Consider the following 55660-nt stretch of genomic DNA (forward strand, 5'->3'; position numbering starts at 1 on the left):
CGAACTGCTGCCGCCCGACGGCGCGGACGCCGGCCTGCGCGCCGCCCTGCGGGCGCTGGCCGGCCAGCTACGGCCGTGAGATGCGCAGGCGGCGCCTAGTTGGCCGGCACCACGCCGTAATGGCGCGCATAGCGTTCATCGAGATTCGCCAGCGGCATCATCATGAACATGTCGGCGCTTTCGAAATCGGGATCCCACGCCGGTTCGCCGCAAATCCATGCGCCCGAGCGCAGGTAGCCCTTGATCAGCGGCGGCACTTGCGGCTTGTGCGCCGCTTCCACCTGGTGGATGGGGAACGGCAGGTGCGGCGTGACGCGGTATTCGGCCGGCGCCATGTGCTTTTCCGCCAGCGCCTGATACACGGCGACGGCATTGTGGCCGCCATCGGCCAGGCTGATGCTGGCGCAGCCGACCAGGTAGTCGCAGCGTTCGCGGCGCATGTACTCGGCCAGGCCAGACCACAGCAGCATGATCACGCTGCCGCCCCGGTATTTCGGGTGGATGCAGGCGCGGCCCGCTTCGACCATGCGCCCGCGCAGGTTGTTCAGGCGGCTCAGGTCGAATTCGTTTTCCGAGTACAGGCGGCCGATCTTGGCCGCCTTGGCCGCGCTCAGCACGCGGTAGGTGCCCACCACCTTCAGGGTATCGGCGTCGCGCACGATCAGGTGATCGCAATGGGCGTCGAATTCATCGCTGTCGAGGCCATCGGCGTTCGCCAGCGACGTCAGGCCCATGGTCTCGATAAACACCTTGTAGCGCAAACGCTGCACTTCGCGCAATTCTTCGGCCGTACTGGCCTGGCTCAGCACCAGTTGGACCGGCCGGGCCTTGGCTTCGGCCGATGCGATTATGTTTTGCATGGTTTCATCCCCTGTGATCAAGACGACTCCAGCGTACTTGCCTAATATGTCAGGAAAATGACAGCCAAATGTCATTTCCATGACGCAAGTCAAAACCGTGGGCAGATCGTGCATAATTACCACACTCGCCCAGCAGGAAGACACCATGAAAGACGCAGACGCCGCCCCGGAAGCGGCCCCGGAAGCCGCCCACATCACGCCCTACACGAAGCCGGCCGCCGGCTGGGACGCGCTGAAACACGTGGCCATCAGCCTGCGCCAGGAACGCGTGGCGCCCGGCAACCTGAAGGCGCTGCTGGCGCAAAACCAGCCGGACGGCTTCGACTGCCCCGGCTGCGCCTGGCCCGACCGCAACCACGCTTCCACGTTCGCATTTTGCGAAAACGGCGCCAAGGCCGTCGCCGCCGAAGCGACCAGCCGCCGCGCCGGCCCCGAGCTGTTTGCCAGCCATACCGTGACGCAGCTGCTGGCGCAGTCCGACTATGCGCTCGAGCAGCACGGCCGCCTGACGCAGCCGATGGTCTACGACGCCGCCAGCGACCGCTATGTGCCGATCGCCTGGGACGACGCCTTCGCCCTGGTGGGCCGCCACCTGCGCGCCCTGCCCGATCCGAACCAGGCCGCCTTCTACACGTCGGGGCGCGCCAGCAACGAGGCGGCCTTCCTGTACCAGCTGATGGCGCGCCTGTACGGCACCAACAACTTCCCCGACTGCTCGAACATGTGCCACGAGGCGACCAGCCGCGGCTTGCCGGCCACCGTGGGCATCGGCAAGGGCACGGTGACCCTGGACGACTTCGACCTGGCCGACACCATCCTCATCTTCGGCCAGAACCCCGCCACCAACCATCCGCGCATGCTGGCCGAACTACGCGGCTGCGCGCGGCGCGGCGGCAGCATCGTTTCCATCAATCCCCTGCGCGAGCGCGGGCTCGAACGCTTCATGGACCCGCAAAGCGCGCTGGAAATGGCGACCCTGGGCAGCACGCGCCTGGCCGGCCTGTTCGTGCAGCCGACCCTGGGCGGCGACTTCGCCCTGATCAAGGCCGTCGCCAAGCGCGTGCTCGAACGCGACGACGCGGCGCTGGCGGCCGGCGCGCACGCCATCATCGATCACGAGTTCATCGCGGAGCACTGCAGCGGCTTTGCCGCCTTTGCCGACGACCTGCGCGCAGAGAACTGGCAACTGCTCGTGGCGGAATCGGGCGTGGCGCGCGCGCAGATCGAGGCGCTGACGGACATCTTCGTCAACGGCCAGCGCATCATCGCCACCTGGGGCATGGGCTTGACGCAGCACAAGCACAGCGTGGCAGCCATCCGCATGCTGTCGAACCTGATGATGCTGCGCGGCCAGGTCGGCAAGCCGGGCGCCGGGCTGTGTCCCGTGCGCGGCCACTCCAACGTGCAGGGCGACCGCACGGTGGGCATCGAGGAAAAGCCGAGCGCTGCATTCCTCGACCGCCTGGGCCAGGTCTATGGCTTTGCGCCGCCGCGCGCACACGGCCACGACGTGGTGGCCACCATCGAAGCGATGCAGCGCGGCGACGTCAAGGTGTTCATCGCCCTGGGCGGCAATTTCGCCGCCGCCTCGCCCGATACGCCCGTCACCTGCGCCGCCCTGCGCAACTGCGCGCTGACGGTGCAGGTGGCCACCAAGCTCAATCGCAGCCACCTGGTGATCGGCCGTGCCGCGCTGCTGCTGCCCACGCTGGGACGCACGGAGATCGACCTGCAGGGCGGCGTAGCGCAGGGCGTGACGGTAGAAGACTCGATGAGCATGGTGCATATCTCGTATGGCCGCAACGCGCCCGCCGCGCCGCAGCTGCTGTCGGAAGTGGCCATCGTGGCCGGCATGGCCGAAGCGACGGTGGGCAACGGCCTGGTCGACTGGCGCGCGTATGCGGCCGACTATGCGCGCATCCGCGACGACATCGAAAAGGTCTTCGACGACTTTTACGACTACAACGCCAGGGTGGCGCAGCCGGGCGGCTTTCATTTGACGGTGGCGTCGCGCCAGCGCGTGTGGAAGACGGCCAGCGGCAAGGCCAGCTTCCTCGTCGCGCCGCTGGACCTCGACACGCCGCTGCACCGCGCCCGCAAGCGCCATGGCGAGCGCCTGATGGTCCTGATGAGCACGCGCTCGCACGACCAGTACAACACCACCATCTACGGCATGGACGACCGCTACCGGGGCGTGTACGGCACGCGCCGGGTGGTCTTCGCGAATCCGGACGATATCGCCATGCTGGGCTTTGCCGATGGCGACCTGGTGGACCTGCTCGGCGCCTGGGATGACGGCGTGGCGCGCCGCGCCGACGGCTTCCGGCTGGTCGCCTATGACATCCCGCGCGGCTGCCTGGGCGCCTATTATCCGGAGACGAACGCGCTGGTGCCGCTGGCCAGCACGGCCGACGGCGCCGGCACGCCGACGTCGAAGTCCGTGCCCGTGCTGCTGCAGCGCAGTGCCGCCTAAATGCTGATACCGGGCGTGTAGTCGACGTACGCATCCTGGCGGCAGAAGCCCACCAGCTTCATGCCGGCCTGGGTGGCGATGGAAATGGCCAGCGAGCTGGGAGCGGAGATCGTCGCCAGCAGCGGAATCTGCATGCGCGCCGCCTTGCGCGCCAGCTCGTAACTGCCGCGGCTCGACAGGAAGACGAAGCCGCGCCGCAGGTCGACATCGTGCAGCGCGAGATGGCCGATCAGCTTGTCCAGGCCATTGTGGCGGCCGATATCCTCGAACACGTGCACGATGGCGCCGTCGGGCGCGCACCAGGCGGCCGCATGCACGCCGCCCGTGGCCAGCATCAGCGCCTGGTGCTCGCGCAGGCCGGCCGACGCGCGCGCCAGCGCGGCGGGCAGGTCGACGTGGATCAGGGCCGGCGGCAGCGCTTGCGGCTGCAAGTCGAGCATCTCGATGCTGTCGATGCCGCACACGCCGCAGCCGCTGCGGCCCGTCAGCGCGCGGCGGCGGTCCTTCAGGCGCACGAAATCCTCCTGGGCGATGGTCAGCGCCACCTCGGCCGAGTCAGGACGCAGGAACACTTCGCAGTCGAAGATGGCGCCGGCGGAGGCGACCACGCCTTCCGTCAGCGCGAAGCCATACGCAAACGCTTCCAGGTCGCGCGGGGTGGCCATCATGACGACGTGGGAAATGCCGTTGAAGACCAGCGCGACGGGAATTTCCTCGGCGACGTGGTCGATGGCGGCAGTGGATTCGCCGCCGCGGTGGCGGACGATGGCGCGCTCGACGAAGCCGGCGCGTTCGATCTCTGTATCTTCTGACATGGCAACCATGGGGGAACTATCACAGGCCCCATGGTAAACCAGAATGGCGCAAGCGGCATGGGAAGCCGCCCGGCCTCCCGCCCGCCGCCATCAATCCTTCTTCGGGCGGCCCGTTTTCAGCTGCGGCAAGCCGGCCAGCACGTTTTGCAGGGTCGCCAGGTCGATCTGGCTGATCAGCGCCACGCCGATGCGCAGCAATTCGCTTTTCTTGATCTCGAAACCGGCCTTCAGGCAGGCTTTCTTGACCTGACCCAGGACTTCATATTCCGCTTCCGGCATGGTGAAGCTGTCGCGCACCAGCTTCGGCTTGCGGGCCTTTTCCTTGACGGCGACAACCTTGGCGGCCGGCGCTTTTTTCACGGCGGCAGGCTTGGCGGCGGCTTTCGCTGCCGGCTTGGCGACGGCCTTGGCCGCTGGCTTGGCGGCCGGCTTGGCAGCGGCTTTGGCCAGCGGCTTCGCGACCGCCTTGGCAGCCGGCTTGGCTACGGCTTTCACCTGCACCTTGGCGGCCGGTTTGGCGGCCGGCTTGGCTGCAGCCTTGGCGACAGGCTTGGCAACAACGGCCTTGGCCGCTGGCGCCTTGGCCACGACAGGTTTGGCGGCAACAGGCTTGACCGCTGCCGGTTTCGCTGCCGCTGGCTTGGCAGCCGGCTTCGCGACAGGCTTGGCCGCCGGTGCTGCCTTGGCGGCTGCGGCGTTGATCGAGGCGCTGGTGGGGAACATCGAGACGGGCGCGCTGTCGGCTTTTTTGGCTGGAACGGGTTTGGTCATGGGTTTTCCAATCTAATAAATAATATAAACAATATATACTGTTTTTCAAAACCTTGCTTGCTGCACATCAAGTTGCGCCAATATTATCCCCTCCTCACGCGCTTGCGCGTATCGTGAAATCGACCCCGACTTCGTCCCAGAACTCCTGCTCCTTCTCGATCCAGAACGAGACGGTGGGATGGTGCGCCACCCAGCCGCGCTTGATGTCGAGTTCGATGCGGCTCTTCATGCGCAGGCGCAGTTCGCTGAAATCGGCCTCGATACGCGCATGCATGAGCAGGATCGACAGACGCAGCGCCAGCACGGCCTTGGCGAAATCGGGATCGGACAGCACTTCGCCGATCTTGCGCAAATTGCCCTTCTGCGCCAGGATCAGGCGGCTCATGGTCTTCTGCTCGCGCGTCGTAAAGCCGGGCAAATCCGCATTTTCAACGATATACGCCGCGTGCTTGTGATAGCCCGTCTGCGACACGGCCAGGCCCACCTCGTGCAGCAGGCTGCTCCAGCGCAGGCATTTCACCAGGGCTTCGGATGTGGGCTTGAGCTGTGCATACATGGCCAGCGCCTGCTGCGCCACCTTGCCGGCGCGCTGCTGGTCGATATGGAATTTGTCCATGCAGCCCTGCACCGACTGCTCGCGCCGGTCGCGCTTGGTGGAGCGCAGGTACAAGTCCCACATCACGCCCATGCGCAAGCCCGCCTCGATCGGCGTCATGGCGGGAATATCGAGTTCGCGGAACAGGCCGATCAGGATGGCCAGGCCGCCGACGATGGTGCTGGCGCGGTCGGGCCGCAGGCCGGGCATGTCGATCCGGCTCGTGTGACCGAGTTCGATGAAGCGGCGCGCCAGCGCATCGAGGCTGGCGCCCGTGAGCAAGCCGTCGCCCAGCTTGTTGCGGGCGATAATGTCGGCGATCGTGCGGATGGTGCCGGACGAACCGTAGGCCGTCGTCCAGTGCTGCGGGCGGTATGGCGGCGCGGCATCCTCGAAATGGCTGCGCGCCGACAGGATCGCCGCCTCGAACGACGGCGCGTCGATGCGCCCGCCGATGAAGAACGACAGGCTTTGCTTGACCGTGCCCAGGCTGAACGACTCCACGCGCTCGATATCGTGGCCACGCCCGAGTATCAATTCGGTGGAGCCGCCGCCGATATCCATCACCAGCCGGCGCTCGCCGGGAACAGCCAGCGAATTGGCCACGCCCATGTAGATCAATCGCCCCTCTTCCTCGCCCGAGATGATTTCGATCGGGTAGCCGATGGCTTGTTCGGCCAGCGGCAGGAAGACGGCGCCATTGCGTGCCACGCGCATGGCCGACGTGGCCACCACGCGCACGGCTTCCAGCTCAAAACCGGCCAGGATGGCGCGGAAACGCTGCAGGCAGGCCAGCGCCGCCTGCATGGCCGCCTCGGTCAGGTCGCCATTGGCGTCCAGACCCGCGGCCAGGCGTATCGGATCGCGCACGCTCTTGACCACGCGTATCGTGTCGCCATCATGCTTGCCGACGTGTAAACGAAAACTGTTGGACCCCAGGTCCACCGCTGCATACATACTGGCCTCTTGTCTTGTCATTGCTGCACCAACCGCGAAAAAGTTGGCAAACTCAGTTGCTAAACTATATAAATCATTTAAACGATTTAAAAATCCTACCACACTACCCCCATCGTATGACAGCGGCATGACAGGATTGTGACAGGAAGTCGCGTAGTAGTAACATTTAAGAACGCCTGACAAAACCGTAGCGAGCGGAAGGAAGTTGTGGTTAACAAGCGTAACTGTACGAAGAAGGTACAGTGAGCATCGCAGACCACAAATTCCGACGCGCAGTAGGTTTTGACAGGTGTTCTACGGTACGATGGTCGTGAACAGGTAGACCGCGAAAATCACCAGGTGCACCGTGCCCTGCATGACCGTGGTGCGACCCGTGCCCAGCGACAGCGTGGCCACCATCAGCGACAGCAGCAGCAGCACTGTCGATTTGATATCGAGTCCCAGCGTGATCGTCAGGCCCGTGGCCAGCGACACGACGACAACGGCGGGAATCGTCAGGCCGATGCTGGCCAGCGCGGAGCCGAGCGCCAGGTTCAAGCTCGTTTGCAGGCGGTTCGCGCGCGCGGCGCGCACGGCGGCCAGGCCTTCGGGCAGTAGCACGATGGCGGCGATGACGATGCCGACCAGGGTTTTCGGCGCGCCCATGGCGGCAATCGCCGTTTCCAGCGCCGGCGCCAGCGACTTGGCCAGCAACACCACGGCGCCCAGGCACACCAGCAGCGCGCCGGCGCTGATCCAGGCCACGGCCGGCGTCGGCGGCGCGGCGTGCACCTCCTCGTCGCCCACGGCTTCCTTGGGCAGGAAGTAATCGCGGTGGCGCACCGTCTGCACCAGCACGAAGGTGCCGTACAGGACCAGCGAGATCACGGCGATGAAGATCAGCTGGCTGGAGTTGTAATACGGGCCGGCGGCGCTCGACGTGTAGTTCGGCAGCACCAGCGTCAGAATGGCGATGGCCGCCAGCGTGGCCAGCGAGGCGCTCACGCCCAGCAGGCCGAAGGTCTGCTCCTTGTGCCGTCCGGCGCCCAGCAGCAGGCAGATGCCGACGATGCCGTTCAGGATGATCATGATGGCGGCAAACACCGTGTCGCGCGCCAGGCCCGTCGTTTCCGGCCCGCCCGCCAGCATCAGCGAGACGATCAGCGCCACCTCGATCAGGGTCACGGCCAGCGCCAGCACCAGCGTGCCATACGGTTCGCCGATGCGGTGCGCCACCACTTCCGCGTGGTACACGGCGGCCAGCACGCTGCCGATCAGGCCGGCGACCAGCAGAATCTGGTAGGCGCCGCCAAAGTTGAACGTGGAGCCGAACAGGAACAGCCAGCCGGCAATCGGCGCGGCAAGGGGCCATACAGGCAGGGATTTAAGAATTTTCATTATGGGCCTGACAAGAGTAAAAAAGGGGAACTGCGGCGCGGACGGCAAAGGCAAGCAAGCGTGCGCCCCACAGCATAACTTGCTTAGCTTAAATGAAAGTTAGGGAATGCACACGTCTTGCATGCTGGCGCCCCGCCCCTCGGCCATCTTGCTGCGGCGCACCTGCTCGCTACCAGTAACTATAGTCCCTTTGGTAACATGCAGTTTCAATTTTCTTGTCTTTTTGCTTCTTCATGCCGTCATACTAGCGGGACGCCTTCCCGGCATAGCTTAAGGAGAGACCATGATTTCAGTATGCAGCACAGCCACGCGCGCGGCGTTGCTCGTCTTCGCAGGCGGCTTGCTCTGCGCCGCCGCTCAGGCAAGCACGCAGGCGCCACGCGCGGACGCCAGCACGGGCACGCCGCCGGCGCGCCTTGACGTTGATGCGGACTGGGCCACGCCGCCCGCGCCCGCCGCCCTGCCAAAGCGGGTGGACCTCGACAGCCTGCCGCCCGCGCCACCGGTGTCGCCACGCGAAGAAAAGATACTGCCCAGGAGCGAGTGGCTGAACGTGGAGCCGATGAAGGCGCCTGACCGGCGCTGCGATCCCGGCCTCGACGCCCTGTTCCTGAGCAAGGAATGCGGCAAGGACCCCAGCTGGCTGGGCTCGCACAAGAAGTAAGGCTGGCCTACGCGTCCAGCGTGCTGGCGCCCTGCGCCTCGACGACCCTGTTGCGGCCGGTCCGCTTGGCCGCCTGCAGCGCTTCGTCGGCGCGCTGGAACAGGCTGACGGTGCTGTCCTCGGCGCGGATGGTGGTCACGCCCAGGCTGGCTGTCAGCTGCAGCACGGCGCGCTCCGTCTTCACGGGCAGCGCCTCGACGGCGGCGCGGATGCGCTCGGCCACCATCAGCGCATCGGCCAGGTTGGTGCGCGGCAGCTGGATGGCGAATTCGGCGCCGCCCAGGCGACCCATCAGGTCGCTGTCGCGCAACTGCTGGCGGCACGTGTCGACGATGGCCTTCAGCACGGCGTCGCCCACCGGATGGCCGTAGCTGTCGTTGACGCGCTTGAAATGGTCGATATTGAGCACCACCAGCGCCGTCGGCAAGCCGGGCCGGCGCGCCAGCGCCATCCACGGTGCCAGCGCCTGGTAAAAACCGCGCCGGTTCGGCACGCCCGTGGCCGTGTCCAGCACTTCCAGCCGCGCCAGCTCGCCGCCCAGCTTTTCGCGCGACAGCAGCAGGTAGCCGAAGGCATTCGTCAGCATCATCAGGTACAGCGCGCCGAAGCCAGCCAGCTGCATCAGTTCCGCGTCAAAATCGGGCACGGCCGCCGCCAGCACGCCGCGCGCGGCGATCAGCAGCGACAGGATGCCCATGCTGGCGACGAGGAAGCGGCGCAGCATGCTCGCTTCGCGCCATTTCAGGCACAGGGCGGCCACGCCGGCCAGGAAGAAGCCGGCGACGATCAGCGAACCGCCGGCGCTGCGCAACAGCGGCGCCACGTCGAACAGGTAGCAGGCGGCAAACAGCGCGACCGACACGCCCAGCGCGGGCAGCACGTAGCGGCGCCAGCCGCTGCGCCCGGCCGCCTGCCACAGGGCGCCCGCGTCGAGCGCCATGCCGGCGAACAGCAGGCTGTTGCCCAGCAAGATGGAGAGGAAATCGGGCAGCACGCCGCGGAAGTACAGCAGGCACCAGGCCACGGCCTGGCACTGCTTGGCCACCGCCCAGGTGGACATGCTGAGCGACTTCTTGCGCTCGTACTCGAAGAAGAACAGGGCCGCGCACAGGCTCAGGTTGCCGAGTGCCAGGGCCAGTACCAGGGTCTTGATATCCATGGGCTAGGCGGGCGCCGCGGCGACGCGGCGCATCAGGTCAGATTTCGTGTTCGACATTGGTGCTGCCGTCGCCGACCTTGCTGGCCCAGGCCTGCACGAAGTACTGCTTTTCCGCGTCGCTGGGCGCCTCATGCCAGAAGACGATAAGGGTGCCCTTGTGATCGTGGATCTGCGCCACTTTTTCGATAAAGACGAAATTGTCGGCCTGGTCGGCCAGCGCCGCCGCGTAGCCATACACGCGCGTCAGCCGCTCGATGCGGTCCGGCTCCGTAAAACTGTTCGTCGCCGTAATGATGGGGTGATCCAAAAACATGCTTGTCTCCATGGTGCCCGACCGCGCGGCCCTGCCGCTGCGCGCCGTATACTGCCTTGCGCTGCCTGCCATCCCGCGCGCAAAAAGACGGGCGGCCAGCCCGCCGCCGCTGCACGCGGACGCTGTGTGCGGATTAATCGGGTATGCTCATGGGAGCTTATCAGATTTCTCTGAATGCAACAAAACATCGAGCCCAAGTTTACTCAGCGAAGTCGTCCTATGTCGGAAAGCAAATTCACCACGCTGCGCGCCCCGCAAGTGCATACCTGCGGCGACCGGCGCCGCCTGGAATTCGAGCCCGGCATGATCCAGAGCGAAATGCTGCTGTCGCGCCCCGACCACCTGCTGCTGCGCTATGCGCGCGCCATGATGTGCTTTACCCTGTTCGTGCCGCGCCCGCGGCATATCCTGATGGTGGGCCTGGGCGGCGGTTCGCTGCTGAAGTTCTGCCACCGCCACCTGCCGCACGCGCGCATCACCGTGCTGGAACTGCGCGCCGACGTGATCGCCCTGCGCGAGCAGTTCATGCTGCCGCCCGACGACGCGCGCCTGCGCATCATCGAGACGGACGCCGTCAGCTACATCCGCCAGCATCCGGGCTGCGCCGACGTGCTGCTGCTCGACGGCTACGACGAGACGGGCTTGCCGCCGGCCCTGGGCAGCGCGCGCTTTTATGCGGACTGCCTGCGTGCCCTGCTGCCCGGCGGCGTGCTGGTGGCCAACCTGTTCAGCTATGACCGCCAGTATCCGGCCATGCTGGAGCGCCTGATGCTGACCTTCCGCGGCGCCGTCTGCAGCTTCGATGGCATCGCCGGCAACAACCGCATCATCTTCGCGGCCAGGCCGGACAAGCTCGGGGCCGGCCGCGCCCTGCGCGTCGTGCGCCTGGCGCGCTGGCGGCGCGCCTGCGGCATGGGCTTCCTGAACCGGCTGCTGCCGGCATGGCAGCTGTGGCGCCTGCGCCGGCAAGCGGACGCAGGCACGGGTGCAGGCAGCGACCGATAGTCGTCTTCCCCGGTCATAGATTTTGTTGCTTATTAGCAGTAATTTGGTGCAAAATCAGCATGATGGATGTGGTTTATGACAAACTACGGCCTGCGCGGGCCGGCCCGCGCAGGCCGAACAATTGTCACCATGAAGTGAAATAGGAATCCCCCATGTTGCGTGGCCGCCTGCCATTCTCGATTTCCGCCGCGGCCGCACTGACCTTTGCCTGCGGCGCCAGCGTGACGGCCGTGCTGTTCGCCGCCATCAGCCAGCTCGAATACGACAAGATGAGCCTGAGCCTGCAACAGCGCGCCGGCGCGCGCGTGGCCGCCATCGAACAGGGACTCGACGACGCGGTGGAAGTGCTGACCACCACCAACCAGCTGTTTGCCGCCATCGTGCCCGTCACGCGCGAACAGTTCCACGACTTCACCACGCCGCTGCTGCAGCGCCACCCGTTCATCCAGGCCTTCAATTTCCACCGCTTCGTGCCGCACGCGCAGCGCGCCGAATTCGAGGCCGGCCTGCGGCGCATCGTGCCCGACTACGCGATGACGGAAATGCGCAATGGCGCCGTCGTGCCGGCCGCCGCGCATGCCAGCTACCTGATGGTCGACTACCTGGAACCGCTGGAAGGCAACCGTCCCGCCTTCGGCCTGAACGTGCGCCCGGACGGCTTGCTGGCCGGCGCGCTGGAACAGGCCATCATCAGCGGCCAGACCACGGCCACCGGCCTGCTGGCCCTGGCGCAGGGGCCGCAGCGCGGCTTCGTCATCCTGCGCCCCGTGTACCGCCATGGCATGCCGCTGCAAACCATACAGCAGCGGCGCGCGGCGCTGATCGGCGATACGGCGGCCGTCATCCGCGGCAGCGAACTGGTACAGAAAATCCTCGCCGGCGCCGACCTGCTGAGCGATCCGCAGCTGGAAATCAGCGTCTATGCGGACGCGGGCGCCGACCCGCGGCACATCATCTTCCGGCATGGCAAGGACACCACCGACCAGCCGGCCAGCGCCTGGGAATCGCTGCCACGCTGGCTGCAATTCGCCTACCACAACGGTTATGACAGCGCCTTTGCCGCCGCCGGCCGGCCCTGGCATGTGCGCGTGGTAGCCCATCCGCGTCCTTTCCTGGCCGACCACCTGGGTTCCCTGTTCACCCTGCTTACGGGATTGCTGTTCAGCGTGCTGACGACCGCCTTCGTGCAAACGCTGACGCAGCGCTCGCGCCGCGTGCAACTGCTGGTCGAGCAGCGCACCGCCGACCTCAAGCGCAGCAATGAACTGCTGAGCGCCGACGTGCGGGCGCGCCAGCGTACCGAGCGGGCGCTGCAGGAAAGCGAAAAGCGCTTCCGCCGCCTGCTGGCCCTGTCCTCGGACTGGTACTGGGAGCAGGATGCCCATTTCTGCTTCACCCACATCACCAGCGGCTTCACGGACAAGTCGAACATGCCGCTGGAACGCTTCATCGGCATGACGCGCTGGGACAACAACCCGGAGATGCGCAATTCGCGCTGGGGCAAGCAGCATATCGCCAACCTGGAAGCCCACCTGCCCTTCTTCAACCTCGAATATGCGATGAACGACCGCGATGGCCAGCTGCGCTGGTTCAGCATCAACGGCGAACCGCTGTTCAATGAGCTGGGCGAATTTCGCGGCTACCGGGGCACGGGCTCGGAAATCACGGAACGCAAGCTGGCCGAGCAGCAAATCCAGCATATCGCCCACCACGACGTGCTCACGGGCCTGCCCAACCGCGCCCTGCTGCGCGACCGCCTGGCGCAAGCCATGGCCCTGTCGCGCCGCAAAAACCGCGCGCTGTGGGTGCTGTTAATCGACCTCGACCGATTCAAGTTCGTCAACGACAGCCTGGGCCACAAGGCCGGCGACCTGCTGCTGAAAACCATCGCCGCGCGCCTGCAGGCCAGCCTGCGCGAAAGCGATACCGTGGCGCGCCTGTCCGGCGATGAATTCGTCACCATCCTGTGCGAGCAGGCCGACGAAACCCTCAGCAGCGCCATCGTGCAGCGCGTGATGGATGCCGTGGCGCAGCCGGTCATGCTCGACGGCAAGGAGTTTTTCGTCACCTGCAGCATCGGCGTGGCCGTCTACGACATGTCGCGCTACGACATGCCCGGCGACGTGACCTTGAATGGCGAGACGCAGAACCTGATCGAACAGGCCGACATCGCCATGTACTGCGCCAAAAAGCAGGGCCGCAACAACATCAAGTTCTACACGCCGGCCATGAACCAGGCCACGCTGGAGCGCCTGCGCATCGAGACGGCGCTGCGCAACGCCCTCGAACGCGAGCAGTTCGTGCTGCATTACCAGCCGCAGCTGGACCTGGCCAGCGGCCGCATCGTCGGCCTCGAAGCGCTGCTGCGCTGGCAGCATCCGGACCTGGGCATGGTGGCGCCGCAGCGCTTCATCGCGCTGGCCGAGGATACGGGCCTGATCGTGCCGATCGGCGCCTGGGTCATGCGCCAGGCGTGCACGCAGATGCAGGCCTGGCATGCGGCGGGACTGGGCCGGCTGCGCCTGGCAGTGAACCTGTCGGCGCGCCAGTTCAACGAGCCGAACCTGGTGGCCTCGATCGCCGACGTGCTGGCCGAGACGGGCCTGGCGCCGGCCTGCCTGGAACTGGAGCTGACGGAAAGCCTGTTCATGCACGACGTGGCGCTGGCCGTCAGCCAGCTGCACGACATGAAGGCGCTGGGAGTGCAGCTGTCGATCGACGATTTCGGCACCGGCTACTCGAGCTTTGCCTACCTGCGCACCTTCCCCATCGACGTGCTGAAGATCGACCGCAGCTTCGTCAACGACGTCGCCAGCGACGCCGACGACGCGGCCATCGTCGTCTCCATCATCGCCCTGGCGCACAACCTGAAGCTGCGCGTGGTGGCCGAAGGCGTGGAGACGGCCGAACAGCTCGACTACCTGCGCCGCCACGGCTGCGACGAGGCGCAAGGCTTTTATTTCAGCCATCCGCTGCCGGCGCACGAGGTGGAAGCGCTGCTGCGGGCGGAAGAAGCGGCCGTCGCGCCCTAGCCAGCGGCGCCAGGACTACGCTGCCGGCAGCCTGGCGATGATGTCGAGTTCCTGCCATTCCCCGTCCAGGCCCGCTTGCGCCAGGAACGAGGCCACATCCGTGGCGCGCGCCGCATCGATGTGCCGGTCCGCATGCGGCCACAGCAGATCGCACTCCGTGCAGACGATGACTTCCTGCCCTGTTTTCCGGACCCTTGCGCGTACCAGGTCGCCATACGCGTCGCAGGTCGGACACTGCATGCCGTTCTCCTTCATGGCCGGGCTACAGCTTTTGCTGCAGGAATTCGAGGAAGCAGCTGATGCGCTGCGCCAGCTGCGTATTGCGGTAGTACACGGCGTGGATCTGCTGCCGGTAGCCCGTGTAGTACGGCTGCAGCACCTGCACCAGGCGGCCGGCGGCGATATCGTCCTTCGTCATGAAGTCGGACAGGCATACGATGCCCTGGTCGTGCAGGGCCAGCTGGCGCAGGGTCTCGCCGCTGGACGCGGCCAGCGCGGGCACGATCTGCAGGCTGTTGCCGGCCGCGTGGCGCAGCGGCCAGTTGTTGCCCAGCTCGTACTGGGCAAAGCCCAGCAGCGCATGGCCGGCCAGCTCTTCCGGCGTGGCCGGCGTGCCGTGGCGCGCCAGGTAGGCCGGCGTGGCCAGCACGTGCAGGGGGCTGGCACTGAGCGGACGCGCATGCAGGGTCGAGTCGACCAGGGCGCCGATGCGGATGGCGATATCGGTGCGGTGCTCGAGCAGGTCGGCGATCTGGTCGTTGCTGGTCAGTTCCAGGCGGATGTCCGGGTACATGGCGCGAAATTCGGCCACGTGCGGCACCACGCAATGCAGCATGAAAGGCGAGGCGGCGTCCACGGACAGGCGGCCGGCCGGTTTCTGGCGGCGGATGCGGATCGACTCTTCCACGTCTTCCATCGAGGCGAGGATGGCGCGCGCCTTTTCCAGGAACAGCTGGCCCTCTTCCGTCAGCTCCATGCGCCGCGTGGTGCGCGTCAGCAGCGACGTCGCCAGCTTGTCTTCCAGTCGGGACAGGGCGCGGCTGACGCCCGAGGTGGTTTGTCCAAGGTGCACGGCGGCCGCGCTCAGGGTGCCGCTGTCGATGACGGTGACGAAGATTTTCAGATCGTCGGAATTGATATCCATTCTAGCCTTATTATTGCCTGCATTTCACATATTCCGCCATTATAATGGAATTATGGCAACAGTGAAGGCGGCGGCCAACGTCAGGCTACGTAGAATAAAATGGCGATAAAATGGCAGCTGCTGCCGGCCAGCACGAACAGGTGCCAGATGCCGTGGCCATGGCGCAGCTTGTGGTCGGTGGCGTAGAAGGCGATGCCGCCCGTGTAGCACAGGCCGCCCGCCACCAGCCACAGGAAACCGTCCCATTCCAGCGCGGCCAGCAAGGGCTTGATGCCGATGACGATCAGCCAGCCCATCGCCACGTAAATCACCAGCGAGAGGATGCGCGCGCCCCTGGCATACACATATTCCTGCACGATGCCGATCAGCGCCAGCCCCCACACGACGCCGAACAGCGACCAGCCCCACGGCCCGCGCAGGGTGACCAGCATGAACGGCGTGTAGGTGCCCGCGATGAGCAGGTAAATGGCGCAATGGTCGAGCCGCTGCAGCACGGCCTTGGCCTTGCCGCGCACGCTGTGGTACAGGGTGGAGGTGAGGTAGAGGGTCAGCAGCATGGCCGCATACACGCTGCAGCTGACGATTTTCCACGGGTCGCCCGTGCGGGCCGCCACGACGATCAGGATGACGCCGCCGATGGCCGCCAGCGCGGCGCCCACCGTATGGGAAATGCTGTTGAAACGTTCACCGTAATACATGCACCACCGCCCGCCCCGTTGAAAACAGGCTCATCGTACACGCTTGGGGACCAGGTGAAGCAACTTCACCCAATAGAAATGCCGGGGTCGGCCCCTGAGGGTCCGCCCCCGGTACCTGCTTTGGGGGTGTCAATCAAGCCGCTTCCGCCTTCTTGCGCGCCGGACGGCGCGCCGGCGTCTTGCGCGGCGCCTTGGCCGGCTTGTCTTCGGCCACGGGCGCGATTTCCACCGGTGCCGCTTCGACAAGCACTGGCGCTGCCTCGACCACGGCGTCTACCGCCTTCTTGGCAGGCTTTTTCGCCGCTGCCGCCTTGCGGGCCGGCGTGCGCGGCTTGGCCTTCGGCTTCGCTTCGGCTACCGCTTCCACGACCAGCTCAGGCTCAGGCACTGGCGCAGGCACGGCTTCCGGCACGGGCGCTGCCTCGACAACGTCGGCGCGCGCTTCGCGGGCGCCATCGCCATTCTTGCGGCCGCCACGGCCATTGCGGCGCGCACCGCGCTTGGCATTGCCTTCGTCGGCCGCCGCTTCGACTGCAGCTTCGGCCACTTCATGCACCACGTCCGGCTGCGGCGCCGGCGCATACTGTTCCACGACGACCGCTTCGGCGTCGGCCACGGGCACGAAGGCCTGTGGCGCGGCTTCGCCGCGGCGATGTTCGTTCTGCTTGCGGCCGCCACGGCCATTGCGGCGCGAATCGCGGCGGCTGCCGCCCTCGCGGCTGCCCTCTTCCGTCACGGCCGTCTCGCCGGCGACGGCGGCGTCGCTGCCCGTCTCCGCGCTGAGCGGCGCCGCTACCGGCACCAGGCCGCTGCTGCGGTAGACATAGGCGCCCGATTTCTCGTCGCGGCCGAACTCCAGCAAGCCGCGCGTCTGCGCTTCTTCCAGCAGGTTGCCGAAGGTGCGGAAGCCGTAATACGACTCGCTGAAGTCGGGTTTGCGGCGCTTGATCGCCTCTTTCAGCATCGAGGCCCAGATCTTGCCGCTGTCGCCGCGCTCGGAGACGAGCGCGTCGAAGGTCTCGACGGCCATCTCGATCGCTTCCGTCTTGCGCGACTCGTATTTTTCCTTGCGGCGCACTTCCTCGTCCGGCGAGCGCTTGGCGGCCGGCGTTTCGCGCGCGTCGCGCTTGGCGGCCGTGCGGCGGCTTTCGCGCACCAGGTCGTCGTAGAAAATGAATTCGTCGCAGTTGGCCACCAGCAGGTCGGAAGTCGACTGCTTGACGCCCACGCCGATCACCTGCTTGGCGTTTTCGCGCAGCTTCGACACCAGCGGCGAAAAATCGGAATCGCCGCTGATGATGACGAAGGTGTTGACGTGGGCCTTGGTGTAGCACAGGTCCAGCGCATCGACCACCAGGCGGATGTCGGCCGAATTCTTGCCGGACTGGCGCACATGGGGAATTTCGATCAGCTCGAAGTTCGCTTCGTGCATGGTGCCCTTGAAGCTTTTATAGCGGTCCCAGTCGCAATACGCCTTCTTGACGACGATGCTACCCTTGAGCAACAAGCGTTCCAGGATCGGTTTGATATCGAATTTTTCGTAATTTGCATCTCGCACGCCGAGCGCGACGTTCTCGAAGTCGCAAAACACGGCCATGCTGAGGTTTTCTGGGGATGACGCCATAAGGGTGAATTCTCGCTTGATGATAAGGGCGGACGGGAAGCGCAACGCCTCCCTTTTCGCCTAGTATATTCGCCCGCCGCCCGTTTCGGCGACAACTATCGTGCGCGCCCGCCTATTCCGCGCCGCCGGCGGCGCCCGCGCCACTACGGTTTCCCGTCCAGACGACGCTTTCATCGACCGAATACAGCTGGCACGGCGCACTGCTGCGCTGCTGGCACGACGCCAGCGCGCGCACATCGGGACTTTCGCCCTCCGCCGCCCAGCCCCAGGCACCGCTGGCAGAGACGGCAAAGGCGCGCGGCGCCGTGTTGTCGAGGAAGTCGCGGTAGGCGGCGCGGCCCGGCGCGGCCAGGTAGGGCACGGCGGCGATATCATCGAACGGCGCGAAATGCGTCTCGCAAGGCGGCGGCGGATCGGCCACGGCGTACACCTGCCGCACCGGCATGCCGATCTTTTGCAGGAAGCGCAGGGTGGCCGGCAGCCACACGGCCACGCCATCGCGGCTGCCCAGGGTCAGGTGGGCATCGCGCTTGAACGGCCCATACGCGACCAGTTCCCCCTTGCCGCCCGAACCGCGATACGAGTTGAACAGGCGCCGCGCCAGCGCCGGCCCGAAATAGGAGTCATTCGCGCCGTACAGCCACAGGCTGGGAATGCGGCTGTAGGCGCCCAGCGTGGCAAAGGCCCTGGCAAGCGCCGAAGGCCAGTCGCAGCCGGGCGCATCGACGCGCAGGCCGCCGGCAAAATTGAGTACGCCGCGCACGCCGGGCAGCGCCCGCGTCGCCAGCGCCAGCGCCGCCATGCCGCCATACGACTGGCCGGCCACGACGATGCGCGCGGGGTCGACCCAGCTCTGGCGGCGCGCATAGGCCAGCGCGTCGAGCGCGTCGAGCGCCTGGCCCTGGGCATTGGCCAGCATGTCGCAGTCGGCATCGCGGTACGCACCCGTGGACTGCGCATACCCGGCGCGCATGGGCAGCATGACGGCATAGCCGCGGCGCACGAATTCCGTGGCCATGTAAATGAAGCGCTCGCGCTGCTGCAGCCGCGCCGGCCCCGCGGACTTGCCATGATTCATCAGCAACAGGGGAAACGGGCCGGGACCGGACGGGCGGAACAGCGTCGTTTGCAGCGCCTCGCGCCTGCCGTCGCCGGCCGGCACCAGGATGACCTGCTCGTTCAAGCGGGCGTCGAGCGGCAATGGCAGTGTGGAAGCCTGGGCGTGCAGGGACAGGCAAGACAAGCCGAGCAGCAAACTCGGGAGCAAGTGGCGGACAGGGCGGGAAATGACGCACTCCATGGATGACTACCCGGCCAGTCTAGGCAGCGCCATGCCACAGAACAAGATCAAAAAGTTACGTCAGATAACTATTTTTCGCCGGAATCAACCCGCCGGCGAATTGTTGCCTTGCGCCAACCATTTTTACCCGATACGGGAGTAAACTGGCGGTATTCTGAAGGAGTCGCCATGTCCATATCCGCCCTCACCACCGGCACCTCGGGGCTGACCGCCAACCAGCGCGCGCTGGACGTGGCCGCCCATAATGTCGCGAATGCGAATACGCCAGGCTTCCAGCCGCAGGAAGCCCGCTTCCAGGAAGCCAGCCCGGCCGGCACGGGCGTCACCCTCTCCGTCGAGGGGCGCAAGCTGGCCGCCGGCGAAAGCGTCAGCGGCGCCAATGCCAACGCGGCCAAGGCTGCGGAAAGCCGGCCGAACGGCGTCGGCCTGGCGTCCGAACTGACGGATAACCTCGTCTACAAGGCCGGCTTCAATCTATCGGCGAATGTCGTCAAGGCGGCCGACCAGGCGCTGGGCAGCCTGATCGACGTCAAGACGTAGATACTGCGACTATCGGCAAGATAGTCTGGTTTTTCATTTCCAGCGCCAGCGGCGCCATGGCCGGCGCAATCAGCGCCAGCAGGCGCTCGGCGGGAATGCCGTCGCGCGCCTGCACCGACAAGCCATGCAGCAGCGCCGCATAATAATCGCCCAGCGCCTGCACGTCCGCCTCCTCTTTCAATTCCCCCGCCAGCTGCGCCGCGCGCAAGCGAGCGATGACGGCTTGCGTGCGCGCGCGGCGGTGCTGCGCCAGCCAGTCGGCGATGCCGGCGTTGTCCGCGCTGGTGTTGGTGGCGGCCGTCACCACCATGCAGCCTTGCGGCTGGCCGCTGCGCGTATATAGCAGCACCGCTTCTTCCAGCATGCGCGCCACCGCGTCGCGCACGTTCAGGCTGGCGGCCAGGGCGTGCACGGCAAACGCGCCCTCGCCTGTTTCATACAGTTCCACGGCTTCGCGGAACAGCTGCTCCTTCGAGCCGAACGCCGCATAGATGCGCGCCGAGGCGATGCCCAGCGCCGCCACCAGGTCGGCCATCGACACGCCTTCGTAACCGCGCGTCCAGAACGCGTCGCGCGCTTTTTCCAGCGCCAGCGCGCGGTCAAATTCCCTCGGTCTTCCTGCCATCTTGATCCTCTGCTTGCGAAGTGGCGGCCAGTATAACGCCTGGGGCGCGTACCGCGTTCCCGATTTATTTTGCATGACGGCCTTGACCGCGCGGAAAATTTCGCCTATTCTTTGTCGATCGACAAACAATAGGAGCCGATATGAAAACCATCCAAGGACCAAGCCTGCACCTGGCACAATTCGCCGCCGATACGGCGCCCTTCAACACCCTGCCCGCCATCGCCGAGTGGGCGGCCGGCATGGGCTTCAAGGCCCTGCAGATTCCCGCCTGGGATGCGCGCCTGTTCGACGTGGCGCAGGCCGCCCACAGCCAGCAATACTGCGACGACCTCGTTGCCATGCTGGCCAGCCATGGCCTCGTCATCAGCGAACTGACGACGCACATCCTCGGCCAGCTGGTGGCCGTGCACCCGGCCTACGACGCGCTGTGCGACAGCTTTGCGCCGGCACACCTGCACGGCAAGCCGGCAGCGCGCACCGAGTGGGCCATCGAACAGGTCAAGCTGGCGGCCATGGCCTCGAAGCGCCTGGGCCTGACGGACATGGGCACGTTTTCCGGATCGTTCGCCTGGCCCTACCTGTTCCCGTTCCCGCAGCGCCCGCCCGGCCTGATCGAGGCGGCCTTCGACGAGCTGGCGCGCCGCTGGCTGCCCATCCTCGACGTGTGCGAGGAACAGGGCATCAACCTGTGCTACGAAATCCACCCGAGCGAAGACCTGCATGACGGCATCAGTTTCGAGATGTTTTACGAGCGCGTGGGCCGCCACCCGCGCTGCAAGATGCTGTTCGACCCGAGCCACTTCGTGCTGCAGCAGCTGAACTACCTGGAATTCATCGATATCTACAAGGACCACATCCGCATGTTCCATGTGAAGGATGCGGAATTCAATCCGACAGGACGGCAAGGCATCTACGGCGGCTACCAGTCGTGGGAAAACCGCGCCGGGCGCTTCCGTTCGCTGGGCGACGGCCAGGTCGACTTCAAGGCCATTTTCTCGAAGATGGCGCAGAACGACTACGCGGGCTGGGCCACGCTGGAATGGGAATGCTGCCTGAAGGACCAGGAAGTGGGCGCGCGTGAGGGCGTGGCCTTCATCAACGCCCACATCATTCCCGTGACCGACAAGATCTTCGACGACTTCGCCGGCGCCCCCGTCAGCGCGCAACAGATCAATACCCTGCTGGGCATCCAGCACAACTAATCAACTGAATAAATACAAGGACTTGCCATGCATCAGAATGACAACAGCTACACCCACGACTACGTGCGCATCGACGGCCAGCGCCTGCATTGCGTCATCGCCGGCGAAGGAAAACCCGTGCTGCTGATCCCCGGCTGGCCGCAGACCTGGTACGCCTGGCGCCACGTGATGGCGGCCCTGGCGGCCCAGGGCTACCAGGCGATCGCCATCGACCCGCCAGGCAGCGGCCACTCCGACCGCCCGGCCGGCGGCTACGACACGGGCGCCGTGGCGGCCACCCTGCACCGCGCCATGCTGGCCCTGGGCCATGCCCAGTACGACGTGGTCGGCCACGACATCGGCATGTGGGTCGGCTATGCGCTGGCCAGCGATTTCCCGCAGGCCGTGACAAAACTGGCGCTGACGGAAGCCGTGATTCCCGGCCTGGCGCCGGCGCCGCCCATCTTCGTGGCGCCGTCCGACAACATCTTCCTGTGGCACTTCATGTTCAACCAGGTGCTGGACTTGCCGGAGATGCTCACGGCCGGCAAGGAGCGCGAATACATCCGCTTCATCCTGGACCGCTGGTCATACCGCCGCGACAAGGTGGCCGTCGACGTGTATGCGGACGCCTACGCCACGCCAGGCGCGCTGCGCTCCGGCTTCGCCTACTACCGGGCGATCCCGGAAACCATCCGGCAAAACCTGGTCCGGGCGAAAACGAGCCTGTCCATGCCCGTGCTGGCCATCGGCGCCGACCACGCCACCAACGACGCGCCGCTGCTGACCATGCAGGGCAAGGCAAAAATTCTGCAAGGCGCCATCGTCGCCGAGTGCGGCCACTTCATCATGGAAGAACAACCGGAAGCGTTCATCGCCCACCTGCTGCCCTTCCTGGCCGGAGAGCCTGCATGAGCCTCGATCCACGCATAGCGGCCTTCCTGGCGCAGGCGAACGGTGCGCCGCAGCCCGCCTCGCTGGCGGACCTGCGGGCGGCCACGGAAACGGGCTTGCGCCAGCTGCACGGACCGCTGGAAGAGGTGGCGTCCGTCAAGGACTACATCGTGCCCGGCGAACACGCACTGGCCGTGCGCGCCTACGTGCCTGCCGGCGCGGACACAGGCAAGCCCCTGCCGGCCATCGTCTTCGCGCATGGCGGCGGCTGGTGTCTGTGCTCGCTGGAGCTGTACGACAATCCGTGCCGCGCGCTGGCCAATGCCACCGGCTGCGTGATCTTTTCCGTCGATTACCGGCTGGCGCCCGAGCACAAGTTCCCCGTGCCGCTCGATGACTTTTACCGTGCCCTGTGCTGGGTGGCGGACAAGGCGCAGGCGCTGGGCATCGACGCGAAGCGGCTGGCCGTGGGCGGCGACAGCGCGGGCGGCAATCTGGCGGCGGCCGCCGCCCTGATGGCGCGCGACCAGGCCGGACCTGCCCTGGCGCACCAGCTGCTGCTGTACCCGGCGCTCGACTTCGCCTTCGACACGGCCTCGTACCAGCGCTATGCGGAAGGCCATTCGCTGACACGGGACGCCATGCGCTTCTGCTGGTCGGCCTACCTGAACGTCCCGGCCGAAGGCACGAACCCATATGCGGCGCCGCTGCGGGCTGGCTCGCTGAAGGACTTGCCGCCGGCGACCGTGCTGGTATGCGAATACGACCCGCTGCATGACGAGGGCGAGACGTATGCGCGGCGCTTGCGCGATGACGGCGTGGCAGCCGCGTGCGTGCAGCTCGACGGCATGATCCATGCGTCCATCCACATGCTGGGCTTGACGCCGGCGGCGCGGGGATTGTTCGATGTAGCGGGCCCGGCCATGCGAACGGCGCTGGCGGCATAAAAAAAGGCGCCGTGGACAGCTCCACGGCGCGTTTTTTCTCCACCAGGTGGACATCACTCCACCAGCTTGCGCACCTCGATGCCGTTCAGCCATTTCACGTGGCGGGGCCCCGTACGGATGTCTTGCGCAGAAATCAGGGCGATCTCGCCATCATTGTCGTCGAGGGCCTTGCCGTTTTTCTCGTAATAGACGATGACGCCCTCGCCGGCCGGCGCGTTATACAGCTCGCCCCACGAGAACACCACCGCGTAGCCATCGGTGGCCGTGGCGATGATGGCAAGCTTCTTGACGTCGTTGTGGCCGGGCGCATCGAGCACGGCCTTGTCGAGGATATCGCGCAGGCGCACGCCACGATAGCCGGTGATGGTTTCGGCCTTCTCGCCATTGTGGCGCGTGACGGCGATTTCACCGCCATTGGCCGGCGGCAGCTGGCGCAGGTCCCCCACCTTCAGGTTCAATGGCATTTCCACCATGCCCGTCACGGCCAGCGCGTGGCTCATATTGTCGCGCGCTGGCGCCGGGTCCGCCCACGCGGGCGCCGCCGCCAGCAGCGCCGCCGAAGTGCAGGCAGCGAGTATTTTCTTCAACATGCCGTATCCTTTCATGGAACATTCAAAACATCAGAACTGGACCTGCGCATTGGCCAGCCACGTACGTCCCGCGCTGGGAAAACCGTCGGACAGCGCGTAATTGCGGTCGCCCAGGTTCGCCACGCCCGCTTCCAGGCTCAAGGCCGGCATGGGGCGGTACACGGCCTTCAGGTTGACGGTGGTAAAACCGCCGAGTTCGAGGGTGTTCGAGACCCAGCGGCCGCTGTTTGATTCAGCGATCGCCACCACGTCGACCTGGCGCGCCGCGTGCAGCACGGCGTGCGCCGTCAGCTTGTGGCGCGGCACGTCCGTCAGGCGGATGGCGCGATCGCTGACGTTCTTCATGTCCGTGTACGTGTAGTTGCCGCCGAAGTCCAGCCAGGCGCCGGCGCGGCCGCGCAAGCCCAGTTCCACGCCGCTGATATGCGCCCTGCCCGCGTTCTGCATCTGCGCGCGCACGCCCGCCACATTCGCCACGCTCTGGATCTTGTCCTTCACGTCGCTGTAGAACAGGGCGGCGTCAAACGCCAGCCCGCGCACGCTTGCCTGGTAGCCCAGCTCATAGTTCAGCGCTTCTTCCGCGCGCAAGGCCGGGTTTTCGATATATGTGCCCAGGCGTTGCGAGTAGCGGTCCTTCAGGGTCGGCAGGCGCGACTTGCGCGCCACCGTGGCGTACACCTTCGCCTCGGGACTCATGTTGTGGAACAGGCCCGCCTGCAGGTCGGTCGCCGCCTGATTGCCCGGCAAGGTGTAGGCATTGCCGGCGCTGTAGACCGTATCGGGGCGCAGCTCGTTGCGCGACACACCCAGCGACAGTGCCGTCGCCGCATTCAGGGCGATGCTGTCTTCCGCGCCCAGGGTCCACAGGGCATCCTTGTACCAGGTGGTGCGCACGCCCTTGCCATCGCGTTCCTGGTGCTCGTCCGCCTTGTAGCTGGCGACAAAGCGCAGGCTGTGCGCGGCCAGGCGGAACGATTCGAGTTCCACCGCGCCGCCATTCGTGCGGTCATTGTAGATGCTGCGCCCGCCGCTGACGCTGCCCTGGCCGCTGGTCTTCAGCGTCGTGTAGCTGCCGTTCGTGTACGAGGTGATCTCATTGTCGTAGCTGTCGTGGTACAGGCGCAATTTGAGGCGTTCGGCGTCGCCCAGGCGCGTCTGCGACACGAAATACACGCTTTCCTTGTTCCAGTACGGCCATTGCCAGTAGCGCGCGCCGACGGGGTTGGTCGATGGCGGCTGGCCCTTTTCGCCATGCTGCTTGTAGTAGCTGAGCGCATATTCGTCGCCCGCCTGCGCGCCGCCCGGCGTCAGCCCCACCTTGAACGACAGTTTATGATCCTTGCGGTAGGAATTGTTGCGCGTGCCGCCGTCTTCCGTGGCCGTGGGGCGGAAATCGGACGACATGGGAAAGCCGTCGCTGTCGATATACGACACGCCGGCCTGCAGATACCACAGGCCCTGGTTGGTGCCGACGTTGGCCGACATCTGGCGCTCGCTGCCCGAGCCAAAACCGATGGAGGCATCGCCCTCCATCCGGGCCGTGGGCTTGCGCGACACCAGGTTGATGGCGCCGCCCAGGGTGTTGGCGCCATACGCCACGGAGCTGTAACCCTTGGCCACCTGGATGGCGGCCAGGTCGCTGGTCGTGAAGCGGTTGAAATCGACGTAGCCGTCGTACGGCACGTAGACGGGAATGCCGTCGATGTACAGCGGCACCTGGCGCGCGTCGAAGCCGCGGATGGCGACGGTTTTCTCGTTGCGCGAATTGGTCGACACCGACACGCCCGACAGCAGGTTCAAGGCATCGCCCACGTTGTCGCGGTTAAAGCGGCGCATCTCGGCGCGGCTCACCTGCGATCCCACCTGCTGTGCGCTGAGTTCATCGCGCTGGCCCACCACCGTCACCGTGCCCAGCACGAATGGCGCCGCCGCCTCGTCCTTGCCCGCCGCTTGCTGCGCCTGCGCCTGCGCCACCTGTGCCAGCGCCAGCGCTACGGCACCCGTCATTAGCTGTTTCAACATCGTTTATTCTTCCATCTTTTCGTTATATATCGTCTTATATAGCGATATGCAAAAAAGCAGCCGCCCACAGGCAGCCGTCATCCCACAGCGCAATATACAGACGTATATAGCGATCCTCAAGCGACAAGGCGGAAAACCCCTGCGCAGGTCAATTTTTCCCGCAATTTTCATGCAGCGCAGCATTTCGCTGTGCGAACGAATGTTTCACAAAACGATTGACACGTCCGATTCGACTAGGCAAACTGGTTTCCAGGGAGCCTGAAAAATGACCGCAAACATGAGCAATACGCCAGCCGCAACGGATCCGGAACTCATCGTCTTCAGCGACGACGAGGAAGGCAAGGACCGCCAGTTCGTCAACGCGCTGGCGCGGGGCCTGGAAGTGCTGCGCTGCTTCCGCCCCGGCGAAGTGTTCCTGTCGAACGCGGACATGGCCAAGCGCACGGCCATCCCGAAACCGACGATCTCGCGCCTGACCTACACGCTCACCAAGCTGGGCTACCTCAATTACTCGGACAGTCTGGGCAAGTACCAGCTGGGCGCCGGCGTGCTGGCCCTCGGCTACCGCATGCTGTCGAACCTCGACGTGCGCAAGATGGCGCGTCCGCTGATGGAAGAACTGGCCGAACATGCGCAAGCCTCCGTTTCGCTGGGCACGCGCGACCGCCTGAGCATGGTGTATGTGGAAACCTGCCGCAGCAGCGCCAACGTCACCCTGCGCCTCGATGTCGGTTCACGCATTCCGCTGATGACGACCGCCATGGGCAAGGCGCTGCTGTGCATCCTGCCGCAGGCCGAACGCGACTACCTGATGGACCACGCCAGGGCGCACGAGACGGAACGCTGGCCGCGCATCAAGGCAGGCATCGAACAGGGCTTCAAGGATTACCAGGACCGGGGCTTTTGCATCTCGGCCGGCGAATGGCAGAACGACGTGCACGCCGTGGGCGTGCCCATGCTGGGCGCCGACGGCGAACAGGTGATGGCCTTCAATTGCGGCGGCCCCGCCTTCCTGCTGTCGCGCGAAAAACTCGAATCCGACCTGGGACCGCGCCTGGCGGCCCTCGTCAAAACAGTGGAAAAAAACCTGGGCCGCGGTTAGACTGCGCGCCCCTCTCAATGACAGCTCCGACAACCGCGCCGAGGACCCCGATGATACGCGACGAAGAAACCCTGAACATCCTGCTCGACAGCATCGCCCGCTTCGTGCGCGAAGTGCTGGTGCCCAACGAGGCGCTGGTGGCCGAAACGGATACGATACCGCCCGCCATCGTGGCGCAGATGCGCGAACTGGGCCTGTTCGGCCTGTCGATCCCGGAAGCCTATGGCGGCCTGGAACTGAGCATGGAAGAGGAAGTGCGCGTGGCCTTCGAGATCGCCCGCACCTCGCCGGCCTTCCGTTCGCTGATCGGCACGAACAACGGCATCGGTTCGCAAGGCATCGTGATCGACGGCACGGAGGCGCAGAAACAGCATTACCTGCCCAAGCTGGCGGCCGGCGAGATCATCGGCTCGTTCGCGCTGACGGAAGCGGGGTCCGGTTCCGATGCGGCTTCGCTGCGCACGACGGCCGTGCGCGATGGCGACCATTACATCCTCAACGGCAGCAAGCGCTATATCACCAACGCCCCCGAGGCGAGCATCTTTACCGTGATGGCGCGCACGGACCCCGTCAAGCGCGGCGCCTCGGCCATTTCCGCCTTCATCGTGGAAAAGGATACGCCGGGCCTCTCGCTGGGCAAGATCGACAGGAAAATGGGTCAGCAAGGCGCGCATACCTGCGACGTCATCTTTGAAAACTGCCGCGTGCCGGCCGCGAATCTCATCGGCGGCAAGGAAGGCGTGGGCTTCAAGACGGCCATGAAAGTGCTCGACAAGGGCCGTTTGCACATCGCCGCCGTCTGCGTGGGCGCGGCCGAACGCATGCTGGCCGACGCCCTGGCCTATGCGATGGAACGCCAGCAGTTCGGCCAGCCCATCGCCGAATTCCAGCTGATCCAGGCCATGCTGGCCGACAGCAAGGCCGAGATTTACGCGGCGCGCAGCATGGTGCTCGACGCCGCGCGCCGGCGCGACAACAGGGAAGACATTTCGACGGAAGCGTCGTGCTGCAAGCTGTTCGCCTCCGAAATGTGCGGCCGCGTGGCCGACCGCTCCGTGCAGATCCACGGCGGCGCGGGCTACATCAGCGAATACGCGGCCGAGCGCTTCTACCGCGACGTGCGCCTGTTCCGCATCTACGAAGGCACGACGCAGATCCAGCAGATCGTCATCGCCCGCAACATGATCAAGGCAGCGCAAAAGTAATGGAGACCGCGATGGACATTCCCGCACTGCTGGCCGGCTTGCCGGCGCGCCTGTCGGCCATCCCCGCATATTGGGCCGACCGCACGCCCGACGCGCCGGCGCTGCACGAAGGCGGCCGGCAATGGAGCTACGCCCAGCTGCGGCACGGCGTGGACAACGCCGCGCAGCTGCTGCGCGAGCTCGGCGTGCGCCCCGGCGACCGCCTGATGGTGGTGGGCGAGAACTGCGCGCTGCAGGTGGCGCTGATCTTCGCTTGCGCCAGCATCGACGCGTGGATCGTCAACGTCAATGCCCGGCTGTCGGCGCGCGAGATCGACAGCATCGCCGGCCACTGCACGGCGCGCAGGATGCTGTTCCTGGCCGGCGCCTCGCCGGAAGCGGCCGCGCATGCGGCGCGCCACGGCGCCAGCACTGTCACGGTCGACGCCATGGGCGAGCTGCTGGCGGGCGGACTGAATGAAGCCAGCATCGCCGAAGCCTGCGTGCCCGGCAACGGGCAAGTGGCGGCGCTGATCTATACCACGGGCACGACGGGCCAGGCCAAGGGCGTGATGCTGACGCACCGCAACCTGCTGTTCATCGCCGCCGTCTCCAGCACCCTGCGCGGCCTGACCAGCTCCGACCGCGCGTATGGCGTGCTGCCCATCTCGCACGTGTATGGCCTGGCCTCGGTGGCCCTGGGCACCCTGTATGCGGGCGCCGCGCTATACCTGGTGCCGCGCTTTTCCGTCGACGGCCTGCTCTCGTCCCTGAAGGACGACGCACTGACCATCGTGCAGGGCGTGCCGGCCATGTACGCGAAACTGCTGCAAACCCTGGGCGGCCCCGACACCCCGCTGCCCACGCGGCTGCGCTTTGCCTATGCGGGCGGCTCGCCGCTGGCGCCGTCGCTCAAGCGCGACGTGGAAAAACTGCTGGGTACCGCGCTGCACAATGGCTACGGCATGACGGAAAGCTCGCCCACCATCAGCCAGACGCGCCTGGAGTCGCCGCGCCCCGACGATTCCGTCGGCACGCCGATACCGGGCGTGGAAGTGCGCGTGGTCAGCTTCGAGGGCGTCGACGTGGCGCCGGGCGAGGCAGGCGAACTGTGGATGCGCGGACCGAACGTCATGGCCGGCTACTACCGCGAGCCGGCCATGACGGCGGCCGCCATGCGCGACGGCGGCTGGCTCAATACGGGCGACATGGCGCGCCAGGAAGCGGACGGCGCGCTGTTCATCGTCGGGCGCACCAAGGAACTGATCATCCGCTCCGGCTTCAATGTCTATCCGCTGGAAGTGGAAACGGCCCTGAATGCCCATCCGTCCGTGATCCAGTCGGCCGTGGTGGGACGCACCCTGGACGACGGCAACGAGGACGTCGTCGCCTATGTCGAGCTGGATTCGCGCCAGAGCACCACGGCGGCCGAGCTGCAGGCCTGGCTGGCGCAGACGCTGTCGCCGTACAAGTGCCCGTCCGCCATCATCGTCATGGAAGCCTTGCCGGCCGCCGCCACGGGCAAGATTTTGAAGGGCCAGTTGCGGCAGATGGCGCAAGATAGGCAGTGAATTCGAGTTGTTAGCAAGAGACCCGACAATAAAACCCAGGCGGGTAGTGTTGCCGGCGCCGATCCTGGCGCCGGCAAGCCAAGTCACATCACCGGAGGAGACACGATGAAACGCACATACACACGCATCGCCATGGCAGCGCTGGTTGCCAGCGCCTGGCTGTCGCAGGCCAGCGCCGACGAATTCCTGGTCGGCGCGGAAATTCCCCTCACGGGCAACCTGGCGCGCGTCGGCGCCGGCATGCAGGAAGGCATCATGGTCGCGGCCGAAGTATTCAACAAGACCAACGGCAAGCACAAGGTCAAGATCGTCACCGTCGACGACGAATCGGCGCCGGCCAAGGCCATCGCCGCCGTGGAAAAGCTGGCCAGCCAGGGCGTCGTGGCCATCACGGGCGGCTACGGCTCGAACAATATCTCGCCCGCCTCGGATACGGCCAACAAGCTGGGGCTCGTCTACATCACCTCGGGCGGCGTCGACGACAGCCTGGTGGCCAGCGGACGCAAGAATTTTTTCCGCATCAATAACACGGCCGGCTACGAAAAAGCCATGCTGGGCATGCTTGCCGACGTGGGCGCGAAATCCGTCTCCATCGTGTATTCGACCAAGGACGCCACCACGGGCCTGGCGAAGGACGTGGAAAAGGCGCTGGCCGCCAGGGGCGTGAAAGTGACGACGCACTCGTTCGACCCGGCCATCACGGACTTCAAGCCCATCATCAACAAGATCAAGCTGCAAGACAAATCGGAAGTGGTGGCCATGGTCGGCTATGAAAACGATTATGTGGGCATCATCCGCGCCGCGCGCGTGCTGAAACCGAAGATCAAGGCCATGGTGGGCGTCTGGTCGCTGGCCACGCCAAAGATGGCGGCCGACTTCCCCGACCTGATGCCGAACGTCTTCGGCACGGCCCTGCTGCCCTTCCCCACGGAATTCAAGACGGCCGACGGCAAGGCGTTCAGCGACGCCTACAAGCAGCTGTACAAGAAGGAGCCGGACTACCTGGGCCAGTTCGGCTACGTGCAGTCGATGCTGCTGTTCGAAGCGATCGCGCGCGCGGCCGACAAGGGCACCATCAAGAAAGGCGGCGTGGCCGAGGAAATGCGCAAGACGGACCGCGAAACCCTGATCGGCCGGGTGCAGTTCGCCGCCAACGGCGACAACCAGAACTTCGTGCACCGCATGGCGCAGCACCAGGACAAGAAAGTGGTGATCGTCTGGCCGAAGGAGCACGCCACGGGCAAGCTGGCCTACCCGGCCGTGCCCTGGTAAGCGGCAGCCTCCCGCTGCACACGCGCGTGCCCTTCCGGGCGCGCACCGATGAACGGCGGTCCTGCACTGCATGCACGCTGCGTACATGCTGCGCCAGGCCGCCTGACGGGATGACGACATGACTGAATTAATCTTGCAAGCCCTGTATTCGGGCTTGCTGCAGGGCGGCTCCTACGCCCTGATCGCACTGGGACTGGCGCTGGTCTTCGGCACCATGAAAGTGATCAACCTGGCGCACGGCGAACTGGTGCTGCTGGCCGCCTACATCGCCTACAGTGTGGAGTCGGGCCTGGGCCTGGGCCCCATGTTCGCCATTCCCATCGCGCTGGTGATCGTCAGCCTGACGTCCGTCGGCGTCTACCTGATCGTCAGCCGCATCAAGAAGGACCGCGAAATCAATTCGCTGATCCTGACCTACGGCATCGGCGTCATCCTCACCAATTTCATCCTGCTGGTATGGAAGGCCGACATCCGCTCCACCTCGTCGAGCTGGCTGCAGGAAGGCATCGAGATCGGCCCCTTCTTCAGCATGCGCAGCGAAGTGATTTTCTTCGGCGTCAGCCTGGTGCTGATGGCGGCCCTGTGGCGCTGGCTGGCCACCAGCTGGTATGGCCGCGCCGTGCGCGCCGTCTCCAGCAACCGCGACGCGGCCAAGCTGATGGGCATCGACCCGGGCCGCACGGAGCTGGTCTCTTTTCTGGTCGCAGGCATCCTGGCCGCCTTCGCGGGCGTGGCCCTGTTCAGCTATGGCGTGATCCAGCCGGCATACGGCGGCGCGCTGACGGTGAAAGCCTTCATCATCACGGTACTGGCCGGCATCGGCTCGATACCGGGCGTGCTGATCGCCGCCGTGCTGCTGGGCGTGGCCGAAGCGCTGACCGTCACCCTGGCCAGCTCCGCGCTGCAGGAATTGTCGGGCATGGTGCTGTTCCTGCTGGTGCTGTTCATCATGCCGAACGGCTTGTTCGGCGCACAACGGAGGCGCGGATGAAGCGTTCAACACTGATGGCCACGGCGGCCCTGCTGCTGGCCGCCTATGTCGCCGTGCCGCTGCTCCTGGGCGCCAACCAGTATGTGATGAGCATAGTGGTGGCGGCCCTGATCATCGGCGGCGTGGCCATGTCCTGGGCCCTGTTGGGCAACCTGGGTGGCATGGTCAGCTTCGGCCACGCGGCGTTCTTCGGCGTGGGCGCGTATGTATCCGCGCTGGCCACCGTGAAACTGGGCTTGCCCGTGTTTGCCGCCATGCTGCTGGGCGGCGCGGGCGCGGCCATCGCCGCCATCATCATGCTGCCAGTGCTGCGCCTGCGCGGGCCGTATTTTGCGCTGGCCATCCTCGCCTACGCCCACATCTTCCGCATCCTGGCCACGGAATGGAGTTCCGTCACGGGCGGCGCCGGCGGCATCAACAACATTCCCACCCTGCCCACCGTCTTCGGCTTCGACCTGGCCAGCAAGACGGGCGCCTACCTGGTGGTGCTGACCCTGGTGGTGTGCTGCGCCATCGCCTACAGCCGCATCCGCGCCAGCCACTACGGCATCGCCCTGCGCGCCATGCACGACAGCGAAGACGCCACGCGCGTCGTCGGCGTCAACAGCACCCTGTTGAAAGGCATGATGCTGCTGGTATCGGCCTTCATGGCGGGCCTGTTCGGCGCCTTCAACGCCCACTACATCAACTTCCTCGAGCCCGACTACGCCTTCAACAGCCTGTGGGTCACCCTGCCCATCGTGGCGGCCATCTTCGGCGGCTACCGCACCATCCTCGGCCCCGTGCTGGGCGCCGTCGTCGTGTACCTGGTGGACCAGCTCATTTTCAAGTCGCTGATCCCCACCGGGCACCAGCTGGTGCTCGGCGTGCTGCTGGTGGCGATGATCGTCTTCAGCCCGAACGGCCTGCTGCCGCTGCTGCAAAAATGGCTGAAAAACGCGTTCAAGGCGAAGGAGAAAACACATGCTTGAACTCGATAATGTGTCCGTGCGCTTCGGCGGCCTGACGGCCGTCGACAGCGTCACGCTGAAGGTGGGCAGCCACGACGTGATCGGCCTGGTCGGCGCCAACGGCGCCGGCAAGACCACCCTGTTCAACGCCATTTCCGGCCTCGTGCGCCCCACCAGCGGCCATATCCGCTTCGAGGGGCGCGACATCATGGCCACGCCCATGTACCAGCGCGCGCGCCTGGGCCTGGGCCGCACCTTCCAGATCCCGCAACCGATGCATGAACTGACGGTGCGCGAAAACCTCATCGTGGCGCAGCGCTTCGGCACGGGCAAGGTGGACATGCGCCAGATCGACGAAATCCTCGATTTTACTAGCCTGGCGGGCAAGGCCGGGCGCGACGCGGCCAGCGAACTGGCGCTGACGGAGCTCAAGGCGCTGGAAGTGGCCAAGGCGCTGGCGACGAATCCCAAGCTGCTGCTGCTCGACGAAGTGCTGGCCGGGCTGGAAACGAACGGCAAGCGCCGCTTCATGGGCATGCTGAAGGACTTGCACGCGCAGTTTGGCGTCGGCATCGTCATGATCGAGCACGATATCGAAACCATCAGCAATCTGTGCCAGCGCGTGGCCGTGCTCAATTTCGGCCAGCTGATCGCCGACGGCACGCCGGACGCCGTCTTCCGCGACCCCGCCGTCATCGAAAGCTACACGGGAGCAGTTCATGCTTGAAACGACGCTGAAGATAGAGAACCTGCGCGCCGGCTATGGCGCCATCAATGTGCTGTGGGATGTCTCCCTGGACATCCAGAAGGGCAAGCTGACCACCATCATCGGCCCGAACGGGGCCGGCAAGACCACCCTGCTGCGGGCCATCATGGGCCTGCTGCCGGTGGGCGCCGGCCGCATCGCGCTCGACGGCGTGGCCATCAACGGCACGCCGACGTGGAAGATGAGCGATGCCAGGGTCACCATGATCCCCGAGGGCCGCATGACGTTTCGCGACATGAGCGTGGAAGAAAACCTGATCATGGGCGCCTTCCCGAAGGAGCACCGCAGCCACATGCCGGCGCGCCTGGCCGAAGCCTACGCCATGTTTCCGCGCCTGCACGAGCGGCGCCGGCAGCTGGCAGGCTCGCTGTCGGGCGGCGAGGCGCAGATGCTGGCGATGGCGCGCGGGCTGATGTCGGACCCGTCGCTGCTGATCATCGACGAGCCGTCGCTGGGCCTGGCGCCGCTGGTGGTCAACGAACTGTTCGAGATCCTCGCGCGCCTGAACGACGGCCGTCGCACCATCATCCTCGTCGAGCAGAATACGGCGCGCGCCGTGGGCGTGGCCGACCACGTCTACCTGATGCAAAGCGGGAAAGTGGCGCTGTCGCAGGCGGCGTCCGAGGTCGATCTCGAGCACCTGCATGCGCTCTACTTTGCGCGCTAGTCGCCGGAAAACACCAGTCCCTGCATCCTGGCCACGCAGTCCAGGTTCAGGGGCGCGCGCGGGTCGCGCAGGAAGGCCAGCGTCAGCTGCCCGCCGCAGCGGTTGAACATGGCGCCATGCGCCTGTCCCGGAATCTGCACGAAGCGCGCATTGGGCATCGTGCGCAGCAGGCGCCGTCCCCACGCGGGCGGCGTCACGGGATCGAATTCGCCGGCCAGGATCAGCACCGGCACCTCGCTTTTCACGGCATGGTTTGCCTGCGCCGCGGCCGCTGCGACGCGCCAGGCGCCGCACATGTCGGGCGTCGCCGTGCGGCTATCCACGCCGCCCAGCCCCAGGGCCGGCGATACCTGCGCGGCCATGCGCCCGGGCTGTTCAAACGGCATTTCCTCGCCACACCAGATCGACAGGCGCAGCCCCCAGTTGAAGCTGGAAGGCGCGCTGCGCAGCAATGGCAGCAGGCCTTGCGGGCGGCCTTGCGCCGCTTCGCCGATCAGGCGAGGCAAGGTGGGGATCAGCGCCGGCTGCTGCAATCCCTCGGCCAGGGCATGGACGATGTCGCGCCGGCGCAGCACGCGCCCCGGCGCCGCGATGCCGTCGCGGTCGGCGCGCGCAAGCAGCGCCATCAGGCGTCCGCGCAGGTCCGGGTAGCGCGCGTCGCACGCGGGCTCCGTCGCGCAGCCGTCGAGGACCAGGTCGATGGCGCGCTGCAGCGGCGCCGCGGCCATTTCATCGTAGTTGATGTCGGCCGGCAGCACGGAGTCGAGCACCACGCTGCGCACGCCCTCTGGATGGCGCGCCAGCACCGCCTGTGCCAGGCGCGTGCCGTACGAAAAGCCGATCAAATTCCACTGTGCGATGCCGAGCAGGCGGCGCAGGTCGTCGAGGTCGTCCGCCGATTCCGCCGAGGTGTAGCCATCGAGGTCGATGCCGGAGGCCGCCAGGACGGCGCGGCAGCGCTCGACCGCCTGCGTCTGCGCGGCAGGCGCCGCATCCGCCGCCCGTAGCACGTTCAATTCGGGACAGGCCAATGAAGGCTGGGCGAACTTGTTGCCGCGTCCTTCGAGCAGTATCTGGTCGCGTTCCAGCAAAAACGGATTGCCCTTGCCGCTGGTGCGCCCGTCGATGCTGCTCAGGCCTGGCCCGCCGGGCAGATACACGACGGGATCGGCTGCGGGCGCGGCCGCACTGCTACGGAAAATCATGACGGGCAAGGCGATGGCGCGGCTATCGGCCTTGCCCCGGTGCTCGGGCACGCTCAGCATGCCGCACTCTATCTTCTCGCCCGGCAGCACCGGCACCACGCAGGCGGAGGGCGTAAAGGCCGGTTTGACGGGCAGTGTGTCCGGCGCGGCGGCGCAGAGCTGTGTCGCAGTCAAAAAACACGCGGCAGCCAGCATGGCATGGCGAGATTGGAGCAAGGAACCTCCTCGGTAGCATGAGCATACGGTCGGCATCAATAGCGGCTTGCGGACGCTTGAAGCCATTCAGTTAGTTGCTACATTACTACACAATCCCGGCCCGCGGCCATCAATCCTCGTCGTCGGCCAGTTTGTCGAACACCTGCAGGTCACTCTTGCCGAGTCCGGCCGTCACGAAAGGATCGTCGGCAGGAAAGCGGCCGGTATCGACCAGCATGCGCAGCTTGCTCAAGCGGTCGCCCCGCGCCAGCGCCTGCGCCTGCGGATCGGCATCGGCCTGCCCGATCGCGCGGGTCACGGACTCGGGAAACTCCCATAATTCGGCGATCCGCACCGACAAGATACGCGCTTGCGCAAATACCTGGGCAATGAAGGCATCCGATTGCGGGAAGGCATCGGGCGCATGCATCTGGTCGATCAGCCGGAACGCCACCACCAGGCCGACATTCGACATCAGTCCCGCGAGATAGGCATCGAAGGCGTTTGCCTGCAGTGCCGGCGCGACCAGGTTGGCCGCCAGCGCGCATTTCTCGGACTGGCGCCAGATCAGCGGCGCCGTGCGTATGGTCAGCCCGCCGCTTTGCATGCTGACGATGGGACGGAAGGCGACGCGGGCGAGCAGCATGCGCATGCCGTTTTGCCCCAGCAGCATGATGGCGCCCTCCATGTTGTTGATCGACGGGCTGGCGTTGTAGCGCGAGTGGTAGCAGGGCCGGTTCGCTTCGCGGTAGACCTCGGCAACGAGCACCACGTCCTGGGCCAGCTGGCGCGACAGCTGGGCCGCGCTCATGTTCTCCTCTTGCAAGGTACGCATCAACTGCGGAATGATGGCCGGAATACGCGGCACCAGCGCAGCGCCCGCGATCGGTTCACGGGCCAGGCGCGTCAATTCGTCCAGAATCTGCTGTTCCGCCTGCTTTGGTGCCTGCGCCGAACCCGCGGCAGCCAGCCAGCGGTAATAGATGGCGTCGATTTCGCTGATGCTGGCTGGCTGCCGTGCCATCTCGGGCGCCGCCGCTGCCGCGACTGGCGCAGGCTTGTTTTTTTCGTCGCCGCCGTTCAGTAATTTTCCTATCCAACCCATTTTGCTATCCACACCCTATATGCATCACTATCGCGACATCCGCCCGCGATTTTACTTGATGACAGACGTGCCGGTGCGGCAGGCGTTGTCACGTGCGGCAAGCTGCTACAGTAGCGCTCTCGCCACTCCCCTGCTTTGCAAGGCACATCATGAGCAACATACTGGCCCGCTACGTCACCAGCCAGGCGTATAACAACGCCTGGGCCAACCACCGCCTGCTGAAGGCTTGCCGACAATTATCGCTGGCCGAGTTCCAGGCCACGCGCGTCAGTTTCTTCCCCACCATCCAGCTCACCCTGAATCACATCCTCACATGCGACTGGTTTTATCTCGATGCGCTCGAGCGCGAACTGCGCGCCGAATCACCGCATCCGGACTGCCATGTCTTCTTTGAAAAGGACGAACCATTTACGGACTGCGCCGCGCTGCAGGCGGCACAGCGGGCGTCCGATGCGCGCCTGGTCGCCCATTGCCGCAGCCTGTGCGATGCGGACCTGGCGCGGCCCGTGACCATCCTGCGCGACACGCCGCAAGTCGACACGCGCCTGCGCCTGCTGGCACACCTGTTCCAGCACCAGATCCACCACCGGGGGCAAGTGCATGCCATGCTGGCCGGCACGCGCATCGCGCCGCCGCAGCTCGACGAATTCTTTTGTGCCGGCGAGGCGGACGAGCGGGCGCAGGATTTTCTGGAACTGGGCTGGACGGAAGACGAGGTCTGGGGAGCGCGCTGAATTATTCTTCGGCGTGGCAGCAGACGCACAGCTTGTTGCCATCGAGGTCGCGGAAGTAGGCGCCATAGTAATGGGCGTGGTAATGGGGCCGCAAGCCGGGCGGCCCTTCGCACACGGCGCCCAGCGCCAGCACGGCCTGGTGGCAGCGGTCCACCTGCGCGCGGCTGGCCGCCAGCAAGGCCGTCATCTGCCCATTGCCGGGCGCGGCCGGCAAGCCGTCATGCGGCGCGCCCAGCACGAACAGGGGGCGCGCCGCATCGCGCGCCATCCAGCCCGCCCACGGCTTGGCCGCATCATGGAATTTCTCGAGCAAGCCCAGCTCCCCCAGCAGCACTGCATAGAAGGCATAAGCGCGGGGAAAATCATTGGTGCCAAGGCAAATATGGGACAGCATGCTGCTCCTTCACAAAATCCTGCACGTATGCGGCGAATTGCGCCTGTTGATTATAATGGCGCATCGCCTTTCGACCCGATCCCATGCCAGTCCCCGACCGCCTGCAGCTGCTCCCGCCCACCAGTGCCGACCTTGCCGGCTTGCTGGATTTCGAACTGGAAAACCGCGCCTATTTTGAAAGCTGGGTCACGGCCCGCGCGCCGGGCTATTACAGCCAGGAAGCCATCGCCGCCGCCATCGAGCAGGCGCAGCACGAACGCCAGCAAGACCGCGCGCACCAGTACCTGGCCAAGCTGGACGGACAGATCGTCGGCCGGGTCAACCTGACGGGCGTCACGCGCCCCTATTTCAACAAGGCGCAGCTCGGCTACCGCATCGGCGAACGGTTCGGCGGACGCGGCTACGCCACGCGCATCGTGGCCCTGTTGCTGGAAGAAGCATTCGGCGAGCTGGAACTGTGGCGCCTGGAAGCGACGGCGCGGCCGCAAAACCTCGGCTCGATCGCCGTCATGCGGCGCAATGGCTTTCATCAGTACGGCAAGTCGGAACAGGCCATGTTCTTCCAGAATGCCTGGTCGGACTTGCTGTATTTCGAACGGCGCAAGGAGCACGCCGCCGGCTGACAGTTCCTGGTGGAAATGTGCACGTCCCCGTATCGGCCACGGCCTTGTCACAGCGCAAAGCACGGCGATACTGGACGGATAGCGTCAAGGTTCGTCAATCTGCCATCGCTTGCAAAGTCCGGCATGACACTGCGTGGCCGGCATTGCGCGTCCTGCCGTGCGCGTCATTTAAGACTGGCTTCAGCTACGCCGTGCATCGTACAGATGACGCCAGCAGCAATGGCGCCCTCCCCAACGATCACCGGCACAGGCCGAAAGCGAGACACGATGAAAACATGGATACGCGCCAACAAAGGTTTTTTGATGTTTATCCTGCTGTTCGGCGTGTTCCGCACGGCCGTGGCCGACTGGAATCCCATCCCCTCGGCATCCATGCGCCCCAACCTGCTCGAAGGCGACGTGGTCTTCGTCAACCGCCTGGCCTTCAACCTGAAAGTGCCGCTGACCGATATCGTGCTGCAGCGCCTGGGCGAACCGCAGCGGGGCGACATCGTCACCTTTTCCTCTCCGAAAGACGGCACGCGGCTGATCAAGCGCATCATCGCCCTGCCCGGCGACACCGTGGAAATGCGCGAGGAACAGCTGATCATCAACGGCCAGCCCGCCCAGTACACGGCGCTCGATACGGCGCCTGAAACCATCGCCCACGTGGGCCAGCTGACGGCCCAGCGCATCCGCGAGCGCAACCAGACCGAGCAGCACCGCATCCAGGTCTTGCCGCAGATCGCGGGCGCCGCGCGCAGCTTTGCCCCCGTGACGGTGCCGGCCGACCATTTCCTCATGCTGGGCGATAACCGCGACAATAGCGCCGATTCGCGCTATTTCGGCTTCGTGCCGCGGAAATTGCTGATCGGCAAGGCCGAGCGCATCCTCGTCTCGGCCGATATCGAGGATCACTGGCAACCGCGCCTGCAGCGTTTCGGCATGAAGCTGGAATAAACTGCGTGAAATAAACGGCGGCGCACGCGGCAGCCGGCATGCGCGAGCGGCGCGGCCCCGCTACGGCGCCGCGCTTTTCGGGTAGCATGGCGCATCATGCACATTTTCCCCCTCGCCAGCCAGCGGCCCGCCAGCGACGATCCCGCCCTCGACCAGCTGGCGCAGTTCCTGCAGCGCCATCCGGACGCGCTGCTGCTGACGGGCGCCGGCATCAGCACGGCGTCCGGCATTCCCGATTATCGCGACACGGACGGCGTGCGGCGCGGCAACGCGCCCGTGCAAGGCCCCGACTTTCGCCGCCAGGAAGCCGTGCGCCGCCGCTACTGGGCGCGCAGCATGGTAGGCTGGCCCACCCTGGCGCGCGCCGCGCCAAATGCGGGGCACCTTGCCATCGCGCAACTGGCGCAGCGCCGGCGGATAGGCGGCCTGGTGACGCAAAACGTGGATGGCCTGCACCAGCAGGCGGGCAGCGTCGCCGTCACGGAATTGCATGGCAGCATACATGGCGTGGTGTGCCTCGATTGCCGCGCCCGCCACACGCGCCGCCTGATCCAGGAAGTGCTGGAGCGCGACAATCCGCAGATGCTCGGTGCCACGGCCACGCCGGCGCCCGACGGCGACGCCCTGCTGGAACCGTCGCAACTGGCCACTTTTCACCTCCCCTGCTGTCCGCATTGCGGCGGCACCCTGCAGCCGGACGTGGTGTTTTTCGGCGATGGCGTGCCGCCCGCCTGCGCGGCCGAGGCCGGACGCAAGATGGGCGACGCCAGCGCGCTGCTGGTGGTGGGTTCGTCCGTCATGGTGTATTCGAGCTTTCGCCTGTGCCGCATGGCGGCCGAAACGGGCAAGCCCGTGGCCGCCATCAACCTGGGCAAGACGCGCGCCGACCATTTGCTGGCGTTCAAGACCGAAGCGCCGGCACAGGACATCTTGCCTGCATTAGCGGCCATGCTGGGCTGATCCCGGCTCAGCCGCATGCCACTCTCGTTATACTGTGGGATTGACGAGGAGAATTCATGCTGGAACTGTTGAGTGAACACGCCTGTTTTGGCGGCGTACAACGTTTTTATCGCCACGACGCGCAAGCCATCGGCTTGCCCATGCGTTTTTCGGCCTTCATTCCGGACACGGCGCCAGGCGCCACGAGTCACGCCAGGCGCCCCGCCCTGTTCTACCTGGCGGGCCTGACCTGCACGGAAGAAACGTTCATGACCAAGGGCGGCGCGCAGCGCGTGGCCGCCGAGGAAGGCCTGATCCTGATCGCGCCCGACACCAGCCCCCGCGGCGCCGGCATCGCGGGCGAGAGCGAGAGCTGGGATTTCGGCGTAGGCGCCGGCTTTTATGTCGACGCCACCGAGGCGCCATGGAGCGGCCACTATCGCATGTATAGCTACATACTCGAACTGCGCGCGCTGCTGGAGCAGGAACTGGCCATCGATGCGCAGCGCACGGGCATTTTCGGCCATTCCATGGGCGGCCACGGCGCGCTGGTGCTGGCCTTGCGCAATCCTGAACTGTTCCGTTCCGTCTCCGCCTTCGCCCCCATCGCCGCACCCAGCCAGTGTCCATGGGGCAAGAAGGCGTTTTCGGGCTACCTGGGCAGCGACGCGGCCAGCTGGCAGCAGTATGACGCCAGCGCACTGATGCGTGGCCTGCAGGGCAAGACGGCGCCGTTTCCTGACGGCATACTGATCGACCAGGGCCTGGCCGACAAATTCCTGCCCGAGCAACTGTTCCCCGACGTCTTCGAAGCGGCGTGCCAGGACGCGGCCCAGCCACTGCAGCTACGCCGCCATGCCGGCTACGACCACGGCTATTACTTCATCGCCACCTTCATGGAAGAGCATGTGCGCTTCCATGCGCGCCAGCTGCGCGCCATCGCCTGAGTCCCCGCTACTGGGCCGTGCTGGTATGCCCGTTGAAATGGCGCGTGTACCAGTCCGTGGCCAGCAAGGCGGCCTGGTGGCGCGTGTCGGGGCCGCCCGGTGACGCGATCTGTTCCAGTTGTTTATCGCAGCGCAAGGTGGCGAAGGCCATGCGGTTCAGGCCGGCCACGTCGGGATCGCGGCCGCCCACGATGAGCAGCGACGGCACGCGCACGTTTTCCAGCGCCGCCTTGCCCGCCATTTCCACCTGGCCATCGCAGACGGCCAGCGCGGCGATCTCGCTGCTGCGCCAGGCCGCCAGCTGCATCACCACGGCCGCGCTCGTGCCATAGCCATACAGGCCGCACGGCAGGCGCCGCGTGGATGGATCGACTTGCAGCCAGCCCAGCGCTTTTTCCAGCTGGCGCGCCAGCAGCACGATATCGCTGCGCACGAAATACGCATGGCCATTGCTGCCGCCGGCCGGCGCGATGCCGCCCTGGTCGAAGCGCAGGGTGGCGATGCCCGCTCGCAGGAAGTCTTGTGACGTGGCATGGCTGGAGGCGCCCAGATAGTCGCTGTCGGCGCCAGCGCCGTGGGCAAACAGGACGATGCCGACCGGGCGCTCGGGCATGTCGAGCACGCCATCCATTTGAAGTTCATCGGCCGTGATGCTGACAAATTGTTCTTGCATGGTTGCCTCCGCTATCGAGCTGGAATCAAGCTGCTATGACGCTGATTTTGCCGGGCCGGGCGCAGCCTGCACGCCTTGAGCGGCAACCTTCAGTGTACCAGTCTGCGCCCGTTTCTGCGCGGCCGTTCTCGCCTGGGCTGCGCGGCAGGCAATAATTTCAAAAAAGCAATTTTATACGGCGCCATGCCGGTCCAACCCCTTCAGCACGGCTTCCGGACGGATCGGCAAATGCCGCACGCGCGCAGCCACTGCCGCAAAGATGGCGTTGCCGATGGCGGGCGCCACGGCCGTGGTGGGCGGCTCGCCCATGCCCGTCGCCGCCTGCGTGCTGCTGACGAATTCGATGTCGAGCTCCGGCACGTCGGCCATGCGCAGCGGCGTGTAGGTATTCAGGTTGGTATCCTTCACTTCGCCATTCAGGAACGCCGTGCCTTCATGCAAGGCCATGCTCACGCCCCACAGCGCCCCGCCTTCCGCCTGCGCCAGCGCGCCATCGGGATCGACGATGGTGCCGGCGTCGATCACCATGGTCAGTTTCTCGACTTTCACCATGCACGTGCCGCGGTCCACCCTGACGCGGGCCACGCACGCCGTCCAGGTCGGCATGTCGCGCTCCTGGCCGAACGTGGCGGCGATGCCCAGGCCCGTGTCGGGCGGCATGGCCGTGCCCCAGCCCGCCTTTTCCGCCGCCCGGCGCAGCACGTGGGCCAGGCGCGCGGCGCCGCCGACGGCGTTCGGCGCGCTGCCGCCGTTGCGCCCCGTCGCCTGCAGCAGCGACAGGCGGAACGCCAGCGGGTCGACCTTGGCCGCCTGCGCCGCCTCGTCCATGAAGCTTTCCACGGCCCAGTTCGTCCAGCCCGGCCCCACGGAGCGCAGCCAGCCGGGCCGGAAACTGCTGTTGGCCAGGTCGTTCGACACGGCCCGCACGCGCTGCGCGCCCACCGTGTACCAGTGGTCGGCGCCGGCGATGGCGAACGGGTCGTACGGATGGCCCTGCTTATCCTTGGCCAGCAAGGCCGGTATCATGGCTTGCGTGGGCCAGCCCGCGCTCGCCTCGTGCACCATGGCCGCCACCTTGCCGTCGCCATCGAATGCCATGCGCAGGTGCTGCACGGAAGGCGAACGGGGCGAATCGAAGCGCGCATCGTCGGTGCGCGTGCAGATCATCTTGACGGGGCGCCCGACGGCTTGCGCCGCCAGTGCGGCCGGCACGCAATAATCGCCGTTCAGGCGCCGCCCGAAGCCGCCACCGAGCAGATAGGTATGCAGCATCACCTGGCTTTCCGGCACCTTCAGGGCCTGCGCGAGGACAGGCAATATCAGCGATTGCCACTGGTTGCCCGCATGAATATGCCAGACGCCGTCGATTTCCTGCGCCACGGCATTCACCGGTTCCAGCTGGAAATGCAGCACCGTGCCCGTCGTGTAGTGGCGTTCCAGCTTCAGGCTGGCATCGTTGAACGCCTGCTCCACGCCGTCATCATCGACCACGCGCGCGCCCAGCGTGGCATCGGCCAGCTGCTTGGTGGCGTAGTTGACGATATCCTGCTCGGACACGTGGGCGGCCGCGCCGGCCCGCCATTTCACCTGCACCAGCTCGGCCGCGCGCATGGCGGCCGCATACGTTTCGGCCACTACCATGACCCAGCCGGGCACCGTGCCGCTGGGGTCTTGCAGGGCCACGCTGCGCAGGTAGCCCCTCACTTTTTTGGCCGCCGTATCGTCGATGGACACCACCTTCGCGCCATAGCGCGTGGGCGGTATCTTCGGGCGCGCATACAACATGCCCTCGATGTGCGCATCGATGCCGTACACGGCCGTGCCATCCGTTTTCGAGGGGATGTCCAGTGCCTGCACGGGCTGGCCGACCAGGCTGCGCTGCTGCGGCGTTTTCAGCACGATGGCTTGCAGCTGCTCGGGCGTATAGTGGCGCGCCAGCTTGCCACGGCGCACGATGTCGCCATAGGCAATCGACCGCCCCCGTCCATGCACCATGCCCAGTTTCGCATGGCAGGCGGAGACGGGCACGCGCAGCAGGCGCGCGCCCTCCTCGACCAGCGCGAGGCGGCCGGCCGCGCCGGCACGGCTGAGCGGGTCGAAATTCTGCCAGACGGACCAGCTGCCGCCCGTCACCATCAAGCCCCATTTCGGGTCCGTGTCGACATAATGCAGGCGCACCTTGCTCCAGTCCGCTTCCAGCTCGTCGGCGACGATGCGCGCCAGGGCCGTGCCGATATGCTGGCCCATTTCCGCCTTGGCGATATTGACCGTGATCACGCCGTCGACATCGATGCTAAACCAGATGCTGGGATCGAACACGGGCGCGGCCGGCATTGCGGCCGGCGCCGGCGCCGCGCGCGTCTTTGCCGCGGCCAACGACGTATCGGCGCGCAGGAATGCCAGGGTAAAGCCCGTGCCGGCGGCGGCGATGAGGAAACCGCGCCGCCCCGGCGACGGGAGACGGCCGGGGCCTTCTTTTGGCAACTTGCCTGGAAATTCAAGCATGCGGCGCCTCCTGCGGCATGCCCGCGGCCAGCTTGATGGCCTTGCGGATGCGCACGTACGCCATGCAGCGGCACAGGTTGCCGCTCATGACGGCATCGATATTCGCGTCCGTCGGCTGCGGATAGTCTTTCAGCAGGGTGGCCGCCTGCATGATCTGGCCCGACTGGCAATAGCCGCACTGCGGCGCCTGCGTGGCGATCCACGCCTGCTGCAGCGGGTGCGTGCCATCGGGCGACAGGCCTTCGATGGTGGTGATGGCGCAGCCGGTCACGGCCGCAATCGGCGTGATGCACGAACGCATGGCGCGCCCATCGACGTGCACGGTGCAGGCGCCGCACATGCCGATGCCGCAGCCAAACTTGGTGCCCTTCAGATGGGCCTCGTCGCGCAGCACCCACAGCAAGGGGGTGTCGGCATCGACGTCGGTGCTGAAGGGCTGGCCATTGACGGTAATATTATGCATAAAGTCTTTCAATTTCAATCACTTGGCGGCGCGCGTGCATCACTTGGCGGCGCGCGTGCGCGCCACGGCCGCTTCCAGATTCGTCCAGGCCGGTTGGTGGCTGCGGCTGCGGCGCAGGTAGGCGGCCAGCTGGGCCACGTCGTTGTCCGTCAGCGACTGGGCAAAACCCGGCATCAGCACGCCCGGCATGGCTTCATCCTTGCTGATGCCGCGCAGTATCACCTGGATCAGGTTGGCGGGATCGGGCGCGCTGACGGCGCTGTTCAGGCTCAGTTCCGGGCGCAGGGCCGCAGGCTGGCCATCGCTGTTCGAGTGGCACGCGGCACAGGCGGCCACGTACAGGCTGGCGCCGCGGTCGTTGTCGACCAGGCTGACGCGCTGCGAGCGCGCGATGCCGGCTTTCACCACGGCATCCACGTCCACCTGGCGCTGCTCCGCGCCGGCCACGCCGGCAAAATACACGGACAGCGCGCGGATATCGCTGTCCGGCGAAGCGCCCATGCCTTCATGCACGACTGCCGACATGGGGCCGGCCGCCACGCCATGCAAGGCCGTGGCGCCCGTGCGCAGATAGGTGTACAGCTCATCCTGCGTCCACGGCAATGGCGCCGTGTTGGCGCTGTTCAAGGCCGGCGCATACCAGTGGTCGATGGCCGCGCCCACGTAGGGCGAGCCGGCGATCTCGGCGCCCAGCGCATTGCGCGGCGTGTGGCAGGCGGCGCAGTGGGCCAGGCCCTCGGCCAGGTAGCGGCCCCGGTTCCAGTCCAGGCCTTGCGCAGGATCAAGCTGATAGCTGGCCGGCTTGAAGTACAGCAATTTCCAGCCGGCCTGCAAGGCGCGCAGATTGAGCGGGAACGGCACCGTGTTGGCGGGCGCGGCCGCATACACGGGCGGGCGCGTCATGAAATACGCGTACAGGGCCGTCAAGTCCGCGTCCGAGACGAGCGTGAAGTGCGTGTAGGGGAAGACGGGGAACAGGTGCGCGCCGTCGCGGCCCACGCCTTCGCGCATGGCCCGCTGGAAGGCCGCCAGCGACCAGCGGCCGATGCCCGTCTGCGTGTCGGGCGTGATGTTCGTGGCGTGTATCGTGCCGAACGGCGTGGCCAGGCCGCGCCCGCCCGCGTAGTCGGCGCCCCCCTTGGCCGTATGGCAGGCGGCGCAATTGCCCATGCCGGCCAGGATGCGGCCTTGCTCGACCACCTGCGGGGAAAACGCCGTGGCGGCGGGCGGATTGCCGGGCGCCAGCGCGGGGCGCCAGTAATACAGATAGGCGGCCAGCGCCGCCACGGTGAGCAGTGCCAGCAATAGCAGCAGGCCGGTGAAGATCTTTTTGAGCAAAACAGGAATCCGGTAAGTGTCCAGGCGCGCGCGCCGGCCGCACGCGCATGGCAGCGGCGGCAGGGCCGATTGTTACAATCTTACCGCGATTGTGACTTGTTGTATGTACGCAATGACACCTGGTCCGCCCCGCCTTCCCGCCGCAGCGCGTACAGCCCGCTTGCGCGGCCAGCCGCCGCCACACCTTATAATCACCGTTTCAGCACCTGTTCCAACCATGCATACCGTCACCATCATCCTCATCCTCGTCCTGACCGTCGTCCTGTGCGGCTTCATCGCCCGTTCGCGCTGGGTCAGGCTGCCGCTGCCCCTGATCCAGATCGCCGGCGGCACGGGATTGGCCGTGTTTGGCGTGCAAGTGCCGCTCGATCCCGACATTTTCTTCCTGCTCTTCATCCCGCCGCTGCTGTTTCTCGATGGCTGGCGCATCCCGAAGGGCGCCTTCTTTTCCGATGCGCGCTCGATCCTGATGCTGGCCATCGGCCTCGTGCTGTTTACCGTGCTGGGCATGGGCTTTTTCATCGACTGGCTGATCCCCAGCGTGCCGCTGGCCGTCGCCTTCGCGCTGGGCGCCATCCTGTCGCCGACCGACCCTGTGGCCGTGTCGGCGATTGCGGCCGGCAACCCGATCCCGCCGCGCCTGATGCACATCCTCGAAGGCGAATCGCTGCTGAACGACGCTTCCGGCCTCGTCTGTTTCACGTTTGCCGTGGGCGCCATGATGACGGGCGGCTTTTCCATCGGCGCCGCCTCGCTGAGCTTTCTGCAGGAAGCGGGCGGCGGCATCGTCATCGGCCTGGCCATCTCATGGGGCGTGGGCCTGGCGAATAAATGGCTGGTGAGCAAGGTCGGCGAGGAACCGGGCCTGCAGATCCTGATCAGCATCCTGATCCCGTTCGCCGCCTACCTGGGCGCCGAGCAGATCCACGGCTCGGGCATCCTGGCCGCCGCCACGGCCGGCGTCTCCATGCATTACGCCGACCTGATCGGCCGCCCCCTGGCCGCCACGCGCACGCAGCGCAAGGCCGTGTGGGATACCGTGCAACTGGTCTTGAACGGCGTGATCTTCGTCATGCTGGGCGCGCAACTGCCCACCACCGTCGCCGGCTTGCCGGCCGCGTCCGCCGAAGTGGGCGCCGGCAGCGCCTGGAAGCTGCCCCTGTTCGTCGTCGCCATCACGGTGGGGCTGACCTTCATGCGCTTCATCTGGGTCTTCATCTCGATGAAGCTGACCCTGTTCAAGCACCACAAGAAGATGGCGGGCGAACCGAAGGACGCAGCGCTGCTGGCGCGCCCCAGCCTGCGCCTGCTGCTGGTGGCCTCGTTTGCGGGCGTGCGCGGCGCGCTGACCTTGGCCGGCATCCTGACCCTGCCGTTGTTTTTGCCTGACGGCAATCGTTTCCCTGCGCGCGACCTCGTCATCTTCCTGGCCATGGGCGTGATCCTGCTGTCGCTGCTGCTGGCCAGCGTGACCCTGCCCCTGCTGACCAAGGGCCTCGTCTTCGCCCCGCCCGCGCGCCGCTCGACGGAAGAGCGCAACGCGCGCGCCGCCGCCGCCGAGGCCGCCATCGCGCGGCTGGAAAAAATCTGCGCCGGCATCGACAAGGATGACAAGCAGCAAGTCGTCACCGAGGCGTCCAACCGCCTGATCGAAGCCTACCGCCGGCGCCTCGCGTATGGCGAAAGCAGCAACGACGAAGCGACGCGCATGCAGGAGCTGGCCCGGGCCGAGCGGGCGCTGCGCCTGGAAGCGCTGAATGCGGAACGCGACGAGCTGTTCCGCCGCCGCATCTCGGGCGAACTGGACGACACCATCCACCTGCGCCTGCTGCGCGAGATCGACTTGCTGGAAGCGACATTGGAGGAATAGCCACAGTCCGGCCCGGCTTCAGCCATGTTGACGTGCAATTCTCATGGTAAAGAATGCAAGTTTTCACATTAGTGTTTATAATGCAAGGTTATATCGCACAATTGATTTACTTTCAGCACGCAGTTCCGTACAGTCTGTGTTGATGAGTAGCAGTTTGAGTAGCCATCCCGACCTGAATAAAGACACTCAAAGCCGTGCCTTCCTCTCACTGCCACCGGCAGCGCACCGCGCCGCCCGCACTGCTCGCCGCCCTGCTGCTGGCCTCGCTGTTCGCCTGCGGCATGCTGGCGCCCGCCACGGCGTGGGCGCAGGGTAGCGCCGCAGCGGACGCCAGGCGCCAGGCCGACGTGGCGCAAGTGTTGTTCGGCATCATCAGCTATGTGCGCTGGCCCGTGGCGCGCCCCGAAGTGCGCGTCTGCATGGTCGGCACGACCCGCCATGGCGCGGCCATCGTCGACACGCCCGCCTCGAGCATGGGACAACGCATCCGCGTGAAAGTGCAGCCGGTAGCGGGCGCCGTGCATGAATGCGACGTCGTCTACATGGGCAGCCTGCCGGAAAACGAACGCGAACTGCTGCTGACGCAGATCATCGGCAAGCCTATCCTGTCCGTCAGCGAACCGGGCACGGCCTGCCCCGTGGGCACCATGTTCTGCCTGCGCCTGCTCGATGCGCAGCTCGGCTTTGACGTCAACCTCGACGCCATCGCCCGCAGCGGCCTGCGCGTGCATCCGAACGCCTTGCAAATTGCACGTCGCAAGGGACCCCAGCCATGAACCTCCGACTACGCGGCAAGCTGGCCGGAAAACCGCGTCCCACGCTCGACAGCGTGCTGCGGCGCGCCCACCTGAGCGTATCGCTGATCGCCGTGCTGGCGGCCGGCCTGACCCTGACGGCCGTGGCGCTGCTGGCCCTGCGCGTGTATTCGGACCAGAACCTGCGCCTGGTGGCGCGCTCGATGAGCTACACGGTGGAAGCGGCCGTCGTCTTTGGCGACCCCATGGCCGCCAAGGAAGCGCTGGCCTTGATCGGCGTCAATGAAGACATTGACCGGGCGCAAGTGAGCGGCAAGGATGGCAAGGTCCTGGCCCGCTGGGAACGGGGCGAGCACGGCACCCGCTACTACATCGAACGGGCGCTGACGGGCTGGATGCTGCCCGATTCGCTGACCTTCCCCATCACGCACGACGACAATGTGATCGGTAGCATCAAGCTGGTACCGCACAGCCGCAGCCTGCTGCCCTTCCTGTTGAGCGGTCTCAGCTGTTTGCTCGCGTGCCTGGCGCTGAGCCTGATCGTCGCCGTGCGCCTGTCGCGCCGCATGGAAACGGAAATCACGGCGCCGCTGCGCCACCTGGCCGAGACGGCGCACCGCGTGCGGCGCGACCGCTCGTTCGAGTTGCGCGTGCCGGCCGCCAATATCGCCGAACTGAACCAGATCAATGACGACTTCAACGCCCTGCTCGACGAGCTTGAGGCGTGGCAAAGCCATTTGCAAAAGGAAAATGCCTCGCTGTCGCACCGCGCCAACCACGACAGCCTGACGGGTTTGTCGAACCGCGCCTTCATGGAAGCGGAACTCGAGCGCGCCATCATCGACGCGCGGGTCGGCAACGGCAAGGTGGCCGTGCTGTTCCTCGACAGCGACCGCTTCAAGTACATCAACGATACCTTCGGCCATGCCTCGGGCGACCGCGTGCTGGTGACGATCGCCGCGCGCATCAAGCAGCAGTTGCGCGAAGGCGACCTGGTGGCGCGCCTGGGCGGCGACGAATTCGCCATCGTGCTCAAGCCGCTGCGCAGCAGCGCCGACGCCATGCATATCGCCGACAACATCATCGCCGCCATGTCGCACGCCATTGAATTACCAACAGGAAACAGCATCGTCACCTCGCTGACCATCGGCGTGGCCGTCTTCCCCGATCACGCCATCGACGCCGTGTCGCTGGTGGGCGCGGCGGACGAGGCCATGTACCGCGCCAAGCAGGCCCAGCGCGGTACGCGCCAGGTGGCCCGCCTGCCGCACACCCACACCCACCCCTGACCACAAGGAGCATCACCATGCAATGCATCTACAAGCAGTTACGCCTGGGCTTACTCGCCCCCTTCCTCCTGATGCTGGGCCTGCTGACGGCCTGCCAGAGCGCGCCCGAGAAAAAGCCGCTGTTCAACGCCGAGCAGGTCGCCGTCCTGAAGGAGCAGGGTTTCAACCAGACGGACGAAGGCTGGGAGCTGAGCTTCACAGACAAGCTGCTGTTCGAATTCGACGCCGCCAAGCTGACGCCGCCCAGCCGCAGCGCCATCCAGAAGATCAGCGCCGCCCTGCTGAAAGTGGGCATCACGCACATGCGCGTGGAAGGCCATACGGACAATGAAGGCACGGAAGCGTACAACAACAAGCTGTCGCTGGCGCGCGCCAACGTGGTGGCCGACGCCATGAGCGCGACGGGCGTGCCGCGCGACAACATCACCGTGAAAGGCCTGGGCATGAGCAAGCCCGTGGCCTCGAACGCCAGCAAGACGGGCAAGGCGGAAAACCGCCGCGTGACCATCATCGTCTCGGCGCCGTGAGTGCCGGCATGCCCGCCGTGCGCTGGGTCGTGATGGGCGTGTCCGGCTGCGGCAAGAGCGCCGTCGGCAGCCTGCTGGCCGGCGCGCTGGGCGTGCCATACGTGGAAGGCGACGAGCTGCACCCGCCCGGGAACGTGGCCAAGATGAGCGCCGGCGTGCCGCTCGACGATGGCGACCGGGCCGGCTGGCTGGCCGCCTTGCGCGAACGCATCGCCACGGCCAGGGCCCAGGGCAGCGGCCTGGTGGTCTCGTGCTCGGCCCTGAAGCGCGCCTACCGCGACCTGCTGCGCGAAGGCGATCCGGCCCTGCGCTTTGCCCACCTCGACGGTCCGCGCGACGTGCTGGAACGCCGCGTGCAGCGGCCCGGCCATTTCATGCCGCCCAGCCTGCTCGACAGCCAGCTGCGCACCCTGCAGCCGCTGCAGCCAGACGAGTCCGGCATCGTGCTCGACATCCGCCAGCCCCTGGCCGTGCTCGTGGAACAGATCCTGCAAGCGCCCTGAAGCATTGCGCGCGGCTGGACAGCGCGCAGCCCGCTGTGTAGACTGACGCGCACTTTCATGAGGGATTTTATGAGCACACCAAGCACCAAACCAGCGCCGGGCCCGGAATTCTGGGAGCGCGCCGACCAGGTCATCGCCCTGGCCAACGAACAATGCATGCACAGCGGCGGCAATGAAGTGGCCACTTCGCTGCTGTACGCGGCCGCCCGTTTCAACGCCTTCCTCGTCGCCAGCAAGAGCAATGACGTGGCCAAGATGCAACAGGAAAAGGAAGGCGCCGTCGCCTTCTTCACGGAACAGTACAAGCGCATGCTGACCGACAACTTCAACGACTACATCACCAATTTCGACAAGTACACGCAACCGTCGTCGGCCCCCAAGGGCTGATGTCCGCAGCCAGCCTGGCCGGCCACCGCGCCCGCGCCACGCACGCCGACAGCGTGCTCAATGGTTCAGTACGCTATGCGCCGCTGCAATCGCTGTGGCTGATCGCCATGCTGGCCGGCACGCTGTGCGGCGCCCTCCTCGCCTTCAGCTGGACCGGTCTGGCGCTTTTTCTCATCAGCACGGCCATCGTTCTGCTCTTCGGCCATTCCCTCGGCAGCCATAGAAAACTGATACACGACAGCTACCGCTGCCCCCGATGGCTGGCATACCTGTTCGTGTATCTGGGCGTGCTGGTAGGGCTCAGCGGACCGCTGGGCCTGCTGCGCCAGCATGAACTGCGCGACTATGCGCAGCGCCTGCCCGATTGCCACCCGTATCTGCGCCATGGCGGCGGCTTCTGGCGCGATGCCTGGTGGCAACTGCATTGCCGCCTGGTGCTCGACCATCCGCCGCAGATCGCCATCGAGCCGCGCATCGCGCACGACCGTTTCTATCGCTTCCTGGAAGCGACGTGGATGTGGCAGCAGTTGCCGTGGGCCATCCTGTTCTTCCTGTGGGGCGGCTGGGGCCTGGTCTGCTGGGGCGTGTGCGCGCGGGTCAGCGCGGGCGTGCTGGGCCACTGGCTGATCGGCTACTTCGCCCACAACCATGGCCAGATGCATTTTCATGTCGATGGCGCCGCCGTGCAGGGCAGGAATATCCGCCTGACGTCGCTGCTGACCATGGGCGAATGCTGGCACAACAACCATCACGCCTATCCGGGCTCAGCCAGGCTGGGCCTGCTGCCGGGCGAATGGGACCCGGGCTGGTGGGCGCTGCTGTTGCTGCGACGCATGGGCCTCGTATCCGGCCTGCGCTTGCCGCAAGACCTGGCGCCGCGGGCGGAACTGCGCCGCCTCGACGACGCCAGCGCGAATTGAATCAGGCGTCGTCCCGGCCCGCCAGGTAGTTGTTCTTCACGCGCACATAATGTTCGGCCGAATAGCGCAGGTAGGCGATCTCGGCCTCGGTCAGCGCGCGCACCTTGGCGGCGGGCCTGCCCACATATAAATGCCCGCTTTCCAGCACCTTGCCCGGCGACACCAGGCTGCCCGCGCCCAGCATCACGTGTTTTTCCACCACCACGTCATCCATGACGATGCTGCCCATGCCGATCAGGCACTCATCGCCAATCGTGCAACCGTGCAAGATCACGGAATGGCCGATGGTCACGTACTTGCCGATGGTCAAGGGCGAACCATCGGGCTTGGCCGCATTCTTGTGCGACACATGCCCCATGGAAAAGTCCTGGATATTGCTGCCCTCGCCGATGACGATGCGGTTGACGTCGCCGCGCAGCACGCTGTTGCACCAGATGGAACAGTCGTCGCCGATCTGCACATCGCCGATCACTTGCGCCGTGTCATGCAGGTACACGCGTGCGCCCAGCACGGGACGGGTATTCAGGTAGGAACTGACAGGCATCGCATTTTCACTTTCATTCACTCTTGATTAATGGTCAACAACAAACATCATACCCAGCCGGCCGCCAGCGTAAAAATCGCCAGGCCATGGGCCAGGGAAGCCCCCAACAAACCGGCACGGCAATATACCAGCCCCGCCACCACGCCTTCGATCACGGTAAACACGAGGATGGGCGCGCCCACCTGCGTGACGGTGGTGGCGAGGAAAGCATGGCACAGGCCAAACAGCAGGCCCGACACCAGAGCCGCGCGCCAGGCCGGCAGCCAGGCGCGCAATTGCTGCTGCAGCAAGCCGCGAAACAGCAATTCTTCATAACAGTTGGCCGCCAGCGCAAAGCCCAGCAGCAAAGGCAGCATGGAAGGCGCCACGGGCGCCAGCGACGGCAAGCCAGCCAGCGTCTTCAGGACCATGGCCAGCCCGACGATGAGCATGGCACCGGCCACGCCCAGCAGCACGGACAGCAGCGGCCGCCTGCCCATCCAGCTGATCTGGCGGCGCGCCTCGCTTTCCAGCCAGCACGTACTGGCCACCAGCCCCAGCGACATGGCCGCCAGCGCCAGCAAGACCAGCGGCGGCGCCGTGAAGCGCAAGCCGCCTGCCACCACCTGCCAGTAGCCGTGCGCCGTCATCGCATCGCGCGCCAGCACGAAGAACAGGATATGCACGAGCACGCGCAGCAGCGGCACAGTACCTTGCGTTGCCAGCAGCAAGGCGGCGCAGACGAGGAAGGCGGGCGTGATCGCCAGCAGGTACTGCGCCAGGGAAGTGATCTCGGGCATCGTTCAATTCAAGTCGACAGCAAGGTGCCAATGGGCACGGACGACTGCAATTGTATGCGGCGGCCGGGGCCTTGGGCGAAAAATCGCCCAAGGCCCCGCTCAATGCGCCACCGCCTTGCGCCAGCCATGCATCAGGCCATGCGCCGCCAGCCCGGCCGCCAGACCCCACAGGGCGCCCCCCACGCCCAGCACGGTGACGTTCGCGGCCGTGGCCAGGAAAGTGATCAGCGCCGTCTCGCGCGTGCGCGCGTCCGCCATGGCCTGCGCCAGGCTGTTGCCGATGGCGCCCAGCAGGGCCAGGCCCGCCAGGGTCGTGATGAAGGTGCGCGGCAAGACCATGAACAGGCTGGCCAGGGTGACGCCAAAGATGCCCACCGTGATGTACAGCACGCCGCAGGCCAGGCCGGCGATATAGCGCTTCGACGGCTCCGGATGCGCATCCTTGCCCGTGCAGATGGCGGCCGTGATGGCGGCCACGTTGAACGCATGCGCGCCGAACGGCGCCATCAGCAGCGAACCGAGTCCCGTCACCGTCAAAATGGGATTGGCGCTGACGCGGTAGCCATCGTTGCGCAGCACCAGCATGCCGGGCATGTACTGGCCCGTCAAGGTGATCAGGAACAGCGGCAGCGCCACGCCCAGCAGCGACGCCACGGAAAAGCGCGGCATCTCGAACACGGGCGCGGCCAGGGTCAGGGCTATGCCCTGCGCGTCGATGCGCCCCTGCGCCAGCAGCAAGGCCACGCCGATCAGCATGATGCCGACCACGGCGTAGCGCGCCGTGAAGCGGCGCAGCACGGCATACGACAGCAGCAAGACCGCCACCAGCAGCGGATCGGCGCTGGCGCCGCCAAACGCGTTCACGCCGAACTGCAGCAGGATGCCGGCCAGCAAGCCGGCCGCGATGCCGCCCGGGATCAGCCGCACCAGGCGCTCGAACGCGCCCGACATGCCCAGCGCGATGAAGGCGATGGCGGAAAGCAGGTAGGCGCCGATCACCTCGGCATACGGCGTGTGCGGCATGACGGTGGCCAGGAAGGCCACGCCCGGCGTGGACCAGGCCGTGACGACGGGCGCGCGGTAGCGGTAGCTGAGCCAGATGCCCGTCACGCCCACGCCGATGCTCAGCGACCAGACCCAGGACGCCGTCTGCGCCGCGCTGAGCTGCGCCAGCTGGGCCGCCTGGAACACCAGCACGAAAGTGCCGCCATAGTTGACGAGGACGGAAATGCAGGCCGCCATGGTCGGCGATACCAGATCCTGCCAGCGCAGCCGTCCTGCCGTCGCTGCCGTTTTTTCGATTGTTGCGCTTGTCGTCATGCGGAATGCTCCCTTGCCTGTGAAAGGGGGCATCTTAATGCCGGCATGGACTGCCCAGACAGGCCAATTTTCCGACATGCAGCAGACCACTTTCGCGTCTCAACCCAGTGCGCGCGCCAGGCGGGCGATGCCGCTGTCGATCTCGTGCGGGCTCAACGCTGCAAAACCCAGCAGCCAGCCACCGCGGGCCGGCGGCCGCGCATACAGGCGGCTCAGGCCCGGCAGCACGATGCCGGCCCGCGCCGCCAGGCGTATCGTCTCCGGCTCCGCCCTGCCCTCGTGCAGCAGGCAGGGCATCTGCAAGCCGCCCGGTGGCAGCTGTGCCGCGACGACGTGCGGCAGATGCCGCTGCACGGCCCGCGCCATCGCATCGCGGCGCACGGCGTAGACTTTGCGCATGGCGCGCAGATGGGCCGCGAAATGGCCATCGGCGATGAAACGGGCCAGCGTCAGCTGGTCCAGCTGCGGCGTATGCCCGTCGAGGATGCTGCGCGCGGCCGTCATCGGCGCGACGAGGGCCGGCGGCAGCACCATGTAGCCGATGCGCAGGCCCGGATACAGCGACTTGGCGAAGGTGCCCAGATAAATCGTGCGCTGCTGCCGGTCCAGCCCCTGCA

General features: G+C 66.1%; 55 protein-coding genes (2 of these 55 cut by a window edge). 29 read left to right on the forward strand and 26 right to left on the reverse strand.

Going from position 1 to position 55660, the window contains the following annotated elements; genetic code table 11:
• Positions 1-79, forward strand: the final stretch of a protein-coding gene (locus YQ44_RS15960) for a DUF7379 domain-containing protein (protein ID WP_071324225.1). Its footprint begins 5360 nt before the window's first position; only the last 79 of its 5439 coding nucleotides appear in the window; its start codon lies beyond the left edge, outside the window; the stop codon is at positions 77-79.
• A 16-nt stretch (positions 80-95) separates the two neighbouring features.
• Here the strand turns inward: YQ44_RS15960 and YQ44_RS15965 are convergent, their stop codons facing one another.
• Positions 96-860: a GNAT family N-acetyltransferase gene (locus tag YQ44_RS15965; RefSeq protein WP_071324226.1), complete on the reverse strand. Its 765-nt coding sequence runs from the start codon at positions 858-860 to the stop codon at positions 96-98.
• Between the two features lie 145 nt (positions 861-1005).
• Between YQ44_RS15965 and YQ44_RS15970 the strand changes: the two genes are divergently transcribed.
• Entirely contained in the window at positions 1006-3333 is a 2328-nt protein-coding gene (locus YQ44_RS15970) for an FdhF/YdeP family oxidoreductase (RefSeq protein ID WP_071324227.1), read from the forward strand.
• On the opposite strand, the gene fdhD is transcribed toward YQ44_RS15970, so the two are convergent.
• From fdhD to YQ44_RS15990, 4 genes are all read right to left on the reverse strand, one after another.
• Positions 3330-4148 carry a formate dehydrogenase accessory sulfurtransferase FdhD gene (fdhD, locus tag YQ44_RS15975; protein WP_071326547.1) on the reverse strand — a complete coding sequence of 273 codons (819 nt, stop codon included), beginning with the start codon at positions 4146-4148 and terminating at the stop codon, positions 3330-3332. The two genes, YQ44_RS15970 and fdhD, sit on opposite strands and share 4 nt — an antisense overlap.
• Positions 4149-4238: 90 nt before the next feature.
• Entirely contained in the window at positions 4239-4919 is a 681-nt protein-coding gene (locus tag YQ44_RS15980; protein WP_071324228.1) for a hypothetical protein, read from the reverse strand.
• A gap of 94 nt (positions 4920-5013) precedes the next feature.
• Entirely contained in the window at positions 5014-6471 is a 1458-nt protein-coding gene (locus tag YQ44_RS15985) for a Ppx/GppA phosphatase family protein (RefSeq protein WP_071324229.1), read from the reverse strand.
• A gap of 294 nt (positions 6472-6765) precedes the next feature.
• Positions 6766-7848 carry a calcium:proton antiporter gene (locus tag YQ44_RS15990; protein ID WP_071324230.1) on the reverse strand — a complete coding sequence of 361 codons (1083 nt, stop codon included), beginning with the start codon at positions 7846-7848 and terminating at the stop codon, positions 6766-6768.
• Positions 7849-8131: 283 nt separating this feature from the next.
• Between YQ44_RS15990 and YQ44_RS15995 the strand changes: the two genes are divergently transcribed.
• The gene (locus tag YQ44_RS15995) at positions 8132-8512 is read left to right on the forward strand and encodes a hypothetical protein (RefSeq protein ID WP_071324231.1); all 381 of its coding nucleotides are present in this window, start codon (positions 8132-8134) and stop codon (positions 8510-8512) included.
• 7 nt (positions 8513-8519) lie between these two features.
• Here the strand turns inward: YQ44_RS15995 and YQ44_RS16000 are convergent, their stop codons facing one another.
• The gene (locus tag YQ44_RS16000) at positions 8520-9671 is read right to left on the reverse strand and encodes a GGDEF domain-containing protein (RefSeq protein ID WP_071324232.1); all 1152 of its coding nucleotides are present in this window, start codon (positions 9669-9671) and stop codon (positions 8520-8522) included.
• 37 nt (positions 9672-9708) lie between these two features.
• The gene (locus YQ44_RS16005) at positions 9709-9984 is read right to left on the reverse strand and encodes a hypothetical protein (protein WP_071324233.1); all 276 of its coding nucleotides are present in this window, start codon (positions 9982-9984) and stop codon (positions 9709-9711) included.
• A gap of 219 nt (positions 9985-10203) precedes the next feature.
• Here YQ44_RS16005 and YQ44_RS16010 point away from each other — a divergent pair, with 219 nt between their 5' ends.
• Both YQ44_RS16010 and YQ44_RS16015 read left to right on the forward strand, forming a co-directional pair.
• Entirely contained in the window at positions 10204-10989 is a 786-nt protein-coding gene (locus YQ44_RS16010; protein WP_071324234.1) for a transferase spermidine synthase, read from the forward strand.
• 152 nt (positions 10990-11141) lie between these two features.
• Entirely contained in the window at positions 11142-14021 is a 2880-nt protein-coding gene (locus YQ44_RS16015) for a bifunctional diguanylate cyclase/phosphodiesterase (RefSeq protein ID WP_071324235.1), read from the forward strand.
• A gap of 15 nt (positions 14022-14036) precedes the next feature.
• Here YQ44_RS16015 and YQ44_RS16020 read toward each other — a convergent pair whose 3' ends face one another.
• The 5 genes from YQ44_RS16020 to YQ44_RS16040 form a co-directional block, all read right to left on the reverse strand.
• A complete protein-coding gene (locus tag YQ44_RS16020) occupies positions 14037-14261 on the reverse strand; it encodes a hypothetical protein (RefSeq protein WP_156894880.1) in 225 nt (74 codons plus the stop codon).
• A 22-nt stretch (positions 14262-14283) separates the two neighbouring features.
• On the reverse strand, positions 14284-15165 hold the full coding sequence (locus tag YQ44_RS16025; RefSeq protein ID WP_071324237.1) for a LysR family transcriptional regulator: 882 nt from the start codon (positions 15163-15165) through the stop codon (positions 14284-14286).
• An 80-nt stretch (positions 15166-15245) separates the two neighbouring features.
• Entirely contained in the window at positions 15246-15863 is a 618-nt protein-coding gene (gene trhA, locus YQ44_RS16030; protein ID WP_071324238.1) for a PAQR family membrane homeostasis protein TrhA, read from the reverse strand.
• Positions 15864-15996: 133 nt separating this feature from the next.
• A complete protein-coding gene (locus YQ44_RS16035) occupies positions 15997-17487 on the reverse strand; it encodes an NYN domain-containing protein (protein WP_083411894.1) in 1491 nt (496 codons plus the stop codon).
• A 112-nt stretch (positions 17488-17599) separates the two neighbouring features.
• A complete protein-coding gene (locus tag YQ44_RS16040) occupies positions 17600-18730 on the reverse strand; it encodes a dienelactone hydrolase family protein (protein ID WP_232250918.1) in 1131 nt (376 codons plus the stop codon).
• A gap of 225 nt (positions 18731-18955) precedes the next feature.
• On the opposite strand from YQ44_RS16040, the gene YQ44_RS16045 reads away from it, so the two are divergent.
• Positions 18956-19327: a flagellar basal body protein gene (locus YQ44_RS16045; protein ID WP_071324241.1), complete on the forward strand. Its 372-nt coding sequence runs from the start codon at positions 18956-18958 to the stop codon at positions 19325-19327.
• Here YQ44_RS16045 and YQ44_RS16050 read toward each other — a convergent pair.
• On the reverse strand, positions 19317-19952 hold the full coding sequence (locus tag YQ44_RS16050) for a TetR/AcrR family transcriptional regulator (protein ID WP_071324242.1): 636 nt from the start codon (positions 19950-19952) through the stop codon (positions 19317-19319). The genes YQ44_RS16045 and YQ44_RS16050 overlap by 11 nt on opposite strands.
• A gap of 140 nt (positions 19953-20092) precedes the next feature.
• Here YQ44_RS16050 and YQ44_RS16055 point away from each other — a divergent pair, with 140 nt between their 5' ends.
• Genes YQ44_RS16055 through YQ44_RS16065 form a run of 3 tightly spaced genes read left to right on the forward strand, consistent with a single transcriptional unit; the run spans position 20093 to position 22974 of the window.
• The gene (locus YQ44_RS16055; RefSeq protein ID WP_071324243.1) at positions 20093-21154 is read left to right on the forward strand and encodes a sugar phosphate isomerase/epimerase family protein; all 1062 of its coding nucleotides are present in this window, start codon (positions 20093-20095) and stop codon (positions 21152-21154) included.
• 27 nt (positions 21155-21181) lie between these two features.
• Entirely contained in the window at positions 21182-22048 is an 867-nt protein-coding gene (locus YQ44_RS16060; RefSeq protein WP_071324244.1) for an alpha/beta fold hydrolase, read from the forward strand.
• Positions 22045-22974 (forward strand): alpha/beta hydrolase, encoded by a 930-nt coding sequence (locus tag YQ44_RS16065; protein WP_071324245.1) that lies wholly within the window; start codon positions 22045-22047, stop codon positions 22972-22974. Before YQ44_RS16060 ends, YQ44_RS16065 begins: the two co-directional genes overlap by 4 nt.
• A gap of 53 nt (positions 22975-23027) precedes the next feature.
• On the opposite strand, the gene YQ44_RS16070 is transcribed toward YQ44_RS16065, so the two are convergent.
• Entirely contained in the window at positions 23028-23564 is a 537-nt protein-coding gene (locus YQ44_RS16070; RefSeq protein ID WP_071326548.1) for a molybdopterin-dependent oxidoreductase, read from the reverse strand.
• Between the two features lie 30 nt (positions 23565-23594).
• Positions 23595-25571: a TonB-dependent receptor plug domain-containing protein gene (locus tag YQ44_RS16075; protein ID WP_071324246.1), complete on the reverse strand. Its 1977-nt coding sequence runs from the start codon at positions 25569-25571 to the stop codon at positions 23595-23597.
• 292 nt (positions 25572-25863) lie between these two features.
• Here YQ44_RS16075 and YQ44_RS16080 point away from each other — a divergent pair, with 292 nt between their 5' ends.
• From YQ44_RS16080 to YQ44_RS16115, 8 genes are all read left to right on the forward strand, one after another.
• The gene (locus YQ44_RS16080) at positions 25864-26688 is read left to right on the forward strand and encodes an IclR family transcriptional regulator (RefSeq protein ID WP_071326549.1); all 825 of its coding nucleotides are present in this window, start codon (positions 25864-25866) and stop codon (positions 26686-26688) included.
• 50 nt (positions 26689-26738) lie between these two features.
• Entirely contained in the window at positions 26739-27893 is a 1155-nt protein-coding gene (locus YQ44_RS16085; RefSeq protein ID WP_071324247.1) for an acyl-CoA dehydrogenase family protein, read from the forward strand.
• A gap of 11 nt (positions 27894-27904) precedes the next feature.
• Positions 27905-29443 carry a class I adenylate-forming enzyme family protein gene (locus YQ44_RS16090; protein WP_232250919.1) on the forward strand — a complete coding sequence of 513 codons (1539 nt, stop codon included), beginning with the start codon at positions 27905-27907 and terminating at the stop codon, positions 29441-29443.
• A gap of 105 nt (positions 29444-29548) precedes the next feature.
• Complete coding sequence (locus YQ44_RS16095; RefSeq protein ID WP_071324249.1) at positions 29549-30715, forward strand: ABC transporter substrate-binding protein; 1167 nt, start codon at positions 29549-29551, stop codon at positions 30713-30715.
• A gap of 118 nt (positions 30716-30833) precedes the next feature.
• On the forward strand, positions 30834-31706 hold the full coding sequence (locus tag YQ44_RS16100; RefSeq protein ID WP_071324250.1) for a branched-chain amino acid ABC transporter permease: 873 nt from the start codon (positions 30834-30836) through the stop codon (positions 31704-31706).
• Positions 31703-32677, forward strand: coding sequence for a branched-chain amino acid ABC transporter permease (locus YQ44_RS16105; RefSeq protein WP_071324251.1), 975 nt, complete (start codon positions 31703-31705; stop codon positions 32675-32677). The genes YQ44_RS16100 and YQ44_RS16105 overlap by 4 nt, the downstream gene beginning before the upstream one ends.
• Positions 32670-33383 carry an ABC transporter ATP-binding protein gene (locus YQ44_RS16110; RefSeq protein ID WP_071324252.1) on the forward strand — a complete coding sequence of 238 codons (714 nt, stop codon included), beginning with the start codon at positions 32670-32672 and terminating at the stop codon, positions 33381-33383. The genes YQ44_RS16105 and YQ44_RS16110 overlap by 8 nt, the downstream gene beginning before the upstream one ends.
• A complete protein-coding gene (locus YQ44_RS16115; protein WP_071324253.1) occupies positions 33376-34089 on the forward strand; it encodes an ABC transporter ATP-binding protein in 714 nt (237 codons plus the stop codon). The genes YQ44_RS16110 and YQ44_RS16115 overlap by 8 nt, the downstream gene beginning before the upstream one ends.
• Here YQ44_RS16115 and YQ44_RS16120 read toward each other — a convergent pair.
• Positions 34086-35468 (reverse strand): alpha/beta fold hydrolase, encoded by a 1383-nt coding sequence (locus YQ44_RS16120; protein ID WP_198043716.1) that lies wholly within the window; start codon positions 35466-35468, stop codon positions 34086-34088. The genes YQ44_RS16115 and YQ44_RS16120 overlap by 4 nt on opposite strands.
• A gap of 151 nt (positions 35469-35619) precedes the next feature.
• Complete coding sequence (locus tag YQ44_RS16125; RefSeq protein WP_198043718.1) at positions 35620-36513, reverse strand: HDOD domain-containing protein; 894 nt, start codon at positions 36511-36513, stop codon at positions 35620-35622.
• A gap of 230 nt (positions 36514-36743) precedes the next feature.
• Between YQ44_RS16125 and YQ44_RS16130 the strand changes: the two genes are divergently transcribed.
• Positions 36744-37328 carry a DinB family protein gene (locus YQ44_RS16130; RefSeq protein WP_071324256.1) on the forward strand — a complete coding sequence of 195 codons (585 nt, stop codon included), beginning with the start codon at positions 36744-36746 and terminating at the stop codon, positions 37326-37328.
• Between the two features lies 1 nt (position 37329).
• Here the strand turns inward: YQ44_RS16130 and YQ44_RS16135 are convergent, their stop codons facing one another.
• Positions 37330-37722, reverse strand: coding sequence for a VOC family protein (locus YQ44_RS16135; RefSeq protein WP_071324257.1), 393 nt, complete (start codon positions 37720-37722; stop codon positions 37330-37332).
• 83 nt (positions 37723-37805) lie between these two features.
• On the opposite strand from YQ44_RS16135, the gene YQ44_RS16140 reads away from it, so the two are divergent.
• The 4 genes from YQ44_RS16140 to fghA all read left to right on the forward strand — a co-directional run bounded on the left by YQ44_RS16140 (position 37806) and on the right by fghA (position 41170).
• Positions 37806-38345 carry a GNAT family N-acetyltransferase gene (locus tag YQ44_RS16140; protein ID WP_071324258.1) on the forward strand — a complete coding sequence of 180 codons (540 nt, stop codon included), beginning with the start codon at positions 37806-37808 and terminating at the stop codon, positions 38343-38345.
• Between the two features lie 267 nt (positions 38346-38612).
• Positions 38613-39284 (forward strand): signal peptidase I, encoded by a 672-nt coding sequence (gene lepB, locus YQ44_RS16145; RefSeq protein WP_071324259.1) that lies wholly within the window; start codon positions 38613-38615, stop codon positions 39282-39284.
• A gap of 96 nt (positions 39285-39380) precedes the next feature.
• Entirely contained in the window at positions 39381-40244 is an 864-nt protein-coding gene (locus YQ44_RS16150) for an NAD-dependent protein deacetylase (RefSeq protein ID WP_071324260.1), read from the forward strand.
• Between the two features lie 56 nt (positions 40245-40300).
• Positions 40301-41170 carry an S-formylglutathione hydrolase gene (gene fghA / locus YQ44_RS16155; protein ID WP_071324261.1) on the forward strand — a complete coding sequence of 290 codons (870 nt, stop codon included), beginning with the start codon at positions 40301-40303 and terminating at the stop codon, positions 41168-41170.
• Positions 41171-41177: 7 nt separating this feature from the next.
• On the opposite strand, the gene YQ44_RS16160 is transcribed toward fghA, so the two are convergent.
• The 4 genes from YQ44_RS16160 to YQ44_RS16175 all read right to left on the reverse strand — a co-directional run bounded on the left by YQ44_RS16160 (position 41178) and on the right by YQ44_RS16175 (position 46149).
• Positions 41178-41843, reverse strand: a complete 666-nt coding sequence (locus YQ44_RS16160; protein ID WP_071324262.1) for an alpha/beta hydrolase — start codon at positions 41841-41843, stop codon at positions 41178-41180.
• Between the two features lie 171 nt (positions 41844-42014).
• On the reverse strand, positions 42015-44348 hold the full coding sequence (locus YQ44_RS16165; protein ID WP_071324263.1) for a xanthine dehydrogenase family protein molybdopterin-binding subunit: 2334 nt from the start codon (positions 44346-44348) through the stop codon (positions 42015-42017).
• The gene (locus YQ44_RS16170; RefSeq protein WP_071324264.1) at positions 44341-44811 is read right to left on the reverse strand and encodes a (2Fe-2S)-binding protein; all 471 of its coding nucleotides are present in this window, start codon (positions 44809-44811) and stop codon (positions 44341-44343) included. Before YQ44_RS16170 ends, YQ44_RS16165 begins: the two co-directional genes overlap by 8 nt.
• A 39-nt stretch (positions 44812-44850) precedes the next feature.
• Complete coding sequence (locus YQ44_RS16175) at positions 44851-46149, reverse strand: cytochrome c (RefSeq protein WP_071324265.1); 1299 nt, start codon at positions 46147-46149, stop codon at positions 44851-44853.
• A 217-nt stretch (positions 46150-46366) separates the two neighbouring features.
• Here YQ44_RS16175 and YQ44_RS16180 point away from each other — a divergent pair, with 217 nt between their 5' ends.
• The 7 genes from YQ44_RS16180 (at position 46367) to YQ44_RS16210 (ending at position 52400) form a co-directional block, all read left to right on the forward strand.
• Positions 46367-48019 (forward strand): Na+/H+ antiporter, encoded by a 1653-nt coding sequence (locus YQ44_RS16180; RefSeq protein ID WP_071324266.1) that lies wholly within the window; start codon positions 46367-46369, stop codon positions 48017-48019.
• Positions 48020-48213: 194 nt separating this feature from the next.
• Entirely contained in the window at positions 48214-48795 is a 582-nt protein-coding gene (locus YQ44_RS16185; RefSeq protein WP_232250920.1) for a YfiR family protein, read from the forward strand.
• A complete protein-coding gene (locus YQ44_RS16190) occupies positions 48792-50063 on the forward strand; it encodes a diguanylate cyclase domain-containing protein (protein ID WP_071324267.1) in 1272 nt (423 codons plus the stop codon). The genes YQ44_RS16185 and YQ44_RS16190 overlap by 4 nt, the downstream gene beginning before the upstream one ends.
• A 17-nt stretch (positions 50064-50080) precedes the next feature.
• On the forward strand, positions 50081-50590 hold the full coding sequence (locus tag YQ44_RS16195; RefSeq protein WP_071324268.1) for an OmpA family protein: 510 nt from the start codon (positions 50081-50083) through the stop codon (positions 50588-50590).
• A gap of 8 nt (positions 50591-50598) precedes the next feature.
• Positions 50599-51093 carry a gluconokinase gene (locus YQ44_RS16200; protein ID WP_071326551.1) on the forward strand — a complete coding sequence of 165 codons (495 nt, stop codon included), beginning with the start codon at positions 50599-50601 and terminating at the stop codon, positions 51091-51093.
• Between the two features lie 69 nt (positions 51094-51162).
• Positions 51163-51480, forward strand: a complete 318-nt coding sequence (locus YQ44_RS16205) for a DUF3144 domain-containing protein (RefSeq protein ID WP_071324269.1) — start codon at positions 51163-51165, stop codon at positions 51478-51480.
• Positions 51480-52400: an acyl-CoA desaturase gene (locus YQ44_RS16210; RefSeq protein ID WP_071324270.1), complete on the forward strand. Its 921-nt coding sequence runs from the start codon at positions 51480-51482 to the stop codon at positions 52398-52400. Before YQ44_RS16205 ends, YQ44_RS16210 begins: the two co-directional genes overlap by 1 nt.
• A gap of 1 nt (position 52401) precedes the next feature.
• On the opposite strand, the gene YQ44_RS16215 is transcribed toward YQ44_RS16210, so the two are convergent.
• The 4 genes from YQ44_RS16215 to pdxR form a co-directional block, all read right to left on the reverse strand.
• Positions 52402-52944: a gamma carbonic anhydrase family protein gene (locus YQ44_RS16215; RefSeq protein ID WP_071324271.1), complete on the reverse strand. Its 543-nt coding sequence runs from the start codon at positions 52942-52944 to the stop codon at positions 52402-52404.
• A 47-nt stretch (positions 52945-52991) separates the two neighbouring features.
• Positions 52992-53723, reverse strand: coding sequence for a CPBP family intramembrane glutamic endopeptidase (locus YQ44_RS16220; protein WP_071324272.1), 732 nt, complete (start codon positions 53721-53723; stop codon positions 52992-52994).
• Between the two features lie 99 nt (positions 53724-53822).
• Positions 53823-55043, reverse strand: coding sequence for a benzoate/H(+) symporter BenE family transporter (locus YQ44_RS16225; RefSeq protein WP_071324273.1), 1221 nt, complete (start codon positions 55041-55043; stop codon positions 53823-53825).
• A 99-nt stretch (positions 55044-55142) separates the two neighbouring features.
• Positions 55143-55660 carry the 3' portion of a MocR-like pyridoxine biosynthesis transcription factor PdxR gene (pdxR, locus tag YQ44_RS16230; protein WP_071324274.1) on the reverse strand. 970 nt of this gene lie beyond the right edge of the window, so only the last 518 of its 1488 coding nucleotides appear in the window; its start codon lies off the right edge, out of view; it ends in the stop codon at positions 55143-55145.

The sequence above is a fragment of the Janthinobacterium sp. 1_2014MBL_MicDiv genome, assembly GCF_001865675.1.
Classification (GTDB): Bacteria; Pseudomonadota; Gammaproteobacteria; order Burkholderiales; family Burkholderiaceae_D; genus Janthinobacterium.

Bases quoted from the DNA above. Each gene is read 5' to 3' on its own strand.
- YQ44_RS15965 (WP_071324226.1), bottom strand. From the start codon at position 860: ATGCAAAACATAATCGCATCGGCCGAAGCCAAGGCCCGGCCGGTCCAA.
- YQ44_RS15970 (WP_071324227.1), top strand. From the start codon at position 1,006: ATGAAAGACGCAGACGCCGCCCCGGAAGCGGCCCCGGAAGCCGCCCAC.
- fdhD (WP_071326547.1), bottom strand. From the start codon at position 4,148: ATGTCAGAAGATACAGAGATCGAACGCGCCGGCTTCGTCGAGCGCGCC.
- YQ44_RS15980 (WP_071324228.1), bottom strand. From the start codon at position 4,919: ATGACCAAACCCGTTCCAGCCAAAAAAGCCGACAGCGCGCCCGTCTCG.
- YQ44_RS15985 (WP_071324229.1), bottom strand. From the start codon at position 6,471: ATGTATGCAGCGGTGGACCTGGGGTCCAACAGTTTTCGTTTACACGTC.
- YQ44_RS15990 (WP_071324230.1), bottom strand. From the start codon at position 7,848: ATGAAAATTCTTAAATCCCTGCCTGTATGGCCCCTTGCCGCGCCGATT.
- YQ44_RS15995 (WP_071324231.1), top strand. From the start codon at position 8,132: ATGATTTCAGTATGCAGCACAGCCACGCGCGCGGCGTTGCTCGTCTTC.
- YQ44_RS16000 (WP_071324232.1), bottom strand. From the start codon at position 9,671: ATGGATATCAAGACCCTGGTACTGGCCCTGGCACTCGGCAACCTGAGC.
- YQ44_RS16005 (WP_071324233.1), bottom strand. From the start codon at position 9,984: ATGTTTTTGGATCACCCCATCATTACGGCGACGAACAGTTTTACGGAG.
- YQ44_RS16010 (WP_071324234.1), top strand. From the start codon at position 10,204: ATGTCGGAAAGCAAATTCACCACGCTGCGCGCCCCGCAAGTGCATACC.
- YQ44_RS16015 (WP_071324235.1), top strand. From the start codon at position 11,142: ATGTTGCGTGGCCGCCTGCCATTCTCGATTTCCGCCGCGGCCGCACTG.
- YQ44_RS16020 (WP_156894880.1), bottom strand. From the start codon at position 14,261: ATGCAGTGTCCGACCTGCGACGCGTATGGCGACCTGGTACGCGCAAGG.
- YQ44_RS16025 (WP_071324237.1), bottom strand. From the start codon at position 15,165: ATGGATATCAATTCCGACGATCTGAAAATCTTCGTCACCGTCATCGAC.
- trhA (WP_071324238.1), bottom strand. From the start codon at position 15,863: ATGTATTACGGTGAACGTTTCAACAGCATTTCCCATACGGTGGGCGCC.
- YQ44_RS16035 (WP_083411894.1), bottom strand. From the start codon at position 17,487: ATGGCGTCATCCCCAGAAAACCTCAGCATGGCCGTGTTTTGCGACTTC.
- YQ44_RS16045 (WP_071324241.1), top strand. From the start codon at position 18,956: ATGTCCATATCCGCCCTCACCACCGGCACCTCGGGGCTGACCGCCAAC.
- YQ44_RS16050 (WP_071324242.1), bottom strand. From the start codon at position 19,952: ATGGCAGGAAGACCGAGGGAATTTGACCGCGCGCTGGCGCTGGAAAAA.
- YQ44_RS16055 (WP_071324243.1), top strand. From the start codon at position 20,093: ATGAAAACCATCCAAGGACCAAGCCTGCACCTGGCACAATTCGCCGCC.
- YQ44_RS16060 (WP_071324244.1), top strand. From the start codon at position 21,182: ATGCATCAGAATGACAACAGCTACACCCACGACTACGTGCGCATCGAC.
- YQ44_RS16065 (WP_071324245.1), top strand. From the start codon at position 22,045: ATGAGCCTCGATCCACGCATAGCGGCCTTCCTGGCGCAGGCGAACGGT.
- YQ44_RS16070 (WP_071326548.1), bottom strand. From the start codon at position 23,564: ATGTTGAAGAAAATACTCGCTGCCTGCACTTCGGCGGCGCTGCTGGCG.
- YQ44_RS16075 (WP_071324246.1), bottom strand. From the start codon at position 25,571: ATGACGGGTGCCGTAGCGCTGGCGCTGGCACAGGTGGCGCAGGCGCAG.
- YQ44_RS16080 (WP_071326549.1), top strand. From the start codon at position 25,864: ATGAGCAATACGCCAGCCGCAACGGATCCGGAACTCATCGTCTTCAGC.
- YQ44_RS16085 (WP_071324247.1), top strand. From the start codon at position 26,739: ATGATACGCGACGAAGAAACCCTGAACATCCTGCTCGACAGCATCGCC.
- YQ44_RS16090 (WP_232250919.1), top strand. From the start codon at position 27,905: ATGGACATTCCCGCACTGCTGGCCGGCTTGCCGGCGCGCCTGTCGGCC.
- YQ44_RS16095 (WP_071324249.1), top strand. From the start codon at position 29,549: ATGAAACGCACATACACACGCATCGCCATGGCAGCGCTGGTTGCCAGC.
- YQ44_RS16100 (WP_071324250.1), top strand. From the start codon at position 30,834: ATGACTGAATTAATCTTGCAAGCCCTGTATTCGGGCTTGCTGCAGGGC.
- YQ44_RS16105 (WP_071324251.1), top strand. From the start codon at position 31,703: ATGAAGCGTTCAACACTGATGGCCACGGCGGCCCTGCTGCTGGCCGCC.
- YQ44_RS16110 (WP_071324252.1), top strand. From the start codon at position 32,670: ATGCTTGAACTCGATAATGTGTCCGTGCGCTTCGGCGGCCTGACGGCC.
- YQ44_RS16115 (WP_071324253.1), top strand. From the start codon at position 33,376: ATGCTTGAAACGACGCTGAAGATAGAGAACCTGCGCGCCGGCTATGGC.
- YQ44_RS16125 (WP_198043718.1), bottom strand. From the start codon at position 36,513: ATGGCACGGCAGCCAGCCAGCATCAGCGAAATCGACGCCATCTATTAC.
- YQ44_RS16130 (WP_071324256.1), top strand. From the start codon at position 36,744: ATGAGCAACATACTGGCCCGCTACGTCACCAGCCAGGCGTATAACAAC.
- YQ44_RS16135 (WP_071324257.1), bottom strand. From the start codon at position 37,722: ATGCTGTCCCATATTTGCCTTGGCACCAATGATTTTCCCCGCGCTTAT.
- YQ44_RS16140 (WP_071324258.1), top strand. From the start codon at position 37,806: ATGCCAGTCCCCGACCGCCTGCAGCTGCTCCCGCCCACCAGTGCCGAC.
- lepB (WP_071324259.1), top strand. From the start codon at position 38,613: ATGAAAACATGGATACGCGCCAACAAAGGTTTTTTGATGTTTATCCTG.
- YQ44_RS16150 (WP_071324260.1), top strand. From the start codon at position 39,381: ATGCACATTTTCCCCCTCGCCAGCCAGCGGCCCGCCAGCGACGATCCC.
- fghA (WP_071324261.1), top strand. From the start codon at position 40,301: ATGCTGGAACTGTTGAGTGAACACGCCTGTTTTGGCGGCGTACAACGT.
- YQ44_RS16160 (WP_071324262.1), bottom strand. From the start codon at position 41,843: ATGCAAGAACAATTTGTCAGCATCACGGCCGATGAACTTCAAATGGAT.
- YQ44_RS16165 (WP_071324263.1), bottom strand. From the start codon at position 44,348: ATGCTTGAATTTCCAGGCAAGTTGCCAAAAGAAGGCCCCGGCCGTCTC.
- YQ44_RS16170 (WP_071324264.1), bottom strand. From the start codon at position 44,811: ATGCATAATATTACCGTCAATGGCCAGCCCTTCAGCACCGACGTCGAT.
- YQ44_RS16180 (WP_071324266.1), top strand. From the start codon at position 46,367: ATGCATACCGTCACCATCATCCTCATCCTCGTCCTGACCGTCGTCCTG.
- YQ44_RS16190 (WP_071324267.1), top strand. From the start codon at position 48,792: ATGAACCTCCGACTACGCGGCAAGCTGGCCGGAAAACCGCGTCCCACG.
- YQ44_RS16195 (WP_071324268.1), top strand. From the start codon at position 50,081: ATGCAATGCATCTACAAGCAGTTACGCCTGGGCTTACTCGCCCCCTTC.
- YQ44_RS16200 (WP_071326551.1), top strand. From the start codon at position 50,599: ATGCCCGCCGTGCGCTGGGTCGTGATGGGCGTGTCCGGCTGCGGCAAG.
- YQ44_RS16205 (WP_071324269.1), top strand. From the start codon at position 51,163: ATGAGCACACCAAGCACCAAACCAGCGCCGGGCCCGGAATTCTGGGAG.
- YQ44_RS16210 (WP_071324270.1), top strand. From the start codon at position 51,480: ATGTCCGCAGCCAGCCTGGCCGGCCACCGCGCCCGCGCCACGCACGCC.
- YQ44_RS16215 (WP_071324271.1), bottom strand. From the start codon at position 52,944: ATGCCTGTCAGTTCCTACCTGAATACCCGTCCCGTGCTGGGCGCACGC.
- YQ44_RS16220 (WP_071324272.1), bottom strand. From the start codon at position 53,723: ATGCCCGAGATCACTTCCCTGGCGCAGTACCTGCTGGCGATCACGCCC.
- YQ44_RS16225 (WP_071324273.1), bottom strand. From the start codon at position 55,043: ATGACGACAAGCGCAACAATCGAAAAAACGGCAGCGACGGCAGGACGG.